68 protein-coding genes, 1 rRNA gene and 2 other annotated features are annotated in these 53,654 nt (G+C 49.0%); all 69 genes read right to left on the reverse strand.

What is annotated here, in order from left to right:
* Positions 1–437: 437 nt before the first annotated feature.
* A complete protein-coding gene (locus KNP02_RS12935) occupies positions 438–1,088 on the reverse strand; it encodes a KinB-signaling pathway activation protein (RefSeq protein ID WP_138858568.1) in 651 nt (216 codons plus the stop codon).
* 10 nt (positions 1,089–1,098) lie between these two features.
* Positions 1,099–2,130 (reverse strand): Mrp/NBP35 family ATP-binding protein, encoded by a 1,032-nt coding sequence (locus tag KNP02_RS12940; RefSeq protein WP_021066632.1) that lies wholly within the window; start codon positions 2,128–2,130, stop codon positions 1,099–1,101.
* A 142-nt stretch (positions 2,131–2,272) separates the two neighbouring features.
* Positions 2,273–2,665 (reverse strand): 30S ribosomal protein S9, encoded by a 393-nt coding sequence (gene rpsI / locus KNP02_RS12945; protein WP_021066631.1) that lies wholly within the window; start codon positions 2,663–2,665, stop codon positions 2,273–2,275.
* 25 nt (positions 2,666–2,690) lie between these two features.
* Complete coding sequence (gene rplM / locus KNP02_RS12950; RefSeq protein ID WP_034781675.1) at positions 2,691–3,128, reverse strand: 50S ribosomal protein L13; 438 nt, start codon at positions 3,126–3,128, stop codon at positions 2,691–2,693.
* A gap of 154 nt (positions 3,129–3,282) precedes the next feature.
* Entirely contained in the window at positions 3,283–4,023 is a 741-nt protein-coding gene (truA, locus tag KNP02_RS12955) for a tRNA pseudouridine(38-40) synthase TruA (protein ID WP_034781678.1), read from the reverse strand.
* On the reverse strand, positions 4,020–4,811 hold the full coding sequence (locus KNP02_RS12960; RefSeq protein WP_214709838.1) for an energy-coupling factor transporter transmembrane component T family protein: 792 nt from the start codon (positions 4,809–4,811) through the stop codon (positions 4,020–4,022). Before KNP02_RS12960 ends, truA begins: the two co-directional genes overlap by 4 nt.
* The gene (locus KNP02_RS12965) at positions 4,808–5,686 is read right to left on the reverse strand and encodes an energy-coupling factor transporter ATPase (RefSeq protein ID WP_034781683.1); all 879 of its coding nucleotides are present in this window, start codon (positions 5,684–5,686) and stop codon (positions 4,808–4,810) included. The genes KNP02_RS12960 and KNP02_RS12965 overlap by 4 nt, the downstream gene beginning before the upstream one ends.
* Positions 5,662–6,498, reverse strand: a complete 837-nt coding sequence (locus KNP02_RS12970) for an energy-coupling factor transporter ATPase (protein ID WP_021066626.1) — start codon at positions 6,496–6,498, stop codon at positions 5,662–5,664. The genes KNP02_RS12965 and KNP02_RS12970 overlap by 25 nt, the downstream gene beginning before the upstream one ends.
* 69 nt (positions 6,499–6,567) lie before the next feature.
* Positions 6,568–6,921, reverse strand: a complete 354-nt coding sequence (gene rplQ / locus KNP02_RS12975) for a 50S ribosomal protein L17 (protein WP_012727650.1) — start codon at positions 6,919–6,921, stop codon at positions 6,568–6,570.
* A gap of 24 nt (positions 6,922–6,945) precedes the next feature.
* Positions 6,946–7,890 (reverse strand): DNA-directed RNA polymerase subunit alpha, encoded by a 945-nt coding sequence (locus KNP02_RS12980; RefSeq protein ID WP_021066625.1) that lies wholly within the window; start codon positions 7,888–7,890, stop codon positions 6,946–6,948.
* Positions 7,891–7,982: 92 nt separating this feature from the next.
* Complete coding sequence (gene rpsK / locus KNP02_RS12985) at positions 7,983–8,378, reverse strand: 30S ribosomal protein S11 (protein ID WP_021066624.1); 396 nt, start codon at positions 8,376–8,378, stop codon at positions 7,983–7,985.
* Between the two features lie 16 nt (positions 8,379–8,394).
* Positions 8,395–8,760, reverse strand: coding sequence for a 30S ribosomal protein S13 (gene rpsM / locus KNP02_RS12990; RefSeq protein ID WP_024372197.1), 366 nt, complete (start codon positions 8,758–8,760; stop codon positions 8,395–8,397).
* A 19-nt stretch (positions 8,761–8,779) separates the two neighbouring features.
* Positions 8,780–8,893 (reverse strand): 50S ribosomal protein L36, encoded by a 114-nt coding sequence (rpmJ, locus tag KNP02_RS12995; RefSeq protein WP_003156543.1) that lies wholly within the window; start codon positions 8,891–8,893, stop codon positions 8,780–8,782.
* Positions 8,894–8,923: 30 nt separating this feature from the next.
* Positions 8,924–9,142 (reverse strand): translation initiation factor IF-1, encoded by a 219-nt coding sequence (gene infA, locus KNP02_RS13000; RefSeq protein ID WP_021066622.1) that lies wholly within the window; start codon positions 9,140–9,142, stop codon positions 8,924–8,926.
* A gap of 105 nt (positions 9,143–9,247) precedes the next feature.
* Positions 9,248–10,006 carry a type I methionyl aminopeptidase gene (gene map, locus KNP02_RS13005; RefSeq protein WP_034781687.1) on the reverse strand — a complete coding sequence of 253 codons (759 nt, stop codon included), beginning with the start codon at positions 10,004–10,006 and terminating at the stop codon, positions 9,248–9,250.
* Complete coding sequence (locus tag KNP02_RS13010; RefSeq protein ID WP_029594431.1) at positions 10,003–10,653, reverse strand: adenylate kinase; 651 nt, start codon at positions 10,651–10,653, stop codon at positions 10,003–10,005. Before KNP02_RS13010 ends, map begins: the two co-directional genes overlap by 4 nt.
* A gap of 78 nt (positions 10,654–10,731) precedes the next feature.
* Positions 10,732–12,021 (reverse strand): preprotein translocase subunit SecY, encoded by a 1,290-nt coding sequence (gene secY / locus KNP02_RS13015; RefSeq protein WP_138858565.1) that lies wholly within the window; start codon positions 12,019–12,021, stop codon positions 10,732–10,734.
* On the reverse strand, positions 12,021–12,461 hold the full coding sequence (gene rplO, locus KNP02_RS13020) for a 50S ribosomal protein L15 (protein ID WP_021066618.1): 441 nt from the start codon (positions 12,459–12,461) through the stop codon (positions 12,021–12,023). Before rplO ends, secY begins: the two co-directional genes overlap by 1 nt.
* Before the next feature lie 31 nt (positions 12,462–12,492).
* Positions 12,493–12,678, reverse strand: coding sequence for a 50S ribosomal protein L30 (rpmD, locus tag KNP02_RS13025; protein ID WP_214709841.1), 186 nt, complete (start codon positions 12,676–12,678; stop codon positions 12,493–12,495).
* 15 nt (positions 12,679–12,693) lie between these two features.
* Complete coding sequence (gene rpsE / locus KNP02_RS13030) at positions 12,694–13,194, reverse strand: 30S ribosomal protein S5 (protein WP_034817136.1); 501 nt, start codon at positions 13,192–13,194, stop codon at positions 12,694–12,696.
* Positions 13,195–13,214: 20 nt separating this feature from the next.
* Positions 13,215–13,577 (reverse strand): 50S ribosomal protein L18, encoded by a 363-nt coding sequence (gene rplR / locus KNP02_RS13035; RefSeq protein ID WP_138858564.1) that lies wholly within the window; start codon positions 13,575–13,577, stop codon positions 13,215–13,217.
* Between the two features lie 34 nt (positions 13,578–13,611).
* A complete protein-coding gene (gene rplF, locus KNP02_RS13040) occupies positions 13,612–14,151 on the reverse strand; it encodes a 50S ribosomal protein L6 (protein WP_128124027.1) in 540 nt (179 codons plus the stop codon).
* 33 nt (positions 14,152–14,184) lie between these two features.
* The gene (rpsH, locus tag KNP02_RS13045) at positions 14,185–14,583 is read right to left on the reverse strand and encodes a 30S ribosomal protein S8 (RefSeq protein ID WP_021066614.1); all 399 of its coding nucleotides are present in this window, start codon (positions 14,581–14,583) and stop codon (positions 14,185–14,187) included.
* A 31-nt stretch (positions 14,584–14,614) separates the two neighbouring features.
* Positions 14,615–14,884, reverse strand: a complete 270-nt coding sequence (rpsN, locus tag KNP02_RS13050; RefSeq protein WP_128124028.1) for a 30S ribosomal protein S14 — start codon at positions 14,882–14,884, stop codon at positions 14,615–14,617.
* 20 nt (positions 14,885–14,904) lie between these two features.
* Positions 14,905–15,444, reverse strand: a complete 540-nt coding sequence (rplE, locus tag KNP02_RS13055; RefSeq protein ID WP_016508927.1) for a 50S ribosomal protein L5 — start codon at positions 15,442–15,444, stop codon at positions 14,905–14,907.
* Positions 15,445–15,476: 32 nt separating this feature from the next.
* The gene (rplX, locus tag KNP02_RS13060) at positions 15,477–15,785 is read right to left on the reverse strand and encodes a 50S ribosomal protein L24 (RefSeq protein ID WP_021066612.1); all 309 of its coding nucleotides are present in this window, start codon (positions 15,783–15,785) and stop codon (positions 15,477–15,479) included.
* Positions 15,786–15,822: 37 nt separating this feature from the next.
* Positions 15,823–16,191 carry a 50S ribosomal protein L14 gene (rplN, locus tag KNP02_RS13065; RefSeq protein ID WP_012727667.1) on the reverse strand — a complete coding sequence of 123 codons (369 nt, stop codon included), beginning with the start codon at positions 16,189–16,191 and terminating at the stop codon, positions 15,823–15,825.
* Positions 16,192–16,234: 43 nt separating this feature from the next.
* Positions 16,235–16,495, reverse strand: a complete 261-nt coding sequence (rpsQ, locus tag KNP02_RS13070; protein WP_021066611.1) for a 30S ribosomal protein S17 — start codon at positions 16,493–16,495, stop codon at positions 16,235–16,237.
* Positions 16,496–16,528: 33 nt separating this feature from the next.
* A complete protein-coding gene (gene rpmC / locus KNP02_RS13075; RefSeq protein WP_012727669.1) occupies positions 16,529–16,732 on the reverse strand; it encodes a 50S ribosomal protein L29 in 204 nt (67 codons plus the stop codon).
* Positions 16,719–17,156 carry a 50S ribosomal protein L16 gene (gene rplP / locus KNP02_RS13080; RefSeq protein ID WP_016508922.1) on the reverse strand — a complete coding sequence of 146 codons (438 nt, stop codon included), beginning with the start codon at positions 17,154–17,156 and terminating at the stop codon, positions 16,719–16,721. The genes rpmC and rplP overlap by 14 nt, the downstream gene beginning before the upstream one ends.
* A gap of 32 nt (positions 17,157–17,188) precedes the next feature.
* Entirely contained in the window at positions 17,189–17,848 is a 660-nt protein-coding gene (gene rpsC / locus KNP02_RS13085) for a 30S ribosomal protein S3 (protein ID WP_034781696.1), read from the reverse strand.
* A gap of 13 nt (positions 17,849–17,861) precedes the next feature.
* Complete coding sequence (gene rplV, locus KNP02_RS13090; RefSeq protein ID WP_034781699.1) at positions 17,862–18,194, reverse strand: 50S ribosomal protein L22; 333 nt, start codon at positions 18,192–18,194, stop codon at positions 17,862–17,864.
* Between the two features lie 20 nt (positions 18,195–18,214).
* A complete protein-coding gene (rpsS, locus tag KNP02_RS13095; RefSeq protein ID WP_012727673.1) occupies positions 18,215–18,490 on the reverse strand; it encodes a 30S ribosomal protein S19 in 276 nt (91 codons plus the stop codon).
* A 66-nt stretch (positions 18,491–18,556) separates the two neighbouring features.
* The gene (gene rplB, locus KNP02_RS13100; RefSeq protein ID WP_034781701.1) at positions 18,557–19,387 is read right to left on the reverse strand and encodes a 50S ribosomal protein L2; all 831 of its coding nucleotides are present in this window, start codon (positions 19,385–19,387) and stop codon (positions 18,557–18,559) included.
* Between the two features lie 34 nt (positions 19,388–19,421).
* On the reverse strand, positions 19,422–19,703 hold the full coding sequence (gene rplW / locus KNP02_RS13105) for a 50S ribosomal protein L23 (RefSeq protein WP_034781704.1): 282 nt from the start codon (positions 19,701–19,703) through the stop codon (positions 19,422–19,424).
* Complete coding sequence (rplD, locus tag KNP02_RS13110) at positions 19,703–20,326, reverse strand: 50S ribosomal protein L4 (RefSeq protein WP_034781706.1); 624 nt, start codon at positions 20,324–20,326, stop codon at positions 19,703–19,705. Before rplD ends, rplW begins: the two co-directional genes overlap by 1 nt.
* 28 nt (positions 20,327–20,354) lie before the next feature.
* Positions 20,355–20,981, reverse strand: a complete 627-nt coding sequence (gene rplC, locus KNP02_RS13115; RefSeq protein WP_034781707.1) for a 50S ribosomal protein L3 — start codon at positions 20,979–20,981, stop codon at positions 20,355–20,357.
* 61 nt (positions 20,982–21,042) lie between these two features.
* Positions 21,043–21,351, reverse strand: a complete 309-nt coding sequence (gene rpsJ / locus KNP02_RS13120) for a 30S ribosomal protein S10 (RefSeq protein WP_012727678.1) — start codon at positions 21,349–21,351, stop codon at positions 21,043–21,045.
* Between the two features lie 378 nt (positions 21,352–21,729).
* Positions 21,730–22,239: a nucleotidyltransferase family protein gene (locus KNP02_RS13125; protein ID WP_214709843.1), complete on the reverse strand. Its 510-nt coding sequence runs from the start codon at positions 22,237–22,239 to the stop codon at positions 21,730–21,732.
* A gap of 110 nt (positions 22,240–22,349) precedes the next feature.
* Positions 22,350–23,537 (reverse strand): elongation factor Tu, encoded by a 1,188-nt coding sequence (gene tuf / locus KNP02_RS13130; RefSeq protein ID WP_034781710.1) that lies wholly within the window; start codon positions 23,535–23,537, stop codon positions 22,350–22,352.
* A gap of 114 nt (positions 23,538–23,651) precedes the next feature.
* Positions 23,652–25,730 carry an elongation factor G gene (fusA, locus tag KNP02_RS13135; RefSeq protein ID WP_214709845.1) on the reverse strand — a complete coding sequence of 693 codons (2,079 nt, stop codon included), beginning with the start codon at positions 25,728–25,730 and terminating at the stop codon, positions 23,652–23,654.
* A gap of 116 nt (positions 25,731–25,846) precedes the next feature.
* Positions 25,847–26,314 (reverse strand): 30S ribosomal protein S7, encoded by a 468-nt coding sequence (gene rpsG, locus KNP02_RS13140; protein WP_021066600.1) that lies wholly within the window; start codon positions 26,312–26,314, stop codon positions 25,847–25,849.
* Between the two features lie 47 nt (positions 26,315–26,361).
* The gene (gene rpsL, locus KNP02_RS13145; protein WP_214709847.1) at positions 26,362–26,784 is read right to left on the reverse strand and encodes a 30S ribosomal protein S12; all 423 of its coding nucleotides are present in this window, start codon (positions 26,782–26,784) and stop codon (positions 26,362–26,364) included.
* Positions 26,785–27,072: 288 nt separating this feature from the next.
* Positions 27,073–30,672 (reverse strand): DNA-directed RNA polymerase subunit beta', encoded by a 3,600-nt coding sequence (rpoC, locus tag KNP02_RS13150; RefSeq protein WP_138858562.1) that lies wholly within the window; start codon positions 30,670–30,672, stop codon positions 27,073–27,075.
* 22 nt (positions 30,673–30,694) lie between these two features.
* Positions 30,695–34,243, reverse strand: coding sequence for a DNA-directed RNA polymerase subunit beta (gene rpoB / locus KNP02_RS13155; protein ID WP_034781750.1), 3,549 nt, complete (start codon positions 34,241–34,243; stop codon positions 30,695–30,697).
* Positions 34,244–34,436: 193 nt separating this feature from the next.
* Positions 34,437–35,033: a class I SAM-dependent methyltransferase gene (locus tag KNP02_RS13160; protein WP_214709849.1), complete on the reverse strand. Its 597-nt coding sequence runs from the start codon at positions 35,031–35,033 to the stop codon at positions 34,437–34,439.
* Between the two features lie 85 nt (positions 35,034–35,118).
* A complete protein-coding gene (gene rplL, locus KNP02_RS13165) occupies positions 35,119–35,484 on the reverse strand; it encodes a 50S ribosomal protein L7/L12 (RefSeq protein WP_024372175.1) in 366 nt (121 codons plus the stop codon).
* Between the two features lie 59 nt (positions 35,485–35,543).
* Positions 35,544–36,050, reverse strand: a complete 507-nt coding sequence (rplJ, locus tag KNP02_RS13170) for a 50S ribosomal protein L10 (RefSeq protein WP_138858561.1) — start codon at positions 36,048–36,050, stop codon at positions 35,544–35,546.
* A 45-nt stretch (positions 36,051–36,095) separates the two neighbouring features.
* Positions 36,096–36,249 (reverse strand) — a sequence feature (ribosomal protein L10 leader region).
* A gap of 59 nt (positions 36,250–36,308) precedes the next feature.
* Complete coding sequence (gene rplA / locus KNP02_RS13175; RefSeq protein ID WP_034781720.1) at positions 36,309–36,995, reverse strand: 50S ribosomal protein L1; 687 nt, start codon at positions 36,993–36,995, stop codon at positions 36,309–36,311.
* A 98-nt stretch (positions 36,996–37,093) separates the two neighbouring features.
* On the reverse strand, positions 37,094–37,519 hold the full coding sequence (gene rplK, locus KNP02_RS13180; RefSeq protein ID WP_021066593.1) for a 50S ribosomal protein L11: 426 nt from the start codon (positions 37,517–37,519) through the stop codon (positions 37,094–37,096).
* A 148-nt stretch (positions 37,520–37,667) separates the two neighbouring features.
* Entirely contained in the window at positions 37,668–38,219 is a 552-nt protein-coding gene (gene nusG, locus KNP02_RS13185; protein WP_034781725.1) for a transcription termination/antitermination protein NusG, read from the reverse strand.
* A gap of 17 nt (positions 38,220–38,236) precedes the next feature.
* The gene (gene secE, locus KNP02_RS13190; protein WP_012727692.1) at positions 38,237–38,407 is read right to left on the reverse strand and encodes a preprotein translocase subunit SecE; all 171 of its coding nucleotides are present in this window, start codon (positions 38,405–38,407) and stop codon (positions 38,237–38,239) included.
* Between the two features lie 34 nt (positions 38,408–38,441).
* Entirely contained in the window at positions 38,442–38,588 is a 147-nt protein-coding gene (gene rpmG / locus KNP02_RS13195) for a 50S ribosomal protein L33 (protein ID WP_034781727.1), read from the reverse strand.
* 127 nt (positions 38,589–38,715) lie between these two features.
* Positions 38,716–39,357, reverse strand: a complete 642-nt coding sequence (gene sigH, locus KNP02_RS13200) for an RNA polymerase sporulation sigma factor SigH (protein ID WP_034781729.1) — start codon at positions 39,355–39,357, stop codon at positions 38,716–38,718.
* A gap of 221 nt (positions 39,358–39,578) precedes the next feature.
* Positions 39,579–40,106: a YacP-like NYN domain-containing protein gene (locus KNP02_RS13205; protein WP_034781731.1), complete on the reverse strand. Its 528-nt coding sequence runs from the start codon at positions 40,104–40,106 to the stop codon at positions 39,579–39,581.
* Positions 40,103–40,855, reverse strand: coding sequence for a 23S rRNA (guanosine(2251)-2'-O)-methyltransferase RlmB (gene rlmB / locus KNP02_RS13210; RefSeq protein ID WP_034781752.1), 753 nt, complete (start codon positions 40,853–40,855; stop codon positions 40,103–40,105). The genes KNP02_RS13205 and rlmB overlap by 4 nt, the downstream gene beginning before the upstream one ends.
* Positions 40,856–40,961: 106 nt before the next feature.
* Positions 40,962–41,369, reverse strand: coding sequence for a Mini-ribonuclease 3 (locus KNP02_RS13215; RefSeq protein WP_214709851.1), 408 nt, complete (start codon positions 41,367–41,369; stop codon positions 40,962–40,964).
* Positions 41,366–42,763, reverse strand: a complete 1,398-nt coding sequence (cysS, locus tag KNP02_RS13220; protein WP_214709853.1) for a cysteine--tRNA ligase — start codon at positions 42,761–42,763, stop codon at positions 41,366–41,368. Before cysS ends, KNP02_RS13215 begins: the two co-directional genes overlap by 4 nt.
* On the reverse strand, positions 42,732–43,421 hold the full coding sequence (gene cysE, locus KNP02_RS13225; RefSeq protein WP_021066584.1) for a serine O-acetyltransferase: 690 nt from the start codon (positions 43,419–43,421) through the stop codon (positions 42,732–42,734). The genes cysS and cysE overlap by 32 nt, the downstream gene beginning before the upstream one ends.
* Positions 43,422–43,470: 49 nt before the next feature.
* Positions 43,471–43,674: a binding site (T-box leader), on the reverse strand.
* Entirely contained in the window at positions 43,671–45,128 is a 1,458-nt protein-coding gene (gltX, locus tag KNP02_RS13230) for a glutamate--tRNA ligase (RefSeq protein ID WP_214709865.1), read from the reverse strand. It overlaps the preceding feature by 4 nt.
* A 45-nt stretch (positions 45,129–45,173) precedes the next feature.
* Positions 45,174–45,647 (reverse strand): 2-C-methyl-D-erythritol 2,4-cyclodiphosphate synthase, encoded by a 474-nt coding sequence (ispF, locus tag KNP02_RS13235; protein ID WP_021066582.1) that lies wholly within the window; start codon positions 45,645–45,647, stop codon positions 45,174–45,176.
* Positions 45,644–46,321: a 2-C-methyl-D-erythritol 4-phosphate cytidylyltransferase gene (ispD, locus tag KNP02_RS13240; protein WP_332908975.1), complete on the reverse strand. Its 678-nt coding sequence runs from the start codon at positions 46,319–46,321 to the stop codon at positions 45,644–45,646. Before ispD ends, ispF begins: the two co-directional genes overlap by 4 nt.
* A 59-nt stretch (positions 46,322–46,380) precedes the next feature.
* On the reverse strand, positions 46,381–47,445 hold the full coding sequence (locus tag KNP02_RS13245; protein ID WP_214709857.1) for a PIN/TRAM domain-containing protein: 1,065 nt from the start codon (positions 47,443–47,445) through the stop codon (positions 46,381–46,383).
* Positions 47,446–47,560: 115 nt separating this feature from the next.
* Entirely contained in the window at positions 47,561–48,937 is a 1,377-nt protein-coding gene (gene radA / locus KNP02_RS13250) for a DNA repair protein RadA (protein WP_034781742.1), read from the reverse strand.
* 54 nt (positions 48,938–48,991) lie between these two features.
* Positions 48,992–51,427 (reverse strand): ATP-dependent Clp protease ATP-binding subunit, encoded by a 2,436-nt coding sequence (gene clpC, locus KNP02_RS13255; protein ID WP_214709859.1) that lies wholly within the window; start codon positions 51,425–51,427, stop codon positions 48,992–48,994.
* 24 nt (positions 51,428–51,451) lie between these two features.
* Positions 51,452–52,498 (reverse strand): protein arginine kinase, encoded by a 1,047-nt coding sequence (locus KNP02_RS13260; protein WP_251130746.1) that lies wholly within the window; start codon positions 52,496–52,498, stop codon positions 51,452–51,454.
* Entirely contained in the window at positions 52,495–52,929 is a 435-nt protein-coding gene (locus tag KNP02_RS13265; protein WP_214709863.1) for a UvrB/UvrC motif-containing protein, read from the reverse strand. Before KNP02_RS13265 ends, KNP02_RS13260 begins: the two co-directional genes overlap by 4 nt.
* A gap of 19 nt (positions 52,930–52,948) precedes the next feature.
* On the reverse strand, positions 52,949–53,416 hold the full coding sequence (locus KNP02_RS13270) for a CtsR family transcriptional regulator (RefSeq protein WP_114166644.1): 468 nt from the start codon (positions 53,414–53,416) through the stop codon (positions 52,949–52,951).
* A 149-nt stretch (positions 53,417–53,565) separates the two neighbouring features.
* Positions 53,566–53,654, reverse strand: a 5S ribosomal RNA gene (rrf, locus tag KNP02_RS13275); the annotation flags it as partial.

Below are 53,654 nucleotides of genomic sequence, written 5' to 3' on the forward strand. Positions count from 1 at the left end.
GCCAGCGTTCGTCCTGAGCCAGGATCAAACTCTCCAAAGAATTTGATATAGCTCTTTAAAAATGACGAAGCTTGCGCTTCATTCAAAAAATGTAAAACATTTTTGCCTCATCGTTCAGTTTTCAAAGACCAAGTGTCTGTCGTGTTAGCGACTTTTTAATAATAGCGATTCGACTTTTGAAAGTCAACCGTTTTTTATTATTTTTTTCATCCGCTTTCTGTTGTTCAGATTTGAACAGCAGCGACGTTTATTAATATATCAGCGCCCCGCATTTTCGTCAACTGTTTTTCTAAAAAAACTTTATTTTCTTCGGGAATCTTTTTTCCAACGTTGAAAACCGACTTTCCTCACATAAAAACAACGTAGCGTCCTCCCACCTAGGGCGACGCTACGTTGTTGAAGAGTGTAACTATCGAGTGCTTCCGTTCCTATTGATGTTAGGACGATTTAGAAGACACCCGCTTCTTAGATTTAGCTTTAGCCTGATTCTTCGTCGATGGTTTGGCATCCTCTGCTTGAGCAGGCGCTTGGAATCGATGTAGCATCAATACTTGATACGCGTTAGCAAATACGAGCGTCGCTAACGCTGGCCACAAGAGCGCAATCTCATCCGTCGCCTGGAGGGCTGGAATCCATTCGATCAATGTTATAACGATCATCAAGAAGAGCGTCGGGATGAACGCACTCGCGTTCGTCTGTTTCGCCTTACTCGTTGCGATAATCCATGAAACGATCACTAACACGACCATCTCCCCGATATACCGCCACATATGATCGTTACCAAAAGCGAGCATACGAAGGTAAACCGCATCAAATAGTGCGAAGGCGATTAACAGCACTTGTACACGATTCCATAGTTTTGGACCACGGAACAAATCCAAACCGACCCGGTGGACAATCAAGTAGGCGAAGAAGCCCATCATGCTAATCCCGGTCCATGTGCTCGAGTAACTGAGTGCCGTCACAATCGCTTCCCACGATTGACTCACTAAATAGCCAGGATTGGCCAGCAAGTTCATGACGAACCCAAACAACGTCCCGAAGACGAGCGTCGTCCAAAATAACCTTAAAAATCCTTGTACCTTCATCTCTAAACCATTACCCTTCTATCTGTTGAATGACCGCTTGCGCTAGTCCGTCGTATGTCTTCTCAAACGGATGCCCATCTCGGTAAACCGATGGTGCAAAGTCTTCTTCATTCTCATACGGCTGACCGAGCGGAATTTGCGCGAGCAATTTGCTCTTCAACGCTTCAGACAATTTTTCGCCGCCGCCATAGCCGAAGACGTACTCTTTCTCCCCTGTCACTTTACTTTCAAAATACGCCATGTTTTCGATGATACCAAGCACTTTGTGGTTTGTCTTGATGGCCATTGCCCCAGCACGCGCAGCGACAAAAGCAGCTGTTGCGTGTGGCGTCGTGACGATCAACTCTTGACATGCCGGGAGCATCGAATGAATATCGAGGGCGACATCACCCGTCCCTGGCGGCAAATCGAGGAGCAAGTAGTCTAGGTCGCCCCACTCAACATCGTTGAAGAAGTTATTAAGCATCTTCCCGAGCATTGGTCCACGCCAGATGACTGGAGCGTTATCTTCTACAAAGAAGCCCATCGAAATCACTTTCACGCCGAAACGCTCGACAGGAATGATTTTCTCGCCACGGACGACCGGCCGCTCTTCAATCCCGAGCATGTCAGGTACACTGAAGCCGTAAATATCCGCATCAATCAATCCGACCTTCTTCCCTGCCCGCGCTAGCGCGACTGCCAAGTTGACCGAGACTGTCGATTTCCCGACGCCACCTTTGCCCGAAGCAATCGCAATAAATGTCGTGCCAGCATTTTCACGGAGAATAGCTGGCTTCGTCGCTTCTTTCAAACTTTCGTCATTGAGCGCCTCGAAGCGAAGACCGACCGTCTTGAATCCTTTTCCTTTGAGCAACGTGACAATCTCTTGTTGAAGTTGGAGTTGCTCGCCGCTCCCGGTTTGACCGAGTGCCACTTTTACACTGACATAATCTTCTTTAATGCGAATATCCTTCACGCCAGCTGTATCTCCAAGCGTACGGTTGATTGTTGGATCGATCAACCCCGCCAATTCTTCACGAACTTGTTCTACTGTAAGCATGTGGTTTCCCCCTAATTTCTGTCTCGCTAACAGTATATCAAAAAAAGCGTTTTCTTGAGGGAATGGAAATCAACAATTTCATGAGTAACAAAAAAACTCTCTACCCCGATGGGCAGAGAGTTTGAACCAAATTGTTCGAAGATTAACGCTTCGAGAATTGTGGTGCGCGACGTGCAGCTTTAAGACCGTATTTTTTACGTTCTTTCATGCGAGCGTCACGAGTCAAGAAGCCTTTTTCTTTGAGGCTTGGACGGAATTCTGGGTCCGCTTGAAGAAGCGCACGTGATACGCCGTGGCGAATTGCTCCAGCTTGTCCAGTGAATCCACCACCGTTAACGTTAACGATTACATCGTATTTACCTTCTGTTTCAGTCAATACGAGTGGTGATTTTGCCATCATGATCAAAGTCTCATGTCCGAAGTATTCTGAAATATCACGGCCATTTACAACAACTTTGCCGTCACCTGCAACGAGGTGAACGCGAGCCACCGAGTGTTTGCGGCGGCCTGTTCCGTAGTAACGTACATCTGCCATCGTTTAGTTCCTCCCTGTGTCCCGATTAACCGCGAAGTTCGTAAACTTCTGGTTTTTGTGCTGCGTGGTTGTGCTCAGCTCCAGCGTAAACGTGGAGTTTAGTGAATGATTGACGACCAAGTGATCCTTTTGGAAGCATCCCTTTGATTGCGAGTTCAAGCATACGCTCTGGGCGTTTTGCGAGAAGCTCTTTTGCAGTTTGTGATTTCAAACCGCCTGGATGACCTGAATGACGGTAGTAAATCTTGTCGTTCATTTTGTTACCAGTCAAGTGGATTTTCTCAGCGTTGATGATGATGACGTGGTCTCCGCAATCAACGTTTGGTGTGAAAGTCGGCTTGTGCTTACCGCGAAGAAGTGATGCTACTTCACTAGTCAAACGACCAAGTGTTTTGCCTTCTGCGTCGATAAGGAGCCATTTGCGTTCTACTTCAGATGCTTTTGCCATGAATGTCGTGCGCATGTGGAATACCTCCTAAAATGTCTGTTTGCTTAATTTTTTTAGTGCTTGTTTGATGCTTTATCATAATCCTAGTTTACGGGGCTAAGATTGTGGTTCATCTCTCAATGTGAAAATGAAATGCCAATGAATATAATACGATTTTATAGAGGGAATGTCAATCTACTTTTTCATAATTCACATTCCACAAGTATAGACCGTGCGGTGGGGCTGTAATCCCAGCGCTACGCCGGTCTTTTGAGGCGAGCATCCGGCTCACGTCTGCCGGCTCATATTTCCCACGCCCGACCTCTAACAACGTCCCTACCATAATACGGACTTGGTTATAAAGAAAGCCCGAGCCGACGAAACGAATATACATCTCATCGCCCGCTTCGACGAGCTCCGCTTCATAGATTGTGCGGACACGATCCTCTACCTCAGCCTTCGTCACTGAAAAGGAGGTGAAGTCGTGAGTCCCGACGAGCATGCGTAGCGCCTGTCGGATCCGCTCATGGTCGAGCGTGTACGTGACCGTTACAGCATGGTGGCGCCGGAACGGGTCCGCGTCGCTTCGGAAGAAATAGCGATACTCTTTCCGTTTTGCCCCGTAACGCGCGTGAAACGACGTATCGACCTCTTCGGCGGATCGGACAAGAATATCATCGGGCAACATCGCATTCAGCGCTTTGACGAACCGGTCGGCTGGCATAGCGAGGTGCGTATCGAAGTGTAGCACTTGCCCCCGAGCATGCACACGGGCGTCCGTACGACCCGAGGCCACTACTTTGACGGTCTGACTATGCATCCGCGCCAGCACACCCTCTACTTCGGCTTGAACCGTATTTCCGTTCGGTTGGACCTGATAACCGGCATAGTTCGTTCCATCATACGCAATCGTCAATTTAATTCGCTTCATCCTATCCCTCGCAATCCAATCAAGATGAGTGTGATGACCACGAAGATGATGAGTAACACCGTGTCACGACGGTGCCACGTCATCTCACGCAAGCGCGTCCGTCCTTCACCCCCACGGTACCCGCGGGCCTCCATTGCCGTAGCGAGGTCCTCAGCACGTTTAAACGCCGACACAAACAATGGGATCATGAGCGGGACGACTGCCTTCAAGCGATCCTTGAGCGGACCGCTCTTCAAATCGACGCCTCGCGCCTGCTGAGCCTTCATGATGCGATCGGTCTCGTCGGCCAAGGTCGGAAGGAACCGGAGCGAGATCGACAGCATGAGGGCGATCTCATGGGCAGGCACTCGGAATCGTTCGAGGGGGCGGAGCCCTGCTTCAATCGAATCGGTCAGTTCCATCGGTGTGGTCGTCAGCGTGACGAGTGTCGTCAACATGACGAGATAGAAGAAACGGAGCGAGACGATCAAGCCCATCCGGACGCCTTCCGAATAAATCGCGAACGGACCGAATGCAATCAACTCCGTCCCGTCCCGGTTAAAGAACAGTTGCAACAACAGTGTAAAAATGATGAGGAATAAAACCATCTTCAATCCATTCCATAAATACCGCCATGACAATTGAGACAGTCTCACGGCGAACAAGGTAAAGCCGAGCAAGAACACGTTCGTCCATAAGTTATCAGCCAAAAAGACGATTGGAATGAAGCCGAGGATGAACAACGTCTTGGCTCGCGCATCAAGTGTATGGAGCCATGAATGTCCGGGAATGTACTGTCCGATGATCATGTCGCTCTCCCCTTTCTCAATTCGAGCGCGATCCAGTCCGCCAATTCGCCTTCGGTCCGTAAGGCCGGTGTCGCAACACCGAACGCAGGGGCAAGCTCACTCGCGAAGCGAAGCACATGCGGGATTTCAAGCTGGAGCCCTTTGACAAGCGCCTCATCTTTGAACAAGTCAAATGGATTCCCATCAAAGGCGACCTCGCCCCGTTCCATGACGACGACTCGTTCTGCGTACGCTAACACGTCGTCCATATCGTGCGAAACGAGAATGAGCGTCAAATCGAGTTCTTGTTTTAGCCGTTTGAATAACGCCAGCATCTCACGACGGCCGAGCGGGTCGAGTCCGGCCGTCGGCTCATCTACGACGAGAACGTCAGGTCGACTAGCGAGCACGCCGGCAATGGCGACGCGACGCATCTGTCCGCCCGAGAGATCGAACGGGGAACGGCCCCATAACGTTTCATCCAGGCCGACGAGGCGCAACGCAGCATGAGCCCGCTCTTTCGCTTCGTCTTCAGACGCCCCAAAGTTTCGTGGACCAAACATGACGTCGCGTTCGACCGTCTCTTCAAATAGTTGATGCTCCGGATATTGAAAGACGAGCCCAACGCGGCGCCGAAGCGGGAGTAAGCTTTGCTTTTTGTCGCGACGCTTCGTAATCGCACGGACTTCGATGTCATCGACGACGACACGCCCTTTTGTCGGTCGCAGCAGTCCGTTCATATGTTGAACGAGCGTTGACTTGCCTGACCCAGTATGGCCAAGAAACGCAACAAGCGCCCCCGACGGAATCATTACATTCACATCGCGCAGCGCGGTTCGTTCAAACGGAGTATTCAATTGATATTGGTAAGTCACTTCTTCAATGCTAATCGGCATAGATGGTTCACCAACTCCGAATGTTGTAGCATCAGACGATCGAGTGGTATGCCCCGTTCCTTCAGTTCGAGTTGCATCCGGACAATAAACGGTACGTCGAGCTGAATGGCTCGTAACGCCTCCGGATTTTGAAACACGTCTTCGGGTGTGCCGGTCATCGCAATCTTGCCTTTTGACAATGCAATGATACGGTCGGCAAACAACACTTCGTCGAGCTCGTGGGTAATGGCGACAACGGTCATCCCTTCTGAGACGAGCTGTTGTACCGTTTCAATCACCTCTTTGCGCCCAATCGGGTCGAGCATTGAGGTAGCTTCATCGAGCACGAGGACATGCGGGCGCATTGCGAGTGCCGAAGCAATCGCAACGCGCTGCTTTTGTCCACCGGATAACTGATGCGGTTCACGGTCCGCTAGTTCCGATAATCCAACGCGCGCTAGACTGTCATCAATTCGACGAACCATTTCTTGACGTGGAAGTCCCATGTTTTCGAGAGAAAATGCCACATCATCGCGCACGGTCGCCCCGACAAACTGGTTGTCAGGATTTTGGAAGACGACACCGATCCGTTTCCGAACGTCCCACACGTCTGTGGCGTCCGTTGGATCGAGTGTCTCAACCCGGACTTCTCCTTCTTGAGGAAGCAAAAGCCCATTCCACAACTTCGTCAAAGTCGACTTGCCAGAACCGTTATGGCCAACGATAGCGAGCCATTCCCCTTTGTATACGTCGAGTGACAGCCCGTTTAAGGCTGGCTCGGTTTGTCCCGGGTAACGAAACACGATATCGCGTACCATAATTTGAGATTCCATCTGCCGACTCCTTTCCGATGTGGAAACAGGGCAATACGTCACCGCATGCCCTGTTGACTGCCTAATGAATTAGACGAGTTCGATGATTACGACTTCTGCACCGTCACCGCGGCGTGGGCCGACTTTCATGATGCGTGTGTATCCACCTTGACGTTCAGCGTAGCGTGGTGCCACGTCTTCGAACAATTTTTGGATTGCGTCTTTTTCTCCAGCGTTCTCTTTACGAACGAATGAAGCTACTTGACGACGGGCATGAAGATCGCCACGTTTCCCAAGAGTGATCAATTTTTCAACGACTGGGCGAAGTTCCTTCGCTTTTTGTTCAGTTGTTTGAATGCGCTCGTTGATAATAAGGTCAGTTGCAAGATCACGTAAAAGTGCCTTACGTTGTGAGCTTGTACGGCCGAGTTTCGAATAAGCCATTACATTTCCCTCCTTCGGTTGAACTTAGTCTTCTTTACGCAAGCCCAAACCGAGCTCGTCCAACTTGAGTTGAACTTCTTCGAGTGATTTACGTCCGAGGTTACGAACTTTCATCATCTCTTCCTCTGATTTGTTTGCGAGTTCTTGAACAGTGTTGATGCCTGCGCGCTTCAAGCAGTTGTACGAACGAACTGAGAGATCGAGTTCTTCGATCGTCATTTCGAGTACTTTTTCTTTTTGGTCTTCTTCTTTCTCGACCATAATTTCTGCATTGAGAGCCTCGTCAGTCAAGCCAACAAAGATGTTCAAGTGTTCTGTCAAAATTTTCGCCCCGAGCGATACCGCTTCTTCCGGACGGATTGAACCATCTGTCCACACGTCTAATAGAAGCTTATCGAAGCTAGCATCTTGACCGACACGTGTTTTATCTACTTCGTAGTTCACGCGTTGAATCGGTGTGTAGATCGAATCGATTGGAATAACGCCAATCGGCATATCATCACGTTTGTTATCTTCTGCCTGGACGTAACCACGACCACGGCGAGCAGTCAAACGCATGCGAAGCGTCGCGTTATCAGCGAGAGTCGCGATGTGGAGCTCAGGATTCAAGATTTCAACGTCGCTATCATGGGTAATGTCTGCCGCAGTGACAGCACCGGCACTTGAAACGTTAATCTCAAGCGTTTTCTCTTCGTCCGAGTACACTTTGAGAGCCAACTTCTTGAGGTTTAATACGATTTGCGTGACGTCTTCGACGACTCCGTCAATCGTAGAGAACTCATGAAGAACGCCATCGATTTGAACCGCTGTTACCGCTGCACCAGGGAGCGATGACAAAAGAATTCGACGTAGTGAGTTGCCGAGAGTAGTGCCATATCCACGTTCAAGCGGTTCCACCACGAATTTACCAAACGTAGCATCCTCGCTGATTTCGACCGTTTCGATCTTTGGTTTTTCAATCTCGATCATCTGAACCCCTCCTTGAGTGTATCCTGCCATGCAGCGCGAGCTGCATTGTATATGCTGTTTGTGCTAGGTAAGCCCTTCACACGCACAAGCGATTATACGCGGCGACGTTTCGGAGGGCGGCAACCGTTGTGCGGAACTGGTGTTACGTCACGGATTGCAGTTACTTCAAGACCAGTAGCTTGGAGGGCACGGATAGCCGCTTCACGTCCAGCACCAGGACCTTTAACGTTAACTTCTACTGTACGCATACCGTTGTCCATTGCAACTTTCGCTGCAGTTTCAGCAGCCAATTGTGCTGCGAACGGAGTCGATTTACGTGATCCTTTAAATCCAAGGTTACCAGAAGTAGCCCATGAGATCGCGTTACCTTGCGTGTCAGTGATTGTAATGATTGTGTTGTTGAATGTAGAGCGGATGTGTACCACACCGACTTCAACATGTTTTTTGACTTTACGTTTTGAACGTACATTTTGCTTACGTTTCGCCATTGTTCAATTCCCTCCTTTACTTCTTCTTGTTCGCTACTGTACGGCGTGGGCCTTTACGAGTACGCGAGTTGTTCTTCGTGTTTTGACCGCGAACAGGGAGACTACGACGGTGACGAACACCGCGATATGCGCCGATCTCGATCAAACGTTTAATGTTGAGTGAAACTTCACGGCGAAGGTCACCTTCAACTTTAATTCCGTCAATTGCTTCACGGATACGGTTGATTTCGTCTTCTGTAAGATCACGTGTGCGTGAATCTTCAGATACGTTTGCAGCCTTCAAAATTTCTTGTGCTCTTGTTTTACCAATACCAAAGATGTATGTGAGCGAAATAACGATACGTTTTTCGCGTGGAATATCTACACCAGCAATACGTGCCATGTGTGCACCTCCTCTTAGATTAACCTTGTTTTTGTTTGTGTTTCGGGTTTTCGCAAATTACCATTACTTTACCCTTACGACGAATAACTTTACATTTTTCGCAGATCGGTTTTACCGACGGTCTTACTTTCATGATTATACCCTCCTCCTGGAAAAATCGGAGTTACTTGTAACGGTACGTAATCCGCCCGCGAGTCAAGTCGTACGGAGACAACTCGACAGTTACGCGGTCACCTGGAAGGATTCGAATGTAGTGCATCCGAATTTTCCCTGAGACGTGCGCGAGCACCGTGTGGCCGTTTTCTAACTCCACTTTAAACATTGCGTTTGGAAGTGGTTCGACAACAGTGCCTTCCACTTCAATGACATCTTGTTTCGCCATCATTTATTCCCCTTTCTATATGAAGATATTTAGGAGCACAGACGATCTATCGCATTGTACTGTGAGAGAAGGATCCGTAACGGATCAGCACGAAGCAATAGAGCCTCATTCACCGGAATCGAGTTTCGTTAAAATCTCGTATCCATCGTCTGTGATGGCGATGGTGTGCTCAAAGTGGGCGCACATGCTACCGTCCACTGTCACAACTGTCCAGTTGTCAGCCAGTGTCCGAACATAGCGTTGACCAGCGTTGACCATTGGTTCAATGGCTAACGTCATTCCAGTCTTCAGGCGCGGCCCTTTCCCCGGTGGACCATAGTGCGGAATTTGCGGTTCTTCATGCAAATTTTGTCCGACACCATGACCGACGTATTCGCGGACGACAGAGAAATCATGAGATTCCACATACGCTTGAATCGCATGCGAAATGTCTGTCAAACGCTGTCCAGCCTTAGCGTGCTCCAATCCTTTATACAGACTTTCTTCAGTCACGTCAAGTAACTGCTGTGTCTCTTCCGAGATTGTTCCCACTGGATACGTCCAAGCGGAATCTCCATGGTATCCGTTATAGTAGGCACCGATGTCGATCGAGATGATATCCCCATCGTTCAATACCCGTTTTCCGGGAATCCCATGAACAAGCTCTTCGTTCACTGAAGCACAAACGCTACCGGTAAACCCGTTATAGCCTTTGAACGACGGTGTCGCACCTTGGCTGCGAATGTATTCTTCCGCGATCCGGTCGAGCTCAAGCGTCGTAATACCTGGTTTGATGTGCTCTTTGAGCACCTGGTGTGTTCGAGCAACAATTTGCCCAGCCTCACGCATAATCGCTATTTCACGAGGCGTCTTCGTGATGATCATTCAGTACCACCGAGTAACGCTTTGACATCGGCGTATACGACATCGATTGGACGATCTCCATCCAATGTACGAAGATACCCTTTTTCAGCGTAAAAGTCAATGAGTGGTTTCGATTGCTCGATGTTGACGTCAAGGCGACGGCGGACCGTTTCCTCTTTATCGTCTTCACGTTGCATGAGAGCCGACCCATCCACATCACAGATGCCTTCCACTTTAGGTGGGTTGAAGATCACGTGATATGTCGCACCACACGTCGGGCAGATCCAACGACCTGTCAAACGCGGGACGAGAATTTCCGCATCCACATCGATATTCACGACATGGTCAATCTGTTTTCCCAAATCTTTAAGCAAACTTTCGAGTGCCTCTGCTTGAGCAACAGTACGCGGGAATCCATCGAGCAGGAAGCCGTTTTTCGTATCATCTTGACTCAAGCGTTCGCGTACGATTCCGATTGTTACCTCATCCGGTACGAGTTCGCCTTTATCCATGAACGATTTTGCTTCTTTGCCGAGTGGCGTTCCGCCTTTGATTGCCGCACGAAACATGTCGCCTGTCGAAATGTGTGGGATTTGGTACTCTTCAACGATTTTAGCCGCTTGAGTCCCTTTCCCTGCACCCGGTAAGCCCATGAGTACTAGATTCATCTCAGTTAGCCTCCAGTTTTGATTTTCACAACACGTCGTAAACACGACAGGAAGGAAGGGTGTACCCTTCCTTCCGCTTTAACGGATAAAGCCTTTGTAGTGTCGTTTTACGAGTTGACTCTCGATTTGTTTCATCGTTTCGAGGGCTACCCCGATGACGATCAACAAGCTCGTTCCTCCGATTTGCACCGAAGTTGGGAGACCGGCAAGCTTAATGAAGATTGTCGGCATGATCGCTACGAGCGATAAGAAAATCGCTCCGAAGAATGTCAAACGATAGAGCAACTTCGTGATGTACTGTTCTGTTTGCGCCCCAGGACGAATCCCAGGAATATAGCCACCTTGCTTCTGCAGGTTTTCTGCCATCTGTTCAGGATTGACCTGAATGAATGTATAGAAGTAAGCGAACGCGATGATGAGCGCTACGTAGATCGACATTCCGATTGGAGCTGTCGTATCGAAGTAAGTCTGCAACTTCTGCGTCGTTTCCGGAGAAGCAATGAAGCTTGCAACAGTTGGTGGTGTCACCATGAAGGAAATCGCGAAGATAACCGGGATGACACCGGCAGCGTTTAGTTTGATTGGCAAGTGCGTCGACTGACCGCCCACAGGGGTACGGTTCGCCGTGCGTTTTGCGTATTGAATCGGAATTTTGCGAGCAGCCTGTTGAACATAAATGATCCCCATGGTCACCGCAAGGATAACGAGCAATAGCACAACCAAGTAAACGATGTTAATGAATAACGCATCTCCAGCATTTTGGAGCTTCGTTTCATAAATCTGCGTGAAGATTCTTGGGAACCCAGCGACGATACCGGCGAAGATAATGATGGAAATACCATTCCCAACACCTTTCTCCGTCGTCATCTCACCGAGGAACATCAAGAACGCCGTACCGGCAGTCAGTACGATCGCGATCACGAAATAGGTTGCCGTGCCCCACGTCTCATTGACGAGACCTGGATAGAGGCGGTTAAATCCAAACGACAATGATGTCGCTTGAATAAACCCTAACATGATCGTCCCATAGCGCGTGACCGTCGCTAGCTTTTTACGGCCAGACTCGCCTTGTTTTGCCCATTCGGCAAACTTCGGAACGACGTCCATTTGTAAGAGCTGCACAACGATCGATGCCGTGATGTACGGCATGATCCCCATTGCGAACAGGGAGAAGTTCTGTAAAGCATTTCCTCCAAACAAGTTCAAGAAGTCGAGAAGACCTCCTGAGTCAAAACGCAACACATCCGTATTCACCATCGGCACCGGGATATGGGCCCCGATGCGGAAAATGATGATGATTGCGAGTGTGAAGAGAATACGCTGTCGAATATCTTTCACGCGCCACATATTGGAGATCGTCTGAAACATCAGATCACCTCAACTGAACCGCCAGCTGCTTCGATCGCTTCTTTCGCTGCACCCGAGAATTTGTTGGCTTTAACAGTCAATTTTGTTTCAAGCTTGCCGTTAGCAAGTACTTTGATTCCGTCTTTAGCAGAGCTGACAACACCAGTCTCGATTAAGAGTTCTGGAGTAACTTCAGTACCTGCCTCGAAACGGTTAAGCGTGTCTAGGGAAACAACTGCATACTCTTTACGAGTAGGGTTGTTGAAACCGCGTTTTGGAAGACGACGGTAAAGTGGGTTTTGCCCACCTTCAAATCCTGGACGAACGCCACCGCCCGAACGAGCTTTTTGACCTTTATGTCCACGGCCAGAAGTTTTACCGTTACCAGTCGCCATACCGCGACCGACACGGTTGCGTTCGTGACGCGAACCTGGAGTTGGCTTCAATTCATGGAGTTTCATAGTGGCACCTCCTTATTTAATAAAATCTGGATTATTCGTTGATTTCGTTTACAGTCACAAGGTGCGACACCTTTTTGATCATACCGCGCATCGCTACGTTGTCAGGGACAACGACAGTCTGATGCATTTTACGAAGACCGAGTGTACGTACTGTTACACGCTGATCTTCCGGACGACCAATGATGCTGCGTGTGAGGGTGATTGCGAGTTTCGCCATGTCTAATTCCCTCCCTTATTTAAGAAGTTCTTCTACGCTTTTACCGCGTAGTTTAGCAACTTCCTCTGCTTTTTTAAGCTCTGTCAAGCCTTGTACCGTCGCACGGACGATGTTGATTGGTGTGTTAGATCCAAGCGATTTCGAAAGGATGTCACCTACACCTGCAAGTTCGAGCACTGCACGAACTGGTCCACCTGCGATAACCCCAGTACCTTCAGAAGCTGGTTTCATGAATACACGACCTGCTCCGAATACTCCTGTGATTTCGTGTGGAATTGTTGTACCGACCATCGGTACTTGAACCATGTTTTTCTTAGCGGCTTCAATAGCCTTGCGGATCGCTTCTGGCACCTCTTGTGCCTTACCTGTACCGAAACCGACGTGACCATTCTTGTCACCTACGACGACGAGAGCGGCGAAACGGAAGCGACGGCCACCTTTCACGACTTTCGCGACGCGGTTTACGGTAACAACGCGTTCTTCGAGTTGTTCCATGTTAACGTCTAACTGGCGCATCGAGTGTCCCCTCCTTTTTGTTAGAATTTAAGACCTGCTTCACGAGCTGCTTCAGCAACAGCTTTGACGCGGCCATGATAGAGGTATCCACCACGGTCGAACACAACAGTGTCGATACCTTTCTCGAGTGCACGTTCAGCTGCAAGTTTACCAACAGCTTTCGCTGCTTCAACGTTGCCGCCGTTTGTAAGATCGAGAGCTTTATCTTTCGAAGATGCTGACACAAGCGTTGTTTGTGCTGCATCATCGATGAGTTGAACGTAGATGTGCTTGCTCGAGCGGAATACGTTCAAACGTGGACGAGCTGCTGTCCCCGCGATCGTACGACGTACACGAGCATGACGTTTCTTACGAACTGCATTTTTGTCTGCTTTTGTGATCATTTATGCCACTCCTTTCCGTTCATTTCGTGACGAATTACTTACCAGTCTTACCTTCTTTACGGCGAATACGTTCATCAGAGTAACGAACACCTTTACCTTTGTAAGGTTCTGGAGCACGGTACGAGCGGATTTGAGCTGCAACGTGTCCGACGCGCTCTTTGTTAATCCCTTTAACGATGATTTGCGTGTTTGAAGGAACTTCAATCTCGATGCCTTCTTCAGCAACGTACTCGATTGGGTGCGAGTAACCGAGGCTGAGGACGAGTTTGTTACCTTGCTTAGCTGCACGGTAACCAACCCCTGAGATCTCAAGTGTTTTCTGGAATCCGTTAGACACACCTTCCACCATGTTGGCGATAAGGGCACGTGTCGTACCGTGGATCGTACGGTTCTCTTTCGAGTCATCCGGACGAACGACGTTCAATTCGTTTTCTTCAACTTTGATTTCCAAGGCTGGGTTAGCTGAAAGCGAAAGTTCACCTTTAGCACCTTTTACTGTGACCGTGTTGTCTTCTGCAACCGAGACAGTAACGCCAGCTGGAATCGTAACTGGTTTTTTACCAATACGTGACATTGATTACACCTCCGTTCTTGTTAGAAAAGTGACTTACCAGATGTAGGCGAGCACTTCGCCGCCGACTTGTTGTTGGCGAGCTTCTTTATCAGTCATAAGACCTTTTGATGTCGAAAGAACTGCGATACCGAGTCCTCCGAGTACTTTTGGCACTTCATCTGCTTTTGCGTATACACGAAGACCTGGTTTCGAAATGCGTTTGAGACCAGTGATAACACGTTCGTTGCTTGCTCCATATTTAAGGAACAGACGAAGTGTACCTTGCTTAGCGTCCTCGATATATTCAACATCGCGAATGAAACCTTCACGCTTGAGGATCTCTGCAACCTCACGTTTGATATTAGAAGCTGGAAGCTCTAATTTTTCATGGCGAACCATGTTAGCGTTACGGATACGTGTAAGCATATCTGCAATTGGGTCTGTCATTACCATGCGATGTACCTCCTTTCACACTGTTAGTGGATTACCAACTTGCTTTTTTAACACCAGGGATTTGACCTTTGTATGCAAGGTCACGGAACATGATACGGCTGATTCCGAATTTACCCATGTAACCATGTGGACGACCTGTGATACGGCAACGGTTATGAAGACGTACAGGTGAAGAGTTACGTGGCAATTTGCTGAGTCCGATGTAGTCGCCTTCAGCTTTTAATTGTGCACGTTTCTCAGCGTACTGGGCAACTAGTTTCTCGCGTTTTTGCTCGCGATTCACCATTGACTTTTTAGCCATGTTGTCTACCTCCGTTTAGATTATTTTTGGAACGGCATTCCGAGAAGTGTGAGTAATTCACGCGCTTCTTCGTCTGTGTTCGCTGTTGTAACAACAACGATGTCCATACCGCGTACTTTCGTTACTTTATCGTAATCGATCTCAGGGAAAATAAGTTGCTCTTTCACACCAAGCGTGTAGTTACCGCGTCCGTCGAATGCTTTCTTCGATACACCGCGGAAGTCACGTACACGTGGAAGTGAAACAGTTACCAATTTGTCGAGGAAATCGTACATACGCTCGCCACGAAGAGTAACCTTCGCACCGATTGGCATGCCTTCACGAAGTTTGAAACCAGCGATTGATTTCTTAGCCTTCGTTACGAGTGGTTTTTGACCAGAAAGAATTGATAATTCTTCCACTGCCATGTCAAGAGCCTTCGAGTTCGAAACAGCGTCACCTACACCCATGTTGATGACGATCTTGTCGACCTGTGGGACTTGCATGACTGAGTCATAGTTGAATTTATCCATCATCGCTTTCACGATGTCGCTTTTATACTTCTCTTGCAAACGGTTCATAGTCGAATGGACCTCCTTTCGTCACGTTCTTCTTATTTATCGAGTACTTCGCCCGATTTCGCGACACGAACTTTTTTACCATCGACTACTTTGAAACCAACGCGAGTCGGTTTGCCCGTTTTAGGGTCGAGTGGCATGACGTTCGAGACGTGAATTGGTGCTTCGATTTCAAGGATACCGCCTTGTGGATTCGCTTGTGATGGTTTCGAGTGTTTTTTAATCACGTTGATACCTTCTACGACTACGCGGTTCTTGCTTGGCATAGCTTTGAGGATAACCCCTTGCTTGCCTTTATCTTTACCAGACATTACCTGGACTGTATCGCCTTTTTTAACATGCATCGTTTTGCGCACCTCCTTATAGGATTGAAATTGGAAATTAAAGTACTTCCGGTGCCAACGAAACGATCTTCATGAATTCTTTTTCACGAAGTTCACGTGCAACTGGCCCGAAGATCCGAGTGCCGCGTGGGCTCTTGTCATCTTTGATGATGACTGCTGCGTTCTCATCGAAACGGATGTACGAACCATCTTTACGACGAGCGCCGCGTTTTGTACGAACGACAACTGCTCTGACAACGTCACCTTTTTTAACAACGCCACCTGGTGTTGCTTGTTTTACCGTCGCGACGATGATGTCACCGATGTTGGCAGTCTTACGACCTGAACCACCGAGGACTTTAATTGTCAACAGTTCACGCGCGCCAGAGTTGTCTGCTACTTTCAAGCGAGATTCTTGTTGAATCATGCGAGTGTACCTCCCTCCGGATGTTTATAGATCCGAACTGTTATTAGATGATTACTGATTCTTCTACTACTGTTACGAGACGGAAACGTTTGTCTTTAGAAAGCGGACGTGTTTCCGCGATGCGGACGACATCGCCGATTTTAGCGACATTGTTCTCATCGTGCGCTTTAAATTTCTTCGTGTAGTTTACACGTTTGCCATAAAGCTTATGACGTACTTTTGTTTCAACTGCAACGACGATCGTTTTGTCCATTTTGTCAGACACGACGCGTCCAGTGAGTACTTTACGCTTATTGCGTTCCATGAGTGTTACCTCCTCTTAAAGAATCCGATTAGATTAGCCGTTGTTGATGCCGAGTTCGCGTTCACGAAGAATCGTTTTAGCACGCGCAATCGACTTGCGTACTTCACGGATACGAGCAGGATTCTCAAGCTGACCTGTAGCTAATTGGAAACGAAGGTTAAAGAGTTCTTCTTTCCACTCGCCTACTTTACCGTTGAGCTCTTCAGTTGTTGATTGACGGAGATCAGTTGCTTTCATTCGTATCACCACCATTTTCTTCACGTTTCACGAACTTACATTTCACTGGAAGTTTGTGCGCTGCAAGACGAAGCGCCTCACGTGCAACTTCCTCAGATACACCCGCGATTTCGAACATTACTTTGCCAGGCTTAACTACAGCTACCCAGCCTTCTGGAGCACCTTTACCCGAACCCATTCGGACTTCGAGAGGCTTTTTCGTGTATGGTTTGTGTGGGAAGATTTTGATCCACACTTTACCACCACGTTTCATATAACGTGTCATTGCGATACGTGCTGATTCGATTTGACGGTTTGTGATCCAGCTCGCTTCGAGCGATTGGAGACCGAATTCACCGAAATGTACTGTTGTGCCGCGTTTTGCATTTCCGCGCATTTTACCACGGTGTACACGACGATATTTCACGCGTTTAGGTAACAACATAGTGTGTTGCCTCCTTCCTGAAAGAGTGTTTATTATTCAGCGTTTTTAGCTGTGTTGTTTTTTGTTGGAAGAACTTCACCATGGTACAACCAGACTTTAATTCCGATTTTACCATAAGTTGTGTCAGCTTCAGCTGTTCCGTAATCGATATCGGCACGGAGTGTGTGAAGTGGAACTGTTCCTTCCGAGTACTTCTCTGAACGAGCGATATCAGCGCCACCAAGACGACCAGAAACTTCTGTTTTGATCCCTTTGATGCCAGTGCGCATCGAACGTTGGATTGATTGTTTCATTGCACGACGGAATGACACACGGCCTTCCAATTGACGAGCGATGTTTTCAGCAACAAGTTTAGCGACAGCGTCCGCGTTTTTCACTTCAACAACGTTGATGTGAACACGTTTGCCTTCAGCAAGCTTGATGATGTTTTTGCGGAGTGACTCGATTTCCGAACCACCCTTACCGATAACCATACCTGGTTTCGCAGTGTGAAGCGAAATGTTCACGCGATTTGCAGCGCGTTCGATTTCTACTTTAGAAATACTAGCATCCTTCATTTTGTTTTCGATGTATTCACGAATAACGAAGTCTTCATGAAGGAGATCTGCGTAGTCTTTCTCAGCGTACCAACGCGAATCCCAGTCTTTGATAATACCAACGCGAAGACCGTGCGGATTTACCTTTTGACCCACTACATATCCCTCCTTATTTCTCAGTTACCACGATGTGGATGTGGCTTGTGCGTTTGTTAATACGGCTTGCGCGACCCATCGCACGTGGGCGGAAGCGTTTGAGTGTTGGACCTTCGTTGACGTAGATTTCCGACACCACAAGGTTCTCAATATTCATATCGTAGTTGTGCTCTGCGTTTGCAATCGCTGACTTCAATACTTTTTCAACGATTGGCGACGCTGCCTTGTTCGTGTGAGCAAGGACAGAGAGCGCTTCGCCGACTTGTTTCCCGCGAATTAAGTCTACAACGAGACGTGCTTTGCGAGGAGCAAGACGGACCATATTAGCTGATGCTTTAGCTTGCATGGATTTGACCTCCCCTCAAATTACCGTTTCGTTTTCTTGTCTGATCCGTGACCTTTGTACGTGCGTGTTGGAGCGAATTCACCAAGTTTGTGACCGACCATGTCTTCTGTCACGAATACTGGTACGTGTTTACGACCATCGTGTACACCGAACGTGTGACCCATGAATTCTGGGAAGATTGTCGAGCGACGTGACCAAGTTTTGATGACTTGCTTCTCACCAGATTCGTTGAGTTTGTCAACTTTAGCGAGCAAATGGTGATCTGCGAATGGACCTTTTTTCAAGCTGCGACCCATGATAGAACCTCCCTTTGGAATGATTCGGGAACGGCTCTTTCGAACCGCCCGAGAATCATGTAGTAATTATTTCTTGCGACGACGAAGAATGTACATGTCGCTCGATTTGTTTTTCTTACGAGTTTTAAGACCAAGAGCTGGTTTACCCCAAGGAGTAAGTGGGCCCGAACGACCGATTGGCGCACGACCTTCACCACCACCGTGTGGGTGATCAACCGGGTTCATTACAGAACCACGTACTGTTGGGCGTTTGCCTAACCAACGTGAACGTCCTGCTTTACCGATGTTTACGAGTTCGTGTTCTTCGTTACCAACTGAACCGACTGTCGCGCGGCAAGTGCCGAGGAACAAGCGTGATTCACCTGATTGAAGACGAACGATGACGTACTTGCCGTCACGTCCTTGGATTTGTGCCGATGCACCAGCCGCACGAACAAGCTGACCGCCTTTACCAGGCTTAAGCTCGATGTTGTGGATAGTAGTACCGACAGGGATGTTCACGAGTGGAAGAGCGTTCCCCACTTTGATATCCGCCTCAGGACCAGACATGATTTCCATGCCTACTTTGATGCCCTTAGGAGCGAGGATGTAACGTTTCTCACCATCTGCATAGTTGATGAGGGCGATGTTCGCTGAACGGTTTGGATCGTATTCGATCGTAGCAACGCGTCCGACGATGCCATCTTTGTTACGTTTGAAATCGATGATACGGTATTTGCGTTTGTGCCCGCCACCTTGGTGACGTACAGTCAAACGACCTTGGTTGTTACGACCGCCTTTTTTCGAAAGCTTTTCAGTTAACGATTTTTCAGGACGGTTCGTTGTGATCTCTGCAAAGTCGAGAGATGTCATGTTACGGCGACCGTTAGTGGTCGGCTTAAACTTTTTAATTGCCATCGAGGATTCCCTCCTTTTCTTCTAAGGTAGTAAATTAACCGAGGAAGTCGATTGTGTTGCCTTCAGCAAGGGTTACGATCGCTTTTTTACGACGAGCTGTGTAACCAGAGTGACGACCGACACGTTTCGCTTTCGGTTTCATGTTCATTGTGTTTACCGAAGCAACTTTCACATTGAAGATTGTTTCGATAGCGTACTTCACTTGCGATTTAGTCGCTTTAACGTCGATCTCGAAAACGTATTTGTTAGCTTCCATGAGGCTAACAGAACGCTCAGTGATGATAGGACGTTTGATGATATCGTATGCTTGAGCCATTATGCAAGCACCTCCTCTACCTTCGCAACCGCATCTTTAGTGAAGATGACTTTGTCGTTAGCAACGAGGTCAAGAACGTTAACGCCTGCTGCCTCGATCACAGTCACTCCTGGGATGTTACGAGCTGCGAGAGCGATAGTCTCATTGTAGTCCGCTGTGACTACAAGAGCCTTACGTTCTACTGACAAGCTGTTCAATACAGCAGCCATGTCTTTTGTTTTTGGTGCATCGAAAGCAAGGCCTTCGAGGACGATCATTTCGTTGTTTTTCACTTTCGACGAAAGTGCCGAGAGAAGTGCTAAACGACGAACTTTTTTAGGAAGCTTGTAAGAGTATGAACGTGGTGTTGGACCGAAGACTGTACCACCACCAACCCATTGTGGTGAGCGGATAGAACCTTGGCGCGCACGACCAGTTCCCTTTTGTTTCCATGGTTTACGGCCGCCACCGCGTACTTCCGAGCGACCTTTCGTATCGTGAGTACCTTGACGGCGTGATGCTTGTTGCATGACGATCGCGTCGTAAAGTACTGAGTCGTTAGGCTCGATACCGAAAATGGCTTCTGCCAATTCGATCTCGCCAACTTGTGAACCTGTTTGGTTAAGCAAAGCTACTTTAGGCATTCGTAATTCCTCCTTTCCGTGCAGTTAATTAGTTACCTTTTACCGCTGTTTTGATGATGACGTTCGACTTGCGAGCGCCTGGGATTGCGCCTTTAACGAGTACAAGGCCGCGTTCCGCGTCAACTTTGACAACTTCAAGGTTTTGAATCGTTTTACGCTCGCCACCCATTTGACCAGGAAGAAGCTTCCCTTTAAATACGCGGTTAGGAGCTACAGGACCCATCGAACCAGGACGACGGTGGTAGCGCGAACCGTGAGCCATTGGTCCACGTGATTGTCCGTGACGCTTGATCGCACCTTGGAATCCTTTACCTTTCGATGTACCTGTTACGTCTACTAATTCACCTGCAGCGAAAATGTCCGCCTTGATCTCTTGACCGATTTCGTATCCTTCTACTGAAGTACGAATCTCTTTCATGAAGCGCTTAGGTGTCGCGTTTGCTTTCGCAGCGTGACCTTTTGCCGGTTTGTTTTGACGTGATTCTTTGATGTCGCCGAAACCGAGTTGAACTGCTTCGTAACCGTCTGTTTCAACTGTTTTAAGTTGAAGCACAACGTTCCCTTCGACAGCAACTACTGTTACCGGTACGACTTCGCCTGCTTCGTTGAAGATTTGAGTCATACCAAGTTTTGTTCCTAAGATTCCTTTAGCCATGAGATACACCTCCTGTTTAATAATTATTGTCTCTTCTGGCTAGTATCTACTATATGAAGAATTAAAGTTTGATTTCGATGTCAACACCTGATGGTAATTCGAGGCGCATAAGCGCATCAACCGTTTTTGGTGTTGGGTTAACGATGTCGATCAAGCGTTTGTGTGTACGCATCTCGAACTGCTCACGAGCATCTTTGTACTTGTGAACCGCACGAAGGATCGTGTAGATCGATTTTTCAGTTGGAAGCGGGATTGGTCCCGAAACCTTTGCACCTGAACGCTTCGCAGTATCAACGATTTTCTCAGCTGATTGATCGAGTACGCGATGGTCGTATGCTTTTAAACGAATACGGATTTTTTCATTTGCCATGTAAGTTTCCCTCCTTTGTCGCCTATTTTTAAAAATAGACAGTTCTCCGCGGAAATTTCCACACCGGCCATGGCAAAGCTGCCTGGCGTGTCATAACCTCCCGCTTCATCGCAGCGTGCTTGTGTCAGCAGAGGTATCCGATCATTGCAAATCAACGATTGGACCCGATTTCTGCTGTAAAGTCTCTCACCACTCGCACAAACACTTAATCATTATATCGAATCTACATATGAAATGCAAGATTTGATTTTTAAATGGCGCCGGATGTCTGATGAGTTGTTCAACGTTCACTAATGTAACAAGATTTGAACCCATTTGCAAGCTATTTTCCTTCTTTTGTTGAACCATTTGTTACAAGAACCGCCATGCCAACTCTACCTAGCGTTTCATACGTGCTCCGAAGCGTTCCGTGACGGATTCGATGACCGAGGCGGAGGCTCGTTTCAAACACGTTTGGACGATTGTCTCATCAAGCGCGTTTGTCTCGAAGTGATGCGTCAGTCGATCAAGTTTATCCTTTCGGTTCATCACCGTGTATAATACGATCCATTCCTCGAGATGCATCCAACTGCCGGTCGGTTCAATATATGGATGCGTATAAATCCCGTCGGTGCACTTCATCCGGAAACTGGCCATCACGTCAATGTCTCCGCCTTCGAATTCATATTCCCCAAAGTAGGTCGTTACGTAATCTGGATGAGGCGTCGACTCGACTTTTTTTCCAGCACGGCTCAGTACTTGATCGACTCGCTCGAATTGATCCGGTTCGACAAACACATCCAAGTCGTTCGCCGTTTCAATTATCCCATGATGCTTCAGTAACGTCGACCCACCGAACCGACACGCGATCCCGTTCAAGTGACATAACGTTTCGATTTGCTTCTCCATCTTCGTCTCCCCTTTCGTTCGACATATGTCCCATCTTACCACGTCTTGCCACAAAACAAAAAAGCAGCCCGCAAAATGCGGACTGCTTGAAAGGTCAGTGAATCAATCGATTACTCGATGATTTCAGTTACTGAACCAGCGCCTACTGTACGGCCACCCTCACGGATTGAGAAACGTGTTCCGTCTTCGATCGCGATTGTAGAAATCAATTCGATCGTCAACTCGATGTTGTCTCCTGGCATTACCATTTCAGTACCTTCTGGAAGGTGAACGATACCTGTTACGTCAGTTGTACGGAAGTAGAACTGCGGACGGTAGTTCGCGAAGAATGGCGTGTGACGGCCACCCTCTTCTTTAGAAAGAACGTAGATTGAAGCTTTGAATTTTGAGTGTGGCGTGATTGAACCTGGCTTAGCAAGTACTTGTCCACGCTCGATGTCTTCACGTGATACACCACGGAGAAGAGCACCGATGTTGTCGCCAGCTTCAGCGTAGTCGAGAAGCTTACGGAACATCTCTACACCAGTACATACAGTTTTCTTAGTTTCTTCTGTAAGACCAACGATTTCAACTTCGTCGTTGACGCGGAGAACACCACGCTCAACACGACCAGTCGCTACAGTACCGCGACCAGTGATTGAGAATACGTCCTCAACTGGCATCATGAATTCTTTGTCCGTGTCACGAACTGGCTCAGGGATGTACTCATCAACTGCGTTCATGAGTTCCATGATTTTTTCTTCCCACTGAGCTTCGCCGTTAAGCGCGCCAAGTGCAGAACCTTTGATTACAGGAAGGTCGTCGCCTGGGAAGTCGTACTCAGAAAGAAGTTCACGGATTTCCATTTCAACGAGCTCGAGGAGTTCTTCGTCGTCAACCATGTCAACTTTGTTCATGAATACGACGATGAAAGGAACACCTACTTGACGTGAAAGAAGGATGTGCTCACGTGTTTGTGGCATTGGGCCGTCAGTTGCCGAAACAACGAGGATCGCGCCGTCCATTTGTGCAGCACCAGTGATCATGTTTTTAACATAGTCAGCGTGACCTGGGCAGTCAACGTGTGCATAGTGGCGTTTGTCTGTTTCGTACTCGATGTGAGCTGTTGCGATTGTGATACCGCGCTCACGTTCTTCAGGAGCACCATCGATTGCGTCAAACTTTGTAGCTGTTTTCCCTTGTGCTTTTGAAAGTACAGCTGAGATCGCTGCAGTCAAAGTTGTTTTACCGTGGTCGACGTGGCCGATTGTACCAACGTTAACGTGCGGTTTAGAACGGTCGAATTTTTCTTTACCCATTCTAGATTCCTCCTCTATTAGACAATTAGTTTTTATTTAACTAGGAAGACGTAGGCTACTTTTAACATACGTCCTCCTTAGCTTACAACAATCAATTAAGCGTTACAACCGTTATTAGCCGTTCGCTTTTTTGATGATTTCTTCTGCGATTGACTTCGGTACTTCTTCGTAGTGATCGAAGTGCATCGAGTACGTTCCGCGTCCTTGCGTACGTGAACGAAGCGATGTCGCATATCCAAACATTTCTGAAAGTGGAACCATTGCTTTAACGACTTGAGCGTTACCGCGTGCTTCCATACCTTCTACGCGTCCACGGCGTGACGTGACGTCACCCATGATGTCTCCCAAGTATTCTTCTGGGATGACAACTTCAACACGCATCATTGGCTCAAGGATGACAGCTTTCGCTTGATCCTTAAGTTGTTTTACCGCCATCGAAGCAGCAACTTTAAACGCCATCTCGTTCGAGTCGACATCGTGGTACGATCCGAAGACGAGAGCAGCTTTAACGTCAACTACTGGGTAACCCGCGAGGATACCGTTTTCGAGAGCTTCTTCAATCCCGCTTTGAACAGCTGGGACGTATTCACGTGGTACAACACCACCGACGATTTTGTTCTCGAATGCGAATCCAGCGCCTTCTTCGTTCGGCTCGAATTCTACGACAACGTGACCGTACTGACCGCGACCACCTGATTGACGTACGAATTTCGAATCGATCTTCGCAGCGCCACGGATTGTCTCACGGTAAGCAACTTGTGGTGCACCTACGTTAGCTTCTACTTTGAATTCGCGACGCATACGGTCAACGAGGATATCAAGGTGAAGCTCACCCATACCAGAGATGATTGTTTGACCAGTCTCTTGGTTTGTTTCAGTGCGGAAAGTTGGATCCTCTTCTGCGAGTTTCGCGAGGGCTTGACCCATCTTGTCTTGGTCAGCTTTCGATTTAGGCTCGATTGCGACCGAGATAACTGGTTCTGGGAATGTCATTGACTCAAGAACGACGTTGTCTTTCTCTGAGCAAAGCGTATCACCAGTCGTAGTATCTTTAAGACCAACAGCTGCGGCGATGTCACCAGCATATACCATTGGAATTTCTTCACGGCTGTTCGCGTGCATCTGAAGGATACGACCGAGGCGCTCGCGCTTACCTTTAGTCGAGTTCTTCACATACGAACCAGCTTGTGCTGTACCAGAGTACACACGGAAGAATGTCAATTTACCGACGTAAGGGTCAGTCATGACTTTGAACGCAAGTGCCGAGAATGGCGCTTCGTCCGAAGGTTCACGCGTGATTTCTTCTTCTGTATCGAGGTTAACCCCTTTGATTGACTCAACGTCAACTGGTGACGGGAGGTAATCAACAACAGCGTCCAACATCAATTGAACACCTTTGTTTTTGAAGGCCGAACCAACGAGTACAGGGTAGAATTCTACGCTAAGCGTTGCTTTACGAATACCAGCTTTGAGTTCTTCAATTGAGATCTCTTCGCCTTCGAGGTATTTCATCATCAACTCTTCGTTGTAGTCCGCAACCGCTTCGATCAATTGACCACGAAGTTCTTCAGCTTGGTCAGCCATGTCAGCTGGGAAGCCATCGATTACTTCGATGTCAGTACCGAGGTCGTTTGAGTACATGTACGTCTTCATCTCAACGAGGTCAACGATTCCTTTGAATTCGTCTTCCGCGCCAATTGGAAGTTGGATTGGGTGTGCATTTGCTTGGAGACGCTCGTGAAGTGTTTTCACCGAGTACAAGAAGTCCGCACCGATCTTATCCATCTTGTTGACGAATACGACACGTGGAACACCATAAGTCGTCGCTTGACGCCATACAGTTTCTGTTTGTGGTTCAACACCTGACTGTGCGTCAAGTACTGCAACTGCGCCATCAAGTACACGGAGTGAACGTTCAACTTCAACCGTGAAGTCTACGTGTCCAGGTGTATCGATGATGTTTACACGGTGGCCATTCCACTGTGCAGTTGTCGCAGCAGAAGTGATCGTGATTCCACGCTCTTGCTCCTGCTCCATCCAGTCCATTTGTGAAGCTCCTTCATGAGTTTCACCAATTTTGTGGATACGACCTGTGTAATAAAGAATACGTTCAGTTGTTGTCGTTTTACCGGCATCGATGTGAGCCATGATCCCGATGTTACGAGTATTCTTTAGGGAGAATTCTCTTGCCATACTGGGTATTCTCCTTCCGCATGTGTTTTTCGTGTGCTGGCACACGATATGATTATACCCGAAAGCCACTCCATTAAGCCACCGCTTGGTGACGTGGAGTGGACTTTACGTTTAAATTACCAACGATAGTGAGCAAACGCTTTGTTTGCTTCTGCCATCTTATGCATGTCTTCGCGTTTCTTAACTGAAGCACCAGTGTTATTGGCTGCATCCATGATTTCGTTCGCGATACGTTGCTCCATCGTTTTCTCGTTGCGGAGACGAGCGTAGTTCACGAGGTAACGAAGACCAAGTGTCGTACGGCGCTCTGGACGAACTTCAACAGGAACTTGGTAGTTTGCTCCACCGACACGGCGAGCTTTAACTTCAAGTACAGGCATGATGTTGTTCATTGCTTCTTCGAACACTTCCATAGGCTCTTTGCCTGAGCGTTCAGCGATGAGGCCAAATGCGTTGTAAATGATAGTTTGAGCTGTACCTTTTTTACCGTCTAACATGACACGGTTAATGAGGCGAGTTACCAATTTCGAGTTGTAGATCGGATCTGCGATAACGTCACGACGTTCTGCACGGTTTTTACGCATCCGAGTACCCTCCTTTCAAAATTTCAGTAGTTTTTAGTTAGCGAGAATTACTTCTTCGCAGCTTTCGGACGTTTCGTACCGTATTTAGAACGGCCTTGCATACGTCCGTCAACACCTGCAGTGTCAAGCGCACCACGAACGATGTGGTAACGTACCCCTGCTAAGTCTTTTACACGTCCTCCACGGATAAGAACAACGCTGTGCTCTTGAAGGTTGTGGCCAATACCTGGAATGTACGCAGTCACTTCGATTTGGTTAGTCAAACGAACACGAGCATACTTACGTAATGCCGAGTTCGGTTTCCTCGGAGTCATTGTACCAACACGTGTACAAACACCACGTTTCTGTGGCGAGCTCACGTTTGTTTGTGACTTGATGAAACTGTTGTAACCTTTGTTAAGTGCTGGAGAGTCAGATTTAACGACTTTCGATTTACGTCCTTTACGGACTAACTGGTTGATAGTAGGCATCTTTGAAGATCCTCCCTTCCTGAATTATGCTATTTTCTAGACCCACCGACCCGGGTGGTTCATTTAAGGTCATAACGAAACGCTTTTACGAGGCGTAGGCATTCCATGACCTCGCAAAAACGTGAGTTATACCTTGAAAGTGGCAATAATAGCAGCCAAACCTTTCCGGAGAAAGATTGGGTGACGTCCAAGTAGCTTGCCGACTGCTGGACATCGTTGTCATCGACAACAACCGATTGGCGGCACTAAATCATAGTAGCACCGCCAACCCATGCTGTCAAGACGTTTTTATTCTACCGTCGTGTCTTCGAGAACGGCTTTCGTCTCTTCTTCTTTGAGTTCGACATCGCGGTAAACCGGCATCCCAGTACCAGCTGGAACGAGTTTCCCGATGATGACGTTCTCTTTGAGTCCGAGGAGATAGTCGCGCTTACCTTTAATGGCAGCATCCGTCAATACACGAGTCGTTTCTTGGAACGAAGCGGCTGAGAGGAACGAATCTGTCTCAAGCGATGCTTTCGTGATTCCGAGAAGGACCGGTTTCGCTGTTGCCGGGCTCTTGCCATCGCGGAGAGCATCTTTACATGCTTCTTTGAAGACGCTGATGTCGACGAGCGAACCAGGGAGAAGCGGTGTGTCACCAGATTCGATGACTTTAACGCGGCGAAGCATTTGGCGAACCATAACTTCGACGTGCTTATCTCCGATTTCTACCCCTTGCATGCGGTAAACTTTTTGTACTTCTTGGAGAAGATAGTTTTGAACACCAGAGACCCCACGGACGGCGAGCAATTCTTTCGGATCGATCGACCCTTCTGTGAAGACTTCTCCGGCCTCTACCGTATCTCCGATTTGGACACGGAGACGTGCTCCGAACGGAATCGTGTACGTGCGTGTTTCACTGAGTCCTTCGACCGTAAGTTCACGCTTGTCACGCGATTCTGTAAAGTCGATAACCGTACCAGGGATTTCCGAGATGACTGCTTGCCCTTTCGGGTTACGAGCCTCGAATACCTCTTGGATACGCGGAAGACCTTGTGTGATATCATCCCCGGCTACCCCACCTGTGTGGAAGGTACGCATTGTAAGCTGCGTTCCTGGCTCACCGATTGATTGCGCGGCGATGATTCCGACAGCTTCGCCGACTTCAACGTTTGAGCCAGTCGCCAAGTTGCGGCCGTAACATTTCTTACATACGCCATGTGACGTGTTACATGTAAAGGCTGTACGGATTTCAACTCGTTCGATTCCAGCGTCGACGATGTCGCGAGCGAGATCTTCGGTAATCAATTGGTTCTTCTCGACCATGACTTCACCCGTTTCCGGATGTGCCACTGTCTCGAACGCTGTACGGCCGACGAGGCGGTCATACAAGTTTTCGATTTCTTCCGTGCCTTCGCGGAGAGCGGCGACGCGGATTCCGCGGTCCGTTCCACAATCTTCTTCACGGATGATGACATCTTGAGCTACGTCTACAAGACGACGCGTCAAGTAACCTGAGTCAGCCGTCTTAAGGGCTGTATCGGCAAGACCTTTACGCGCACCGTGCGTCGAGATGAAGTACTCTTGTACCGTCAGACCTTCACGGAATGAAGATTTGATCGGAAGTTCGATGATGCGGCCAGATGGAGCGGCCATCAAACCACGCATCCCTGCGAGCTGCGTGAAGTTGGACGCGTTACCACGGGCACCTGAGTCAGACATCATGAAAATTGGGTTCAAGCGATTGAGGGATTTCATCAATCGTGATTGAATCTCATCCTTCGCTTCGTTCCAAGAGCGTACAACGCGCTCGTAACGCTCATCTTCAGTGATGAGACCGCGACGGAATGACTTCATGATTTGATCGACTTGAGTTTGCGCTTCATCAAGGATCTCTTGTTTGTCCGGAAGAACGATGATATCAGCGATTCCGACCGTCACACCGGCTTTCGTCGAGTGTTTAAAGCCGAGATCTTTCATCCGGTCAAGCATGCGGCTTGTTTCAGTCGTTTCGAACTTCTGGAACACTTCCGCGATGACTTTTCCAAGGAATCCTTTTTTGAATGGCTCAACCAAAGGACGTGAGGCGATTTCTTCCGCCACGTTGGCACCTTTGTCGATGAAGTACTTGTCAGGCGTTGCTTCCTGCAAGTTTTCCATCGTCGGCTCGTTCAAGTATGGGAACGTGTTCGGCAAGATCTCGTTAAAGATCATCTTACCGACCGTTGTGATCAACAATTTCTCGTTTTGCTCATCTGTGAACGTCGGGTTGTTGAGCGTGCGTGCTGGAAGAGCGACACGTGTATGCAAGTGGACATAGCCATTTTGATACGCGATGAGCGCTTCGTTCACGTTCGACAAAATTTTCCCTTGTCCGACGGCATCGTCGCGTTCAAGCGAGATGTAGTAGTTACCGAGGACCATATCCTGCGATGGTGTAACAACTGGTTTTCCGTCTTTCGGGTTCAAGATGTTTTGCGCTGCGAGCATGAGAAGACGAGCTTCCGCTTGTGCTTCAGCAGAAAGTGGGACGTGAACCGCCATTTGGTCACCATCGAAGTCGGCGTTATAAGCCGTACATACGAGCGGGTGAAGGCGAATCGCGCGACCTTCGACGAGAATCGGTTCGAAAGCTTGAATCCCTAGGCGGTGAAGCGTTGGGGCACGGTTCAAGAGAACCGGATGCTCACGAATGACTTCTTCGAGGACGCCCCAGATTTCTGGTTGCATCTTCTCAATCTTACGTTTGGCGTTCTTGATGTTCGACGCGATGCCGCGACCGACAAGTTCTTTCATCACGAACGGTTTGAAGAGTTCAAGGGCCATCTCTTTCGGGAGACCACATTGGTACATCTTCAAGTTTGGACCAACGACGATAACCGAACGTCCTGAATAGTCGACCCGTTTACCAAGAAGGTTTTGACGGAAACGACCTTGTTTCCCTTTCAACATGTGTGAAAGTGATTTCAATGGACGGTTACCTGGACCTGTTACCGGACGACCACGACGACCGTTGTCGATGAGGGCGTCAACCGCTTCTTGAAGCATACGCTTCTCGTTTTGCACGATGATGTTCGGCGCGCCGAGATCGAGCAAACGTTTAAGACGGTTGTTCCGGTTGATGACTCGACGATACAAATCGTTCAAGTCAGATGTCGCAAAGCGTCCACCGTCGAGCTGCACCATCGGGCGAAGCTCAGGCGGAATGACAGGAAGTACTTCGAGGATCATCCAATCTGGATCATTGCCTGATGTGAAGAATGCATCGAGCACTTCAAGGCGTTTAATCGCACGTGTACGACGCTGACCTTGAACTGTCTTCAATTCTTCGCGGAGTTCTCCGACTTCCTTCTCGAGTTGTACGTCTTGAAGGAGTGTCCGGATCGCTTCCGCACCCATGTCTGCTTTGAAGTCACTACCGTATTTTTCACGGTAGAGACGATATTCTTTTTCCGAGAGAAGTTGTTTCTTCTCGAGCGGAGTGTCACCTGGCTCCGTCACGACGTACGACGCGAAGTAGATCACTTCTTCGAGTGCACGTGGTGACATGTCGAGAACAAGCCCCATTCGGCTTGGAATCCCTTTGAAGTACCAGATGTGCGAAACTGGTGCCGCGAGCTCGATATGGCCCATACGCTCGCGACGCACTTTCGCTTTCGTCACTTCAACGCCACAGCGGTCACAAATGACTCCTTTATAACGGATCCTTTTGTACTTTCCGCAGTAACATTCCCAGTCTTTCGTAGGACCGAAGATTCGTTCACAGAACAATCCGTCCTTCTCTGGTTTGAGTGTACGATAGTTGATCGTTTCCGGCTTTTTGACTTCCCCGTAAGACCACGAACGGATCTTCTCAGGTGAAGCCAAGCCGATTTTCATATATTCAAATCGATTAACATCTACCAAGGGGCCGACCTCCCTTTTCGCCTTATTCCTCTTCCGTAACAGTCGGTTGAACGACTTGTTCTAACGCCGATGTTGCGTTCGGGATGTTGTCGTCATCTTCATCTTTCATTTCAACTTCTTCATCGTCCGCAGACATCATCTTGACTTCCATACCGAGCGCTTGGAGCTCTTTGATCAAGACGCGGAACGACTCAGGAACGCCCGCTTTCGGAACGCTCTCACCTTTCACGATGGCCTCGTATGCTTTCACACGGCCAACCGTGTCATCCGACTTGATTGTAAGGATCTCTTGGAGCGTGTAGGCTGCGCCGTACGCTTCAAGTGCCCATACTTCCATCTCACCAAAACGCTGTCCACCGAACTGTGCTTTACCACCGAGCGGTTGTTGTGTGACGAGCGAGTATGGTCCTGTCGAACGAGCGTGAAGTTTATCATCAACCATGTGCGCGAGTTTGATCATATACATGACACCGACCGAGACGCGGTTATCGAACGCTTCACCAGTACGACCGTCATAGAGACGAGTCTTGGCATCTTTGTCCATTCCAGCTTCTTCAATCGTTGCCCATACGTCTTCCTCACGCGCACCATCGAATACAGGTGTCGCCACTTTGATGCCGAGCTTTTTAGCCGCCATTCCAAGGTGGAGTTCGAGTACCTGACCGATGTTCATCCGTGATGGTACACCTAGTGGGTTAAGCATGATGTCAATCGGTGTGCCGTCCGGCATGTATGGCATGTCTTCTTCAGGGAGGATCCGCGAGATAACACCTTTGTTACCGTGACGTCCCGCCATCTTATCCCCTTCGTGAATCTTACGTTTTTGAACGATGTAGACACGAACCATTTGGTTCACGCCTGGTGAGAGTTCGTCACCGTTTTCACGATCGAACACTTTGACGTCCAAGATGATGCCGTCGCCGCCGTTTGGTACACGGAGTGACGTATCACGGACTTCACGTGCTTTCTCACCGAAGATCGCGTGCAAGAGACGCTCTTCCGCCGTCAATTCAGTCACGCCTTTAGGCGTTACTTTACCGACGAGGATATCGCCATCCTTGACTTCCGCACCGATGCGGATGATTCCACGATCGTCCAAGTTGCGAAGCGCGTCATCGCCGACGTTTGGAATATCACGTGTGATTTCTTCAGGTCCGAGTTTCGTGTCGCGTGATTCTGACTCGTACTCTTCGATATGAATCGATGTGTACACGTCATCTTTCACGAGACGCTCACTCATGATGATCGCATCCTCATAGTTGTAACCGTCCCATGTCATGAAGGCGACAACGACGTTACGGCCGAGCGCGAGCTCACCCATATCCATCGATGGACCGTCAGCAAGGATTTCTCCTTTTTCGACACGGTCGCCAGCAGCGATGATCGGCTTCTGGTTGTAGCATGTCCCTTGGTTCGAACGGACATACTTTTGAAGTTTGTAGCGGTCAAGATCACCCGACACCTCAGAACCATTCACGTCAGACGTGCGGCGGACCAAGATTTCGCGCGCTGTGACACGCTCGACGACACCTGGGAATTTCGCGATAATCGCGGCTCCAGAGTCTTTCGCTGACACGTACTCCATCCCAGTACCGATAATCGGTGAATCAGGTTGGAGAAGCGGTACAGCTTGACGTTGCATGTTCGCTCCCATGAGGGCACGGTTCGAGTCATCGTTCTCGAGGAACGGGATACATGCCGTCGCGGCAGAAACAACCTGTTTCGGCGAAACGTCCATGTAATCGACTCGGTTTGGCTCAACTGACAAGTTTTGTCCGCGGAAACGGCAAAGGACTTGTTCGTTGGCGAAACCACCTTCTTCTGTGAGCGGCATGTTCGCCTGGGCGACGACGTAGAGATCTTCTTCATCCGCCGTCATATATTGAATCTCGCTCGTGACGAGACCTGTTTCTGGGTCGACTCGACGGTACGGTGCTTCGATGAAGCCGTACTCGTTTACTTTCGCATAAGACGAAAGCGAGTTGATGAGACCGATGTTCGGTCCTTCTGGCGTTTCGATTGGACACATCCGACCGTAGTGCGAATAGTGAACATCTCGAACTTCGAAACCGGCACGCTCACGTGTCAAACCACCCGGTCCAAGTGCAGAAAGACGACGCTTGTGCGTGAGCTCTGCGAGCGGGTTTGTTTGGTCCATGAACTGTGACAACTGCGAGCTACCAAAGAACTCTTTTAGCGACGCGATTACCGGGCGAATGTTGATGAGTGCCTGTGGTGTGATCGCATTTTGATCTTGAATCGACATCCGCTCTTTAACAACACGTTCCATACGAGAAAGCCCGATCCGGAATTGGTTTTGGAGAAGTTCTCCGACTGAACGAAGACGACGGTTTCCTAGGTGGTCGATGTCATCTGTTGTTCCGACTTCGTGTAGCAAGTTAAAGAAGTAGTTGATCGATGCGATGATATCAGCCGGCGTGATGTGTTTCACGCTGCGGTCGATATTGCCGTTACCGATAATGTTCAAGATACGCTCTCCATCTGGGTCATCTGGTGAGATAACTTTAATCGATTGAAGACCGAACGGTTCACCTTCAGCGACGCCGCCTGTCGGCTCAGCATCCATATAACCGAGGCCGTTTTCCAAATGTGGAAGAACGCGGTCAAGGTTGCGACGATCGAGGATTGTTCCAGCTTCAGCGATGACTTCGCCTGTTTCTGGGTCAACGAGCGTCTCGGCCAATTTTTGACCGAAGAGACGGTTTTTAAGATGAAGTTTTTTGTTCATCTTGTAGCGACCGACGTTTGCAAGGTCGTAACGTTTTGGGTCGAAGAAACGAGATACGAGAAGTGACTTCGCGTTCTCAACCGTTGGTGGTTCACCAGGGCGGAGACGTTCGTAAATTTCGATCAACGCTTTTTCTGTTGATTCTGTATTATCTTTTTCAAGGGTATTGCGAAGATATTCATCATCCCCGAGAAGGTCGATAATCTCTTGGTCCGTACCGAATCCGAGGGCACGCAACAACACTGTTACCGGGATCTTACGGGTACGGTCGATACGAACGTAAACGATATCTTTGGCATCTGTCTCAAGTTCGAGCCATGCACCGCGGTTCGGAATGACTGTCGCACCGAAACCACGCTTACCGTTTTTATCGAGTTTGGCGTTGTAATAAACGCTCGGCGAACGAACAAGCTGGGAAACGATAACGCGTTCTGCACCGTTAATGATAAATGTTCCCGATTCTGTCATGAGTGGGAAATCTCCCATGAACACTTCTTGTTCTTTGAGCTCACCTGTTTCTTTGTTTTGTAGACGTACTTTTACGCGCAATGGCGCAGAGTAAGTAACGTCTCGCTCCTTCGATTCATCAATCGAATACTTCGGCTCACTGAGCGAATAATCGATGAACTCGAGCACAAGGTTTCCAGTGAAGTCGGAGATTGGCGAAATGTCCGTAAACATCTCTTTCAATCCTTCACGTAAGAACCACTCGTAAGAAGCAGTTTGAATTTCAATCAAATTCGGAAGCTCTAATACCTCACTGATACGGGCAAAGCTTCTTCTCTGACGGTGACGACCGTACTGAACAAGTTGACCAGTCAACTGATTCACCTCTCAGACCCCCAATTCTCTATCGAATTTTTCGGGCGTAATAATCGAACATTGTCATTGAATGTCGTCTCTTTTCCGCGTCTAAAAAGCGGCAAACGCGGCAGTTCAAGGCGAATTCCATTCCAATGGCATTTTATAATGTTAGCATATACGTTATAGCGAGTCAACAAGACTTCACCGTTTGTCAAGAGCGAATTGCTCGGAAAATGAAATAGCCTTTTTCTTTCACAACCGTCTCGACTTGACCAAACACATCTTCAAGCAACTTCTTGGCAGAAGGCGCTCCTTGTTTCTTTTGGATGACGACATAGAGCGCTCCACCTACGACGAGATGCGCATGCGCGCCTCGCAAAATCGTGTGGACCACTTGCTTTCCGGCCCGAATTGGCGGATTGGTCACGATTGCGGCGAACTGTTCGTCACCGACCGCGTCGTAAGCGTGGCTGAGCCGCGTCTCGATCGTCACTCCGTTCTGGGCGGCGTTTTGCTCTGACAAGGCAAGCGCTCGCTCGTTCACGTCGACGAGGAGTGCTTCACGCCCAGAGGCGTCGGCAAGCGAGATCCCCATCGGACCGTAGCCACAGCCCACATCTAAAATGCGCCCTTCGAGGTCAGGCACTTCAAATGATTCGATTAAGAGACGTGACCCAAAATCGACCGATCCTTTCGAGAACACGCCGCGGTCCGAGGTGAAGCGATATGTCTTCCCTCGCAACTCGTACGTCCATGTCTCAGGGGCACTTTTCGAACTAGGGTCGTTCGTATAGTAATGATCTCCCATGCATTGAACCTCCTAACCCACTCTTCAAGGAAATAAAAGAAGCTCGCCATAGCGAGCTTCTATAGATTGTGAAGTAAAAGTTGGATTACTTAACTTCGACAGTTGCGCCAGCTTCTTCAAGCTTAGCTTTGACTGCGTCTGCGTCTTCTTTAGAAACGCCTTCTTTGACTGGAGCCGGAGTTCCGTCAACGAGTGCTTTCGCTTCTTTAAGACCGAGGCCTGTAAGTTCACGAACTGCTTTGATGACGTTGATTTTACCAGCGCCAGCGTTTGTGAGGATTACGTCGAATTCAGTTTGCTCTTCAGCTGCTGCTGCGCCTGCACCTGCAACTGCTACTGGAGCTGCTGCTGATACGCCGAATTCTTCTTCGATTGTTTTTACGAGTTCGTTAAGTTCGAGAACCGTCATTGATTTGAGGTCTTCGATGAATTGCTCTTTGTTGAAAGCCATTATGGTTTTCCTCCTTTGATGTTGTAAAGATTGGTTTTGGTTACGCTACGAGACAAAAATTAAGCAGTTTGCTCTTCTTTTTGTTCTGCGATTGCGTTTGTTGCGACTGCGAGCCCACGGATTGGAGCTTGAAGGACGCTGAGAAGCATCGAGAGAAGACCATCGCGTGATGGAAGTTCTGCAAGGGCTTTAACTTCTTCGAGTGAACTTACTTTGCCTTCGATGATTCCGCCTTTCAATTCGAGCGCTTTGTGCTCTTTCGAGAAGTCGTTCAAGATCTTCGCAGGGGCAACAACGTCTTCGTTAGAGAAGGCGATTGCTGTAGGACCTGTGAAGACTTCGTCAAGACCTTCGAAGTTCGACTGAACTGCCGCGCGGCGAAGAAGACCGTTTTTGTATACTTTGAACTCGATTCCAGCGTCACGGAGTGATTTACGGAGTGTAGTCACTTCTTCAACTGTAAGTCCACGGTAGTCAACAACGATTGTTCCGACGCTCGCTTGCATTTTTTCAGCGATCTCATCGACGAGTGCCGATTTTTGAGATACGATTTTTTCGCTTGCCATGTATTTGCACCTCCTAGTCAATTCTTATACCGGACGAGAGGCTGCTCTCCAAAAAGAAATCCCTCGTATGAAGACATACGAGGGCGTAATTGTTTGAAAGTAAACCTGTGACAACAGGCTCAAGTTCGAGCAAAGACACCTCGGAAGGGTTTACGGACCGATGTCCACCTTCTGTCTACGGTAATCCAACATATTCGGTTGAACGTGTATTACTTTAACAGCGGTATCACACGTTGTCAACAGTTTATTTCAAGTAGATTACTTGATGAAGTCGGCAGTCGCGACACGGATTCCAGGACCCATTGTCGAAGAAAGCGCGATATTTTTAAGGTAAGTTCCTTTTGCAGTAGCAGGCTTCACTTTCATGAGTGTCTCGATGATTGTCTCGATGTTCTCAGAGAGTTTTGTTGCTTCAAATGACTTCTTACCAACTGGTACGTGGATGTTACCGGCTTTATCAACGCGGTATTCTACTTTACCAGCTTTGATGTCCGCGATTGCTTTCGCAACGTCGAACGTGACTGTGCCTGTTTTCGGGTTAGGCATGAGGCCTTTTGGTCCGAGAACGCGACCAAGTTTACCAACTTCACCCATCATGTCAGGTGTCGCAACGATTACATCGAAGTCGAACCATCCTTGTTGGATTTTAGTGATGAACTCAGAGTCACCGACGTAGTCAGCGCCAGCCGCTTCAGCTTCTTTAACTTTTTCGCCTTTTGCGAAGACGAGAACTTTTTGTGTTTTACCAGTACCGTGTGGAAGTACGACGGCACCGCGGATTTGTTGATCCGCTTTCTTCGGATCTACGCCGAGACGGACAGCAACTTCGATTGTTTCATCGAATTTAGCAGTAGCTGTTTTCTGAACGAGTTCAACGGCCTCAGCGAGTTCGTATGACTTCATGCGGTCAACAAGCTTAGCTGCTTCTTGGTGTTTTTTACCCATGATTCTTTTCCTCCTTGTGGTTAGCGGAATTTCCTCCCACATAATGAAGGGATTGAAGGTGAGCATAATATTCACCGACAATCCCAGAGACTAATAAATTAGTCTTCGATTACAATACCCATACTACGCGCAGTACCTTCAACCATAAGCATCGCTGTTTCAACAGACGACGCGTTAAGGTCAGGCATTTTAAGTTCAGCGATTTCGCGAACTTTATCACGCTTAACCGTTGCTACCTTCTTACGGTTTGGTTCACCAGAACCGCTCTCGATACCAGCAGCTTTCTTCAAAAGAACTGCAGCTGGTGGAGTTTTCGTAATGAATGTAAACGAACGATCTTCGTATACCGTAATGACTACAGGAATAATCAATCCGGCTTGGTCTTGTGTACGAGCGTTGAACTCTTTACAGAACCCCATGATGTTAACACCTGCTTGACCAAGTGCTGGACCTACTGGTGGTGCTGGGTTAGCTTTACCAGCTGGGATTTGAAGTTTAACGAGTTTAGTAACTTTTTTCGCCACGAGACACACCTCCTTAAGTCTAAAATGTGGTTTCTTGGACGTTGTGCGCCCTCCCACTCAATCTATTAGGTCGAGTTTGTACCGAAATATAGCACAACATCAAACATTTCCGATTGTACCATCCGCTTCCGAGAATGGCAAGTGGGTATTAGTTAATTTTCTGAACTTGTTCGAAATCAAGCTCAATTTTTGTTTCACGGCCGAACATGTCAACGACAACTTTGAGCTTCTCTTTATCGGCTTCGATTTCATCAATCGTTCCTTCAAAGTTCTCAAATGCGCCTTCTTTGACACGAACGAGGTCGCCGAGTTCGTAGTTGTAACGATCTTTCTTCTCGATGAGACCCATCTGTGACAAGACGTTCGTCACTTCGTCCGGTTGAAGCGGGATCGGCTTGGCGCCGCCGCCCGTTGAACCGAGGAAGCCGGTGACGTTCGGCGTGTTCCGCACGACATACCACGAGTCGTCAGTCATGACCATCTCGACGAAGACGTAACCTGGGAAGCTCTTCACTTCTTTTTCTTTAATCTTCTTCTCGCCACTCTTGAGCGTGACTTCTTCTTGCGTTGTTTCAGTCGGAACGAGGACGCGGAAAATTTTATCTTCCATGTTCATCGAACCGATCCGACGTTCTAGGTTTTCTTTGACGTTGTTTTCAAATCCAGAATACGTCTGGACAACAAACCATTGTTTCTCCACGGCTTTCACCTCTTTCCTTAGTTGATTAATAGGTTGACGAGATAGCTGACACCAGTATCTACGCCGAACACGAACAGGCCGATCACGACGACCGTCGCGATGACCGTGATGGTATATTTTGTGAGCTCTTTACGAGTCGGCCAACTCGTTTTCTTTAACTCTTTCCATACATCGCGCAAAAAGTTCATGGTAGCTTCCTCCTACGTTGAATGCCAATCTACATTACTTCGATTCTCGGTGTGTCGTATGCGCATTGCAACGCCGACAGAACTTTTTCAGCTCGAGCCGTGTCGTCACGTCGTCTTGTTTCATAGTCGAATAACCGCTCGACCCGCAATCCGAACACGCGAGACTTACTTTCTTTGCCATTCATGAGCGCCCCTTTCGACAGCTCTCCTATAAAAAAGAGCGAAAAAAAAACGCCTCCTGTAAATGGCGTCTACGGACAAGGCGCTGCCTTAAAAGTATCACATAGGAGGCGTGCGGTCAATATCGGTTAGCTCGTCATCGTTTTGACGTCGACATGCCGCTCAAACTTTTTCTTCACGCGCTGTAACGCATTATCAATCGATTTCACATGGCGGTCGAGGTCGTCCGAGATTTCTTGGTACGAACGGCCGTCCAAATAAAGACGCAACACTTTTCGTTCCAAGTCACTCAGGAGCTCTTCCATCTTTTCTTCCATGAACAGTTGTTCTTCTCGCGTCACGAGCAAATCCTGCGGGTCCGTCGGATGCGGCGGCAAGATCACATCGAGCAGTGTCCGATCCGACTCGTCGTCAAAGATTGGCTTGTCGAGCGAGACGTAAGAATTGAGCGGGATATGCTTTTGACGGGTCGCCGTTTTGATGGCAGTAATCATTTGACGGGTGATGCACATCTCGGCAAAACTTTTAAACGAGGCGAGCCGCTCATCGCGGTAATCCCGGACACCTTTATACAGACCGATCATGCCTTCTTGCACGATGTCCTCGTGATCGGCACCGATCAAAAAGTAAGACCTTGCCTTCGCCCGGACGAAATATCGGTAACGTTCAATCAAAAACTCAAGAGCGTCGCTATCCCCCTCATTACGCGCAAGAAAGACCAGCTCTTCGTCGGACATGCTTTCAAATTGCTCGTATGGCCATCCGTTCATGTTTCATACCCCCCGGCGATTGATGAACTTATGTAAGTTTGTGCTCTCATTATAGGCGTCGGTTAAAACGACCGTCAAATAAAATTCTAAAAATTCCGTCAATTACATATCGTGTAACTCATACATCTATTAGTATACAACATTTCTTTCCAAATAAATGTCAAATTAAAAACAAAAGACGAGCCCATTTGATGAACTCGTCTGTGATATCCTTCACCGCCTCATTTACGACGACGAATTTCTTCTAATCGGGCTCTTATGTCTGGTGAAAGGTCAATCGTTTTTCGATTCGACCGATCCTGCTCGAGTGCCGACCGTTCTTTTTCGATCAACACCTGGGCGTGCTTCCAATCCTTCAGTAACTCATTGGCAGGAACCCGGAGCGCTCCTTGTCCGAAGATAACCCACTGTTCGGTGAAGTCGTTCGTCGCGACAAACAACGTCACGAGCCGATCATCGACAAGGGCGTGCGCACGGCGTTCAATCCATTCATCCGCCGTCTCGTTTTCTTTCGTATAGACGACCGCGACACGACTCTGATTCGCTTTCGATTCCCGCCCGTATCGCATATGGGCATCGAAGACGATTGTCACTTCGCGACCCGTGACCGCTTGGTACTCGGCCATCGCTTCAATCAAATCGTTTCGTGCTTTCTCAAAATCGATGTCTCGCAGCTTTCGAAGGTGCGGCCATGCGCCAATAATGTTATATCCATCCACGAGGAGCAATTCCCGTTTCTTGATGCTCATGACAATGGGTTACGTGAGCGATGCACTTCATACAAGAGAAGCGCGGCCGCGACCGAGGCGTTCAGCGATGTGACGTGACCGACCATCGGCATGTGGACGAGGAAGTCACACGATTCGCGTACGAGGCGGCTCATCCCTTTACCTTCACTACCGATGACAACGACGAGCGGCATGTTCCCATCGAGGCGACGATAATCTTGGCTCTCGCTCGCGTCTGTCCCGACAACCCATAGTCCTTTCTCTTTCAGTTCTTCAAGCGTCCGCGTCAAGTTTGTGACGCGTGCGACCGGAATGTACTCGATTGCGCCTGTCGAAGCTTTCGCCACCGTCTGCGTCAAACCGACCGAGCGGCGCTTCGGAATGATAATCCCGTGCGCCCCGACCGCATCCGCTGTCCGTAAAATCGAACCGAGGTTATGCGGGTCTTCGAGTTCATCGAGCAGAATGAACAACGGCGTTTCTCCTTTTGACTCGGCAAGGGCGAACATATCTTCGATCGACTTATATTCGTAGGCGGCAACCGCGGCGACAACACCTTGGTGATGTTCGCTACCGGCCATTTTCTCGAGTTTCGTTTTCGGGACGAACGAGACTTGAACCGATGCCTCGTTGGCCATGCCGATAATTTGAGCGAGCGGCCCTTTCTGTTGCCCTTCCATAATAAAGACCTTGTTCATATCGCGACCGCTCCGGAGCGCTTCCATCACCGGGTTGCGCCCGTAAAGGAAGTCGATTCCTTCTTCGAGCACGTCGACTTCTTGATAGTCTGGTCGTTCTAGTTTTTGACGCTTCGGTCGATCATTTCGCTCGCCGCGCGGACGATCAAATGACCGTTGCTCATGCGCCCTTCCTCCGTCATGTCGTTTCGAATGACTCGGTTTCGAGCCATGTGAACGCTTGTTCGATGAGTTCTTCAAGACGATCCCTTCTTTCCATTAGATATGTGTAACCAATCAATGCTTCGAACGCTGTCGAATAGCGATACGTATGAACATCTGTCCGCTTGGGGATTGAACCGGATTTCGCGTTCTTCCCACGGCGGACGACAGCCGCTTCATCATCACTCAAGACACCTGTCTCGAGCCAGTGGGTTACGACCCTAGCCTGCGCTGCCGCATTTACGTAGCGGATGGCGCCACGATGTAGGTCGTTCGGCTTCGTCATCCCTTGTCCGAGCAGTCGTTTGCGTACCGCCATCTCATAGACGGCGTCCCCCATATAGGCGAGGGCGAGGGCGTTCAGTTGAGGGGCGAGTTGTTTCATAACCGCTTCCACCGCACCCCTTGGGCTGTATCCTCGAGTTGAATCTTCTGTTCTTTCAAGAGATCTCGAATCTCATCGGCACGCGCGAAATTCCGCTCCGCCCGGGCCGTGTTCCGCTCTTGAATCAATTGATCAATTTCCGCGTCAAGCAGTTCCACTTCGTTCGCAATCGTTAAACCGAGCACGCCCGTCAACTCTTCGAACAGGGCGATCACGTGTTCCAACGTCGTTTTCGAGACGTGGTCCGCCTTTGCGTAGATATTGGCTTCACGCGCCAAGTCGAATAAGACCGTCACCGCGTTCGCCGTATTGATATCATCATCCATCGCTTCGATGAACGTGGTTTTAATTGTCGCGAGCTTGCGTTCCATCGCTTCACTCGGTTCTTCAAGACCAGCTGTGACCGACAGGCGGTACGCGACGTTTTGGAATGCTTCCTTGATGCGATCCCATCCGTTCGCCGCTTGTTCAATCAACTCACGACTGTAGTTGATCGGATGGCGATAATGGACCGACAACATGAAGAAGCGGAGCACCATCGCATCGACTTCTTTCAACGCCTCATGGACGAGTAGGAAGTTGCCGAGCGATTTGGACATCTTCTCGTTCTCGATATTGATGAATCCGTTATGCAGCCAATAGTTGGCGAACTTCGTATGGTTGCACGCCTCCGATTGGGCAATCTCGTTCTCGTGGTGCGGGAACTTCAAGTCATGGCCCCCGGCGTGAATGTCGATCGTCGTGCCAAGGTGTTTTTTCGCCATCGCTGAACACTCGATGTGCCAGCCTGGACGACCTTGTCCCCATGGACTTTCCCATGCCGGCTCACCTGGTTTCGCGGCTTTCCACAAGACGAAATCGAGCGGGTCTTCTTTCTTTTCCCCGACGTCGACACGTGATCCCGCGCGTAAGTCTTCAATCGACTGCTGGCTCAATTTGCCATACGTCTCAAACTTACGCGTCCGGAAATAGACGTCCCCGCCTGCTTCATACGCAAAGTCCTGCGTCTCGAGTTCGCGGATGAATGTGATAATCTCTTCCATCGTGTCCGTGACACGTGGATGGACGTCCGCCGGCAATACGTTCAAGGCACCCGTGTCTGCCAAATACGCGTCGATATACCGATTCGTCAACGTACCGACGTCTTCTCCGAGCTCATTGGCGGTCCGAATGATTTTATCGTCGACATCTGTAAAGTTGAGGACGTATTTGACGTCATAGCCTCGATACGTCAAGTAGCGGCGGACCGTATCAAAGGCAATCGCTGGACGAGCATTGCCGACGTGAATGTAATTGTAAACGGTCGGTCCACATACATACATCGACACTTTCCCAGGTACGATTGGTACAAACGGCTCTTTTTTATTCGTGAGGCTGTTGTAAAACTGAATCATGTGTATTCTCCTCCATCCGTTTCTCTAATGAAGCAAGTTTGTCTTCTAGCTGAGCGACGGCACGTTCCAGCCGCTCTTGGCACTCGCGGTCCGGGTCGGGGAAGCGGTGATCGAGATCATGCTGCTTAACCCGTTCGCCGTTCCGGATGACGACCCGGCCTGGAATCCCAACGACCGTCGAGTCGGATGGGACGTCTTTTAAAACGACAGAACTCGCCCCGATTTTGACGCAATCGCCAATCGTGATATTGCCGAGCACTTTCGCCCCGGCAGAGATGAGGACATCATTCCCGATCGTCGGGTGACGTTTCCCTTTCTCTTTTCCCGTTCCCCCGAGCGTCACGCCCTGATAAATCGTTACATTGTTACCGATAATCGCCGTCTCACCAATGACGATGCCAAACCCGTGATCGATAAAGAGACGTTCACCGATGACCGCACCGGGATGAATCTCAATTCCCGTCAACCAACGGCTCGTCTGCGCGATTAACTTCGCCATTAACTTGACTTTGCGCGTCCATAGACCGTGCGCGATTCGATGTGCCCACAGGGCGTGTAACCCTGGATAGGTCAAGACGACCTCTATTTTTGATCTTGCGGCCGGGTCGAGTTCGAGCACGTTTCGTATATCGGCGCTCACACTTTTCCAAAATCCCATAATTGTTCTCCTTTTCCATATCAAAAACAAAGACGCCCCTGTGCCAAGGCACAGAGACGCCGTAAGCGCGGTTCCACTCTGTTTGGGAAAGTTCCCCTCTCATGTCTCGTTAACGCCGAGTCGCGGTCCCGACTACGTATCGCCGGAACGGCTCCGAGGTGCACTTCGACGGGGGACGCTTCTAGAACTTCCAGCCTAGGTTCTAGTCTCTGTTAAGTGTCATACCGCTTACTTTCCTCATCGTTGCCTTTAAGCTAATAATGTTGTGAGACGTGCCAAGACACGCTCTTTGCCAATTAGTGAAATGGCGTTCGGAAGCTCTGGTCCGTGCGTCTGCCCGGTCGTCGCGACCCGGATCGGCATGAACAAGTTCTTTCCTTTTTGGCCAGTCGCCTTTTGTGTCGCTTTCGTCGCTGCTTTGACGGCTTCCGGTGTGAAGTCTTCGATTGCTTCAAGTTGAGCCTTGAATTCAGCGAGGACAGCCGGTACCGTTTCTCCAGCGAGGACCGCATTGGCCTCTTCGTCGTATTCGACCTCGTCTTTAAAGAACAGGTCCGTCAACGTCACGATTTCAGCACCGTGTGTCATTTGTTCTTTATAGAGGGCGATCAACGCTGTCGCCCAATCGGCTTGTTCTATCGACAAGGCGTTCGGTAAACGTCCTGCTTCTTGTAAGAATGGTAAACTGAGTGCCACCACTTCGTCAAGCGAAGCCTGTTTCATATAGACGCTGTTGATCCAAGCAAGCTTCTGTTGGTCAAAGACGGCCGGGCTCTTCGACAAACGACTCGCATCAAACATCTCGATGAACGCTTCTTTCGTGAAGATCTCCTCTTCTCCGACCGGCGACCAACCGAGGAGCGAGATGAAGTTAAAGAGTGCCCCTGGGAGATACCCGAGGTCGGCATACTGCTCGATGAATTGAATGATCGACTCATCACGCTTCGATAACTTCTTATGGTTCTCGTTATAAATCAATGTCATATGACCAAACGCCGGATAGTCCCAACCGAGCGCGTCATACACCATCATCTGTTTCGGTGTGTTGGCGATATGATCATCCCCGCGCAACACGTGGCTGATTTTCATCAAGTGATCGTCGACGACGACAGCAAAGTTATATGTCGGGATCCCGTCCTGTTTGACGATGACCCAGTCTCCGAAGTCTTTCGACTCGAACGAGACGTCGCCTTTGACGACATCGGTCCACTTGTACGTGACCGACTCTGGTACACGAATCCGAATCGATGGTTTACGTCCCTCAGCTTCGAACGCCGCACGTTCTTCTTCGCTCAAGTTACGATGGGCTCCCGAATAACGAGGTGCTTCGCCACGTGCGATTTGGGCTTCGCGCTCCGCCTCAAGTTCTTCAGACGTCATATAGCACTTGTATGCGAGCCCCTTGTCCATCAACTCGTTCACGTATTGATTGTAAAGGTCGAGGCGTTCCATTTGGAAGTACGGGCCGAAGTCGCCGCCGCGGCCTGGGCCTTCATCCCAATCGATGCCGAGCCATTCCAAGTATTTCATTTGGCTCTCGACACCGTTCTCGACGTTCCGTTTCTGGTCCGTATCCTCGATTCGGAGAATCATCTTCCCGCCAGCATGGCGAGCATATAAATAGTTAAATAGCGCGGTCCGGGCGTTCCCGATATGAAGGTGACCCGTCGGACTCGGCGCATAGCGTACGCGCACTTCACTCATAATATTTCCACCTTTCTTCTCTTCTGCCCAAATAGTATACCACTTTTGTCAAGCGCGGTTGAGCAGGATGACCGCCTGAGCGGCAATTCCTTCTTCACGTCCTGTGAAGCCGAGCTTTTCGGTCGTCGTCGCTTTGACGTTCACTTGGCTGATATCCGCTTCAAGCAACTCGGCGATAACCGCTCGCATGTCGTCGATGTACGTTCGGAGCTTCGGTCGCTCCGCCATCACCGTCGCATCGACGTTGCCAAGCACATAGCCTTCTGCTTTGACGAGTTGCCACACGTGTTGTAACAATACTTTCGAGTCTGCATCCTTAAACTCAGGGTCCGTGTCCGGGAAATGCTTGCCAATATCGCCCGCTGCAATCGCCCCGAGCGCCGCGTCGGCAATCGTATGCAACAAGACGTCCGCATCTGAGTGGCCAAGTAGACCGCGGTCATGCGGAATCTCGATTCCTCCTAAAATAAGCGGACGCCCTTCCGCGAACGCGTGTACATCAAATCCTTGTCCGATTCTCATCGATAATCCTCCTTCGTTAAAATCGCTTCTCCAAACAATAAATCTTCTGGGGTTGTCATTTTAATGTTGTGATAGTCCCCTGTAAGGACAATCACTTTTTTACCAGCCCACTCGAATAAACTCGCATCGTCCGTCCCGATAAATCCTGACGCTTCCGCCTGATCATGAACCGCTCGGATGTCAGCCGCAGGAAATGCTTGCGGGGTTTGCGCCAGCCAGAGCGCCTCACGCGGCACAGTCTGTGTGATGTGTCCGGTTGCGACTTGTTTGACCGTATCTTTGACCGGCACAGCAAGAATCGCACCTTCCGTTCGAGCAGCTTCCGCGATAGCGTGAAGTTGATCAATACGCACAAACGGCCGTGCCCCATCATGAATCAAGACGACGGCATCCGGGTCGACGACTTGTAAACCCGACCGAACGCTCTGTTGTCGTTCTTCCCCACCCGTCACGTATGTAATCGGGGTCTCTAAATGATGCAACTGTCGCTCGAACCACCCTTGTTCCTCAGGACGCACTGCGAGCACGATGCGCTCACACCATGCATCTTTCGAGAACGCTTCGACCGTCCATACGATAATCGGCTTCCCTTGTAACGTCAGCATCAATTTGTTCTCATCGGCTCCCATCCGCTTCCCTTTCCCTGCGGCTGGGATGACCACGGTATAACGCACCATTCCATTCACCTCTGTTCGTGAAAAAAGAGAGCGCTAATGCGTCTCTTTTTCCATGCTTATTCAGGACGCGCAAAAATCATACGGCCAGCCGATGTTTGAAGAACGCTCGTCACGACAACAGGCAATGTCTTCGAAATCAACTTGCGCCCACCTTCAACGACGACCATCGTGCCGTCTTCGAGGTACGCGACGCCTTGATTTTGTTCTTTACCTTCTTTAATGACCGTCACGACCATCTCTTCCCCCGGGATGACAATCTGTTTGACTGAATTTGCCAAATCATTAATGTTCAGCACAGGGACATTTCGAACTTCGCACACTTTATTCAAGTTGTAGTCGTTCGTGACGACAATCCCTTTTTTCAATTCGGCCAACTTGATCAATTTAATGTCCACTTCGGCGACGTCTTCAAAGTCCCCATCATAGATTTCTACTTCGATGCGGTCGTTGTCTTGTAACTCCTTCAAAATATCAAGACCGCGACGACCACGGTTCCGCTTCAACGTATCCGACGAATCGGCGATATATTGAAGCTCGCCGATGACGAATTGTGGCACGATGAGCGTGCCTTCGATGAAACCGGTCTTCGAAATGTCGGCGATCCGACCGTCGATAATGACGCTCGTATCCAAAATTTTATCGTTCGAGCGGCGCAACGGTTCTGCTTCCGGCTTCTCGCGTTCACTCTTGACGAACAGTTTAATCCATTCGTTCCGCTTCCGATAGCCGACAGCGAAACCGAAGTACCCGAACAAGGCGGTCACGAAAATCGGTACGATTTTGCTGAGTAAGAAGATATTTGTTACTTCTAATGAGACACTGATCAAAAAGGCAATCAACAAACCAATAATCAATCCGATCGACCCGAACAAAATATCACCGACCGGTAAACGGACGAGCCGTTCTTCAACAAAACGGATAAATTTAACGACCCCATCGGTCAAGAATAAACTAAGAATGAAGAAGATAAGTCCACCAATCAAACTAGCCACATAAGGAATCGTCAACCAAGCCGGTACATTCACTCCGAAGTCACCTAACAGCAACATCGCTTCGATAATACCGAACCAACCGACGACGAGTCCGATTAAAATAAATCCGATTCGTACAGCAATCTTCACTCATTCCACCTCCTTTATTATGAATTAAAATTTCAAGAAATTAACACTTTCATTGTAACATGGTTTTTTTGAAAGCGTTCGTTACAAAGCGTTAAAAACTGCCGGAAGCGCCCCGTCAGAACGGGATGGCAAGTTGGAGCGCTTCATCGACAGTACTGACACCGACGACATCGATACCAGGTGGGGCCGTCCAGCCCCCGAGGTTATTTTTCGGGATAATCGCCCGCGTAAATCCGAGCTTGGCCGCTTCGGCGACACGCTGTTCAATCCGTGACACCCGTCGCACTTCCCCGGTCAATCCAACTTCGCCGATACATACATCCGTCGGACGTGTCGGACGGTCCCGGAAGCTTGATGCGATCGAAATACAAATGGCCAAGTCGATGGCCGGTTCGTCCAATTTAACGCCCCCGGCCGCCTTCAAATAAGCGTCTTGCGTTTGGAGCAAGAGACCCGAACGCTTCTCGAGCACAGCCATGAGAAGGGCGACCCGGTTCTGGTCAATCCCGGTCGCCATCCGGCGCGGGTTCCCGAACGAGGTCGGCGAGATGAGCGCCTGTAACTCGACGAGCACGGTCCGCGTCCCTTCCATCGATGCGACGACGGTGGAGCCCGAGACGCCAGCAGTTCGTTCTTCCAGGAAGATTTCAGACGGATTGAGCACTTCTTCGAGCCCGCCTTCTTTCATTTCAAAGATGCCAATCTCGTTCGTCGAACCGAACCGATTTTTGACGGCCCGTAAAATACGGAACGTGTGGTGACGTTCGCCTTCAAAGTAAAGGACCGCATCGACCATATGCTCGAGCAGACGAGGACCGGCAATCGAACCTTGTTTCGTCACGTGACCGACGATAAAGACGGCAATTCCACGGGTCTTGGCGATTTTCATGAGCGCTGCCGTACATTCCCGAACTTGGGCGACACTACCTGGCGCCGACTGAATCTCATCCATATAGACGGTTTGAATCGAGTCGATAATGACGAACCCTGGTTCCTCTTCATCGATGACCCGTTCAATCATCAACATATCCGTCTCCGCGAGGACATATAAATCCTCGGTCGGGAGGCCGAGCCGCTCGGCGCGAAGTTTCGTCTGTTTGAGCGATTCTTCCCCGGAAATATAGAGCACTTTCCGTCCACTGTGCGCCAAATGGGCGCTCACTTGAAGCAAAATCGTCGACTTTCCGATTCCCGGATCGCCACCGACGAGGACGAGTGAGCCTGGAACGATTCCGCCCCCAAGCACGCGGTCAAACTCTTGACTGTTCGTATGGACGCGCGTCTCTTCTTGTGACACAACGTCCGACAGACGCTCCGGCTTCAGCTGTCTTGAGGAGCTATGAACGAAGGCGGCTCCCCGCTTTGCCTTTTTCTCTTCGACAAACTCTTCAACGAGTGTGTTCCATTCATTACATCCTGGGCAACGCCCCATCCATTTTGCGGATTCGTACCCGCATGACTGACATACGTATTTCGTTTTAATTTTTGCCATGATGTTCCTTTCCGTCTAAAAAAGCCCCCTCACATGAGAGAGGGAGCCTTGTAGTTACTGAACGACACCTTCATTACGGACGACGAATTCGCCGTCTTGTACATCGAGCGCCACTTTGCTGCCTTTTGTGATGCTGCCACTGAGCATCGCTTCTGAGAGTCGGTCCTCAACCTCACGCTGGAGCGCACGGCGGAGTGGACGAGCCCCGTATTCCGGATCGTACCCGACTTCGGCGATTTTCTCGAGCGCCGATTCCGTCAAGCTGAAATCAATCCCTTGTTCCCCGAGACGTTTTGTAAGTGTCTCGGCCATAAGTTTGACGATTTCTTGGATGTGTTCTTTTTGGAGCGAGTGGAAGACGGTGATTTCGTCAATCCGGTTCAAGAACTCAGGACGGAACGCCTTCTTCAACTCTTCCATAACTTTATCCTTCATTTCCGTATATTCACGCTTCACGTCATCTTCAACCGTGAACCCGACGTACTTGTTCCGTTTGAGCGCTGCCGCACCGACGTTTGACGTCATGATGACGACCGTGTTCCGGAAGTCGACCGTACGCCCTTTCGAGTCGGTCAAGCGACCGTCATCGAGCACTTGGAGCAAGATGTTGAACACTTCAGGGTGAGCCTTTTCAATCTCATCAAGCAAGATGACCGAATATGGTTTGCGGCGAACTTTCTCTGTCAATTGACCGCCCTCTTCATAACCGACGTAACCTGGAGGCGATCCAACGAGACGACTCGTCGCGTGTTTCTCCATGTACTCCGACATGTCGATTCGGATGATGGCGTCTTCGTCACCGAACAACGCTTCAGCTACAGCACGAGCCAGCTCGGTTTTCCCGACACCAGTTGGTCCGAGGAAGACGAACGAACCAATCGGACGTTTCGGATCTTTCAATCCAGCACGTGCTCGGCGAATCGCCCGCGAAATCGATTTAACGGCTTCATCTTGACCAATGACTCGGCCGTGGAGAATTGATTCGAGTTTGAGGAGACGGTCTGTCTCTTCTTCAGCAATCTTCGTCACAGGTACACCTGTCCAGTTGGCGACGACTTGCGCGATGTCTTCTTTCGTTACTTCGAGTTTTTCGTTCCCTTGCTTATTCTGCCATTCCGATTTGAGCTGTTCGAGTTCATCTCGAAGTTTCTGTTCGGTATCGCGTAGTGAGGCAGCCTTCTCGAACTCTTGACTCTGTACAGCCGAATCTTTTTCTTTGCGAATCGACTCAAGACGAGCCTCGAGTTCTTTCAAGTTCGGCGGTGCCGTGAATGAGCGAAGTCTTACTTTCGAAGCAGCCTCATCGACGAGGTCGATCGCTTTATCTGGAAGGAAGCGGTCCGAGATGTAGCGGTCCGAGAGAACAACGGCCTCATGAATCGCTTCATCTGTGATTGTGACGCGATGGTGCGCTTCGTAACGGTCACGTAACCCGAAGAGAATTTGTTCTGCCTCATCCGTCGTCGGTTCATTGACTTGAATTGGTTGGAAGCGACGTTCGAGCGCGGCATCCTTTTCGATATATTTACGATACTCATCGAGTGTCGTCGCACCGATACATTGAAGTTCGCCACGTGCGAGTGACGGTTTCAAAATGTTCGACGCGTCGATTGCGCCTTCAGCGCCGCCAGCTCCAATCAATGTGTGCAATTCGTCGATGAAAAGAATGACGTTCCCAGCTTGGCGAATCTCATCCATCACTTTTTTCAAACGATCTTCAAATTCACCGCGGTACTTCGTTCCAGCGACGAGTGTACCCATATCGAGCACCATGACGCGCTTATTCCGAAGTGTTTCCGGTACTTCATTGTTGATGATCTGTTGGGCGAGCCCTTCGACGACTGCCGTCTTCCCGACCCCTGGTTCCCCGATGAGGACCGGGTTGTTTTTCGTCCGGCGTGATAACACTTCGATGACACGTTGAATTTCGCCTGAGCGACCGATGACCGGATCAAGACGGGATTCTCGCGCTTGCTGTGTCAAGTCACGAGCTAAGCCGTCAAGCGTCGGTGTAGCAGCACTTGTACCTGGTTGTGATGCATTAGCTGACGACTCAGTGTTTCCTAAGAGCTGGAGCACTTGCTGACGTGCCTTCGTCAAACTGACTCCAAGGTTGTTCAAAACACGAGCCGCCACCCCTTCGCCTTCACGAATCACGCCGAGTAAAATGTGCTCGGTGCCGACGTAAGAATGTCCAAGTTTTCGAGCCTCGTCCATCGAGAGTTCGATTACTTTTTTTGCACGCGGTGTATAGTGAATCGTCGATCCGTTTTCTGATCCACGGCCAATGAGTGCCTCCACTTCTTGTTGAATCTTTTCAGACGTGAGTCCGAGGGCGAACAGTGCTTTAGCAGCAATCCCTTCCCCTTCACGGACGAGTCCGAGTAAAATATGTTCCGTACCAATATTATGATGGCCAAGTCGTACCGCTTCCTCTTGTGCTAAAGCTAATACGCGCTGAGCTCGTTCTGTAAATCGACCAAACATCATTGACAAAACCTCCTTAAAGTTGGATCAAACTAAGCCATGATCTAACGTTCGACGAACGAGAGTCGCTCGTTCGCGATCTCGTTCTTTCGTAGATAATGTTTTCCCGAAATGTTTTTGTAGGAAACCTGATTGAAGCTTTACAATTAATTCGTGAAACTGAGGTGGACTCCAGTCGGACAAAATACCAAGGTCACTCGCCAAATGCAAATCCGACAGACGTTCAATCGCTTCTGTCGATGATAACAGTTTCGCATAACGTAAAATTCCGTATGAGCGATAAAACTGGTCCTCTAACTCGTCTTGGTTGCTAGCCAGTAGCTCTTCCCGTGCTTGTCGTTCCGCCTGAATGACTTGCTCCGTAACTTCCATAAAATCTGTCAACAACTGTGATTCATGACTGCCGAGTGTGCGTTGATTCGATAATTGAAACAATCGTCCCGCCGCGTCGCTACCTTCTCCATACCGTCCCCGAATCGTATATCCGAGCTTGCGAAGCTCTTTCAATATAGGAGTAATTCGCCCTGTCAACGTTAGCCCTGGGAGATGGAGCATCACTGACGCTCGAAGTCCTGTACCGATATTACTTGGACAAGTCGTTAAATATCCGAGCTGTTCGTCATATGCGTATGGGAGAGATTCGCCACAGAGAACATCGACTCGTTTCGCGAGTTCAAACGCTTCTTCCACTTGATAACCCGGGAGTAACGTTTGAATTCGTAAGTGATCTTCTTCATTAATAAGCACACTGATCGTTTCATCTTCACTTAACAAGACGGCACTTTCTTCTTTTCCAGCAATCGTTGGGCTAATCAAATGTTTTTCAACGAGTGCTTGTCGTGTCACTACATCGTAAGTGCCCATGTGCAAATATTCGAAGCCTTGCAATCCGCCAAGTGACATTTCAACACGTTGACAAAGCTGATGTTGACTTTCTTTAGATAAAACCGGAGAAAAGACTGTATCTTTTAAGTTACGCGCTAGACGGATACGAGTGGAGATGACTAAGTCATCAAGTTTCGCTCGCTCTTTCATCTTCGGACCGAGTGGATGCTTGAGAAATGGTTCCATCATGCCTCACCTTGTCCTTTCAGCTGAATTATTTCTTTTTTAATTCGCGCTGCACGTTCATAATCTTCTTGTTCGACGGCTCGTTGTAACTCCCCTGCTAACTTTTGGAGTCGCTCTTCGATTCGCTCGTCGGGTGTGCGCAAGGCATCAGGCATCGAACCGACGTGAACATCATGGCCTTGCTGGTACTGCCGAGTGATTTTAATCAGTTCATCACGAAATACCGTATAACAAGTAGCGCATCCAGCTTTTCGTAAATGAACCAGCTCGTTTTGTGTCAGTTGACACGTGGGACAGCGTTTCACGACCGGTACATAACCTGACATGAGTTCTACTGTACAATTACGACATAGTTTACGCGTTACAGGAATTCCATTCTCCACTACTTGAATTTCATTGACGGCAGGTCGCCGTTTGCATCGTTCACATAGCATAGATGTATGCCTCCGTCAGTCAATGGTAACTAAGTAATTTCATTAATGCGAGTAACTGTTGTCTTCGAATCAAGTGTCGATCTTCAGCGTTCAAGCCGAGCGCTTCATCTGACAACAAGTGGTACAGCAAACGAACTTCTCGTTCACTTAACATTCCTTCTTCAAACAAGCGAATCAAGATATTCTCGACAAGTTGTTCAGAAAGACGAGGATGATCGTGTAAAATATCCATCAAACTAGCCAACACGTCTTGTTTTTCATGCAAAATCACACGACGAATGCGAATGTATCCTCCGCCTCCACGCTTACTTTCGACCAAATATCCCTTTTCGACCGTAAAACGCGTATTGATGACGTAGTTGATTTGAGACGGAACACACTCGAAACGCTTAGCGATATCTTGCCGTTTAATTTCAATCGCTTCGGCCTGGCTCTCCTTCAGCACTTGCTTCAAATACTGTTCGATTACATCCGATATGTTTCTCATCTCCACCACCCTCTGACCATCTTTGACTTTTGACTATATTCTATCATTGATTCAAAAAAAGGCAAACGAAAAGCGATGTCGCAGTTGCGACATCGCTAGATATACAAAAAAAGAACGACCAAGCGGATGCTTGATTGTCCTTCGCGTTGGCCTGGCAACGTCCTATCCTCACAGGGGGAGACCCCCAACTACTTTCGGCGCTGAAGCGCTTAACTTCCGTGTTCGGCATGGGAACGGG

The organism is Exiguobacterium sp. s40 (assembly GCF_018617905.1).
In the GTDB taxonomy this organism is placed as follows: Bacteria; Bacillota; Bacilli; order Exiguobacteriales; family Exiguobacteriaceae; genus Exiguobacterium; species Exiguobacterium mexicanum_A.

Coding starts and splice junctions, on each gene's coding strand:
- KNP02_RS12935 (WP_138858568.1), bottom strand. CDS start 1,088: ATGAAGGTACAAGGATTTTTAAGGTTATTTTGGACGACGCTCGTCTTC.
- KNP02_RS12940 (WP_021066632.1), bottom strand. CDS start 2,130: ATGCTTACAGTAGAACAAGTTCGTGAAGAATTGGCGGGGTTGATCGAT.
- rpsI (WP_021066631.1), bottom strand. CDS start 2,665: ATGGCAGATGTACGTTACTACGGAACAGGCCGCCGCAAACACTCGGTG.
- rplM (WP_034781675.1), bottom strand. CDS start 3,128: ATGCGCACGACATTCATGGCAAAAGCATCTGAAGTAGAACGCAAATGG.
- truA (WP_034781678.1), bottom strand. CDS start 4,023: ATGAAGCGAATTAAATTGACGATTGCGTATGATGGAACGAACTATGCC.
- KNP02_RS12960 (WP_214709838.1), bottom strand. CDS start 4,811: ATGATCATCGGACAGTACATTCCCGGACATTCATGGCTCCATACACTT.
- KNP02_RS12965 (WP_034781683.1), bottom strand. CDS start 5,686: ATGCCGATTAGCATTGAAGAAGTGACTTACCAATATCAATTGAATACT.
- KNP02_RS12970 (WP_021066626.1), bottom strand. CDS start 6,498: ATGGAATCTCAAATTATGGTACGCGATATCGTGTTTCGTTACCCGGGA.
- rplQ (WP_012727650.1), bottom strand. CDS start 6,921: ATGGCTTATTCGAAACTCGGCCGTACAAGCTCACAACGTAAGGCACTT.
- KNP02_RS12980 (WP_021066625.1), bottom strand. CDS start 7,890: ATGATCGAGATTGAAAAACCAAAGATCGAAACGGTCGAAATCAGCGAG.
- rpsK (WP_021066624.1), bottom strand. CDS start 8,378: ATGGCGAAACGTAAGCAAAATGTACGTTCAAAACGTAAAGTCAAAAAA.
- rpsM (WP_024372197.1), bottom strand. CDS start 8,760: ATGGCACGTATTGCTGGTGTAGATATTCCACGCGAAAAACGTATCGTT.
- rpmJ (WP_003156543.1), bottom strand. CDS start 8,893: ATGAAAGTAAGACCGTCGGTAAAACCGATCTGCGAAAAATGTAAAGTT.
- infA (WP_021066622.1), bottom strand. CDS start 9,142: ATGGCGAAACAAGATGTCATTGAAGTGGAAGGCACTGTTGTCGAACCA.
- map (WP_034781687.1), bottom strand. CDS start 10,006: ATGATCATCACGAAGACGCCTCGTGAAATAGCGATTATGCGTGAGGCT.
- KNP02_RS13010 (WP_029594431.1), bottom strand. CDS start 10,653: ATGAATCTAGTACTCATGGGCTTACCGGGTGCAGGGAAAGGGACTCAA.
- secY (WP_138858565.1), bottom strand. CDS start 12,021: ATGTTTCAGACGATCTCCAATATGTGGCGCGTGAAAGATATTCGACAG.
- rplO (WP_021066618.1), bottom strand. CDS start 12,461: ATGAAACTCCATGAATTGAAGCCAACTCCAGGTTCGCGTCACGAACGC.
- rpmD (WP_214709841.1), bottom strand. CDS start 12,678: ATGGCGAAACTCGCAATCACCCTCACACGCAGCATCATTGGTCGTCCG.
- rpsE (WP_034817136.1), bottom strand. CDS start 13,194: ATGCGCCAGTTAGACGTTAACATGGAACAACTCGAAGAACGCGTTGTT.
- rplR (WP_138858564.1), bottom strand. CDS start 13,577: ATGATCACAAAAGCAGACAAAAATGCAGTTCGTAAGAAACGTCATGCT.
- rplF (WP_128124027.1), bottom strand. CDS start 14,151: ATGTCACGTATTGGTAAAAAACCAGTTACGATTCCAGCTGGCGTTACT.
- rpsH (WP_021066614.1), bottom strand. CDS start 14,583: ATGGTAATGACAGACCCAATTGCAGATATGCTTACACGTATCCGTAAC.
- rpsN (WP_128124028.1), bottom strand. CDS start 14,884: ATGGCTAAAAAGTCAATGGTGAATCGCGAGCAAAAACGCGAGAAACTA.
- rplE (WP_016508927.1), bottom strand. CDS start 15,444: ATGAACCGTTTGCAAGAGAAGTATAAAAGCGACATCGTGAAAGCGATG.
- rplX (WP_021066612.1), bottom strand. CDS start 15,785: ATGCATGTTAAAAAAGGCGATACAGTCCAGGTAATGTCTGGTAAAGAT.
- rplN (WP_012727667.1), bottom strand. CDS start 16,191: ATGATTCAACAAGAATCTCGCTTGAAAGTAGCAGACAACTCTGGCGCG.
- rpsQ (WP_021066611.1), bottom strand. CDS start 16,495: ATGGAACGCAATAAGCGTAAAGTACTCACTGGACGCGTCGTGTCTGAC.
- rpmC (WP_012727669.1), bottom strand. CDS start 16,732: ATGAAAGCAACTGATCTCCGTCAATCAACAACTGAAGAGCTCAACGGT.
- rplP (WP_016508922.1), bottom strand. CDS start 17,156: ATGTTGTTACCTAAACGCGTGAAATATCGTCGTGTACACCGTGGTAAA.
- rplV (WP_034781699.1), bottom strand. CDS start 18,194: ATGCAAGCTAAAGCATCAGCTAATATGGTCCGTCTTGCTCCTCGCAAA.
- rpsS (WP_012727673.1), bottom strand. CDS start 18,490: ATGGGTCGCAGCTTGAAAAAAGGTCCATTCGCAGATCACCATTTGCTC.
- rplB (WP_034781701.1), bottom strand. CDS start 19,387: ATGGCAATTAAAAAGTTTAAGCCGACCACTAACGGTCGCCGTAACATG.
- rplW (WP_034781704.1), bottom strand. CDS start 19,703: ATGGCTCAAGCATACGATATCATCAAACGTCCTATCATCACTGAGCGT.
- rplD (WP_034781706.1), bottom strand. CDS start 20,326: ATGCCTAAAGTAGCTTTGCTTAACCAAACAGGTTCACAAGTTGGCGAG.
- rplC (WP_034781707.1), bottom strand. CDS start 20,981: ATGGCTAAAGGAATCTTAGGAACAAAACTTGGTATGACTCAAATCTTC.
- rpsJ (WP_012727678.1), bottom strand. CDS start 21,351: ATGGCAAATGAAAAAATCCGTATTCGTTTAAAAGCATACGACCATCGC.
- KNP02_RS13125 (WP_214709843.1), bottom strand. CDS start 22,239: ATGGAGAAGCAAATCGAAACGTTATGTCACTTGAACGGGATCGCGTGT.
- tuf (WP_034781710.1), bottom strand. CDS start 23,537: ATGGGTAAAGAAAAATTCGACCGTTCTAAACCGCACGTTAACGTTGGT.
- fusA (WP_214709845.1), bottom strand. CDS start 25,730: ATGGCAAGAGAATTCTCCCTAAAGAATACTCGTAACATCGGGATCATG.
- rpsG (WP_021066600.1), bottom strand. CDS start 26,314: ATGCGTAAAAACCGTGCAGAACGTCGTGACGTTATCGCAGATCCGATC.
- rpsL (WP_214709847.1), bottom strand. CDS start 26,784: ATGCCTACTATCAACCAGTTAGTCCGTAAAGGACGTAAATCGAAAGTC.
- KNP02_RS13160 (WP_214709849.1), bottom strand. CDS start 35,033: ATGGGAGATCATTACTATACGAACGACCCTAGTTCGAAAAGTGCCCCT.
- rplL (WP_024372175.1), bottom strand. CDS start 35,484: ATGGCTTTCAACAAAGAGCAATTCATCGAAGACCTCAAATCAATGACG.
- rplJ (WP_138858561.1), bottom strand. CDS start 36,050: ATGGCAAGCGAAAAAATCGTATCTCAAAAATCGGCACTCGTCGATGAG.
- rplA (WP_034781720.1), bottom strand. CDS start 36,995: ATGGGTAAAAAACACCAAGAAGCAGCTAAGCTTGTTGACCGCATGAAG.
- secE (WP_012727692.1), bottom strand. CDS start 38,407: ATGAACTTTTTGCGCGATGTATGGAAAGAGTTAAAGAAAACGAGTTGG.
- rpmG (WP_034781727.1), bottom strand. CDS start 38,588: ATGGCAAAGAAAGTAAGTCTCGCGTGTTCGGATTGCGGGTCGAGCGGT.
- sigH (WP_034781729.1), bottom strand. CDS start 39,357: ATGAACGGATGGCCATACGAGCAATTTGAAAGCATGTCCGACGAAGAG.
- KNP02_RS13205 (WP_034781731.1), bottom strand. CDS start 40,106: ATGAGCATCAAGAAACGGGAATTGCTCCTCGTGGATGGATATAACATT.
- KNP02_RS13215 (WP_214709851.1), bottom strand. CDS start 41,369: ATGAAACAACTCGCCCCTCAACTGAACGCCCTCGCCCTCGCCTATATG.
- cysS (WP_214709853.1), bottom strand. CDS start 42,763: ATGATTCAGTTTTACAACAGCCTCACGAATAAAAAAGAGCCGTTTGTA.
- cysE (WP_021066584.1), bottom strand. CDS start 43,421: ATGGGATTTTGGAAAAGTGTGAGCGCCGATATACGAAACGTGCTCGAA.
- ispF (WP_021066582.1), bottom strand. CDS start 45,647: ATGAGAATCGGACAAGGATTTGATGTACACGCGTTCGCGGAAGGGCGT.
- radA (WP_034781742.1), bottom strand. CDS start 48,937: ATGGCAAAAATTAAAACGAAATACGTATGTCAGTCATGCGGGTACGAA.
- clpC (WP_214709859.1), bottom strand. CDS start 51,427: ATGATGTTTGGTCGATTTACAGAACGAGCTCAGCGCGTATTAGCTTTA.
- KNP02_RS13260 (WP_251130746.1), bottom strand. CDS start 52,498: ATGATGGAACCATTTCTCAAGCATCCACTCGGTCCGAAGATGAAAGAG.
- KNP02_RS13265 (WP_214709863.1), bottom strand. CDS start 52,929: ATGCTATGTGAACGATGCAAACGGCGACCTGCCGTCAATGAAATTCAA.
- KNP02_RS13270 (WP_114166644.1), bottom strand. CDS start 53,416: ATGAGAAACATATCGGATGTAATCGAACAGTATTTGAAGCAAGTGCTG.